General features: G+C 64.2%; 62 protein-coding genes and 3 tRNA genes (2 of these 65 only partly in view). 46 read left to right on the top strand and 19 right to left on the bottom strand.

Annotated features, from left to right (window positions below; translation table 11 throughout):
- The 10 genes from EDF56_RS01125 to purT form a co-directional block, all read left to right on the top strand.
- Window positions 1–1,861 carry the 3' portion of a YdbH domain-containing protein gene (locus EDF56_RS01125; protein ID WP_132384908.1) on the top strand. The gene continues 1,343 nt to the left of window position 1, outside the view, so only the last 1,861 of its 3,204 coding nucleotides appear in the window; its start codon lies off the left edge, out of view; the stop codon is at window positions 1,859–1,861.
- Window positions 1,862–1,908: 47 nt separating this feature from the next.
- Window positions 1,909–2,145: a YnbE family lipoprotein gene (locus tag EDF56_RS01130; protein WP_243652316.1), complete on the top strand. Its 237-nt coding sequence runs from the start codon at window positions 1,909–1,911 to the stop codon at window positions 2,143–2,145.
- Window positions 2,145–2,552, top strand: a complete 408-nt coding sequence (locus EDF56_RS01135; protein ID WP_132384910.1) for a YdbL family protein — start codon at window positions 2,145–2,147, stop codon at window positions 2,550–2,552. Before EDF56_RS01130 ends, EDF56_RS01135 begins: the two co-directional genes overlap by 1 nt.
- A gap of 562 nt (window positions 2,553–3,114) precedes the next feature.
- The gene (locus tag EDF56_RS01140) at window positions 3,115–3,435 is read left to right on the top strand and encodes an AtpZ/AtpI family protein (protein WP_132384911.1); all 321 of its coding nucleotides are present in this window, start codon (window positions 3,115–3,117) and stop codon (window positions 3,433–3,435) included.
- A gap of 54 nt (window positions 3,436–3,489) precedes the next feature.
- Entirely contained in the window at window positions 3,490–4,272 is a 783-nt protein-coding gene (locus EDF56_RS01145; protein WP_132384912.1) for a F0F1 ATP synthase subunit A, read from the top strand.
- A gap of 40 nt (window positions 4,273–4,312) precedes the next feature.
- Window positions 4,313–4,537, top strand: a complete 225-nt coding sequence (locus EDF56_RS01150) for a F0F1 ATP synthase subunit C (protein ID WP_054439786.1) — start codon at window positions 4,313–4,315, stop codon at window positions 4,535–4,537.
- Between the two features lie 106 nt (window positions 4,538–4,643).
- The gene (locus EDF56_RS01155) at window positions 4,644–5,138 is read left to right on the top strand and encodes an ATPase (protein ID WP_132384913.1); all 495 of its coding nucleotides are present in this window, start codon (window positions 4,644–4,646) and stop codon (window positions 5,136–5,138) included.
- Window positions 5,131–5,721: a hypothetical protein gene (locus EDF56_RS01160; protein ID WP_132384914.1), complete on the top strand. Its 591-nt coding sequence runs from the start codon at window positions 5,131–5,133 to the stop codon at window positions 5,719–5,721. Before EDF56_RS01155 ends, EDF56_RS01160 begins: the two co-directional genes overlap by 8 nt.
- Before the next feature lie 170 nt (window positions 5,722–5,891).
- Window positions 5,892–6,722 (top strand): hypothetical protein, encoded by an 831-nt coding sequence (locus EDF56_RS01165; protein WP_132384915.1) that lies wholly within the window; start codon window positions 5,892–5,894, stop codon window positions 6,720–6,722.
- Window positions 6,723–7,033: 311 nt separating this feature from the next.
- A complete protein-coding gene (purT, locus tag EDF56_RS01175) occupies window positions 7,034–8,200 on the top strand; it encodes a formate-dependent phosphoribosylglycinamide formyltransferase (RefSeq protein WP_132384916.1) in 1,167 nt (388 codons plus the stop codon).
- Window positions 8,201–8,278: 78 nt separating this feature from the next.
- Here the strand turns inward: purT and EDF56_RS01180 are convergent, their stop codons facing one another.
- The 7 genes from EDF56_RS01180 to aroA form a co-directional block, all read right to left on the bottom strand.
- Window positions 8,279–8,842, bottom strand: coding sequence for a nucleoside 2-deoxyribosyltransferase domain-containing protein (locus tag EDF56_RS01180; protein WP_243652317.1), 564 nt, complete (start codon window positions 8,840–8,842; stop codon window positions 8,279–8,281).
- Between the two features lie 16 nt (window positions 8,843–8,858).
- The gene (gloB, locus tag EDF56_RS01185; protein ID WP_132384917.1) at window positions 8,859–9,617 is read right to left on the bottom strand and encodes a hydroxyacylglutathione hydrolase; all 759 of its coding nucleotides are present in this window, start codon (window positions 9,615–9,617) and stop codon (window positions 8,859–8,861) included.
- Window positions 9,618–9,991: 374 nt separating this feature from the next.
- Window positions 9,992–11,698 carry a 30S ribosomal protein S1 gene (rpsA, locus tag EDF56_RS01190; protein WP_132384918.1) on the bottom strand — a complete coding sequence of 569 codons (1,707 nt, stop codon included), beginning with the start codon at window positions 11,696–11,698 and terminating at the stop codon, window positions 9,992–9,994.
- A 238-nt stretch (window positions 11,699–11,936) separates the two neighbouring features.
- On the bottom strand, window positions 11,937–12,557 hold the full coding sequence (locus EDF56_RS01195) for a d(CMP) kinase (protein WP_132384919.1): 621 nt from the start codon (window positions 12,555–12,557) through the stop codon (window positions 11,937–11,939).
- Window positions 12,558–12,611: 54 nt separating this feature from the next.
- On the bottom strand, window positions 12,612–12,857 hold the full coding sequence (locus EDF56_RS01200; RefSeq protein WP_132384920.1) for a hypothetical protein: 246 nt from the start codon (window positions 12,855–12,857) through the stop codon (window positions 12,612–12,614).
- Window positions 12,858–12,934: 77 nt separating this feature from the next.
- Window positions 12,935–13,198, bottom strand: coding sequence for a permease (locus EDF56_RS01205; RefSeq protein WP_132384921.1), 264 nt, complete (start codon window positions 13,196–13,198; stop codon window positions 12,935–12,937).
- Window positions 13,199–13,258: 60 nt separating this feature from the next.
- Entirely contained in the window at window positions 13,259–14,581 is a 1,323-nt protein-coding gene (gene aroA, locus EDF56_RS01210) for a 3-phosphoshikimate 1-carboxyvinyltransferase (RefSeq protein WP_132385721.1), read from the bottom strand.
- A gap of 235 nt (window positions 14,582–14,816) precedes the next feature.
- On the opposite strand from aroA, the gene EDF56_RS01215 reads away from it, so the two are divergent.
- From EDF56_RS01215 to rimM, 5 genes are all read left to right on the top strand, one after another.
- Window positions 14,817–15,137, top strand: a complete 321-nt coding sequence (locus EDF56_RS01215; protein WP_132384922.1) for a TIGR02300 family protein — start codon at window positions 14,817–14,819, stop codon at window positions 15,135–15,137.
- 476 nt (window positions 15,138–15,613) lie between these two features.
- Window positions 15,614–15,689: transfer RNA gene (locus EDF56_RS01220), tRNA-Ala, on the top strand.
- Window positions 15,690–15,920: 231 nt separating this feature from the next.
- Entirely contained in the window at window positions 15,921–17,393 is a 1,473-nt protein-coding gene (ffh, locus tag EDF56_RS01225) for a signal recognition particle protein (RefSeq protein ID WP_132384923.1), read from the top strand.
- A gap of 30 nt (window positions 17,394–17,423) precedes the next feature.
- Window positions 17,424–17,858: a 30S ribosomal protein S16 gene (gene rpsP, locus EDF56_RS01230; RefSeq protein ID WP_132384924.1), complete on the top strand. Its 435-nt coding sequence runs from the start codon at window positions 17,424–17,426 to the stop codon at window positions 17,856–17,858.
- A gap of 20 nt (window positions 17,859–17,878) precedes the next feature.
- The gene (rimM, locus tag EDF56_RS01235; protein WP_132384925.1) at window positions 17,879–18,388 is read left to right on the top strand and encodes a ribosome maturation factor RimM; all 510 of its coding nucleotides are present in this window, start codon (window positions 17,879–17,881) and stop codon (window positions 18,386–18,388) included.
- Between the two features lie 47 nt (window positions 18,389–18,435).
- Here the strand turns inward: rimM and EDF56_RS01240 are convergent, their stop codons facing one another.
- A complete protein-coding gene (locus EDF56_RS01240; protein ID WP_132384926.1) occupies window positions 18,436–18,753 on the bottom strand; it encodes a hypothetical protein in 318 nt (105 codons plus the stop codon).
- Between the two features lie 101 nt (window positions 18,754–18,854).
- On the opposite strand from EDF56_RS01240, the gene EDF56_RS01245 reads away from it, so the two are divergent.
- The 4 genes from EDF56_RS01245 to EDF56_RS01260 all read left to right on the top strand — a co-directional run bounded on the left by EDF56_RS01245 (window position 18,855) and on the right by EDF56_RS01260 (window position 21,633).
- On the top strand, window positions 18,855–19,769 hold the full coding sequence (locus EDF56_RS01245; RefSeq protein WP_132384927.1) for a LysR substrate-binding domain-containing protein: 915 nt from the start codon (window positions 18,855–18,857) through the stop codon (window positions 19,767–19,769).
- 61 nt (window positions 19,770–19,830) lie between these two features.
- A complete protein-coding gene (gene trmD, locus EDF56_RS01250) occupies window positions 19,831–20,577 on the top strand; it encodes a tRNA (guanosine(37)-N1)-methyltransferase TrmD (RefSeq protein ID WP_132384928.1) in 747 nt (248 codons plus the stop codon).
- Window positions 20,574–20,942 (top strand): 50S ribosomal protein L19, encoded by a 369-nt coding sequence (rplS, locus tag EDF56_RS01255; protein WP_132384929.1) that lies wholly within the window; start codon window positions 20,574–20,576, stop codon window positions 20,940–20,942. The genes trmD and rplS overlap by 4 nt, the downstream gene beginning before the upstream one ends.
- Window positions 20,943–21,360: 418 nt before the next feature.
- Window positions 21,361–21,633, top strand: a complete 273-nt coding sequence (locus EDF56_RS01260) for an HU family DNA-binding protein (RefSeq protein ID WP_067732802.1) — start codon at window positions 21,361–21,363, stop codon at window positions 21,631–21,633.
- A 124-nt stretch (window positions 21,634–21,757) separates the two neighbouring features.
- On the opposite strand, the gene EDF56_RS01265 is transcribed toward EDF56_RS01260, so the two are convergent.
- The gene (locus EDF56_RS01265) at window positions 21,758–22,600 is read right to left on the bottom strand and encodes a hypothetical protein (protein ID WP_243652318.1); all 843 of its coding nucleotides are present in this window, start codon (window positions 22,598–22,600) and stop codon (window positions 21,758–21,760) included.
- Between the two features lie 31 nt (window positions 22,601–22,631).
- Window positions 22,632–23,447: an RNA methyltransferase gene (locus tag EDF56_RS01270; RefSeq protein ID WP_132384930.1), complete on the bottom strand. Its 816-nt coding sequence runs from the start codon at window positions 23,445–23,447 to the stop codon at window positions 22,632–22,634.
- Between the two features lie 172 nt (window positions 23,448–23,619).
- Between EDF56_RS01270 and EDF56_RS01275 the strand changes: the two genes are divergently transcribed.
- From EDF56_RS01275 to EDF56_RS01285, 3 genes are all read left to right on the top strand, one after another.
- Window positions 23,620–23,705: transfer RNA gene (locus tag EDF56_RS01275), tRNA-Tyr, on the top strand.
- 191 nt (window positions 23,706–23,896) lie between these two features.
- On the top strand, window positions 23,897–24,646 hold the full coding sequence (locus EDF56_RS01280; RefSeq protein WP_132384931.1) for a phosphatidylserine decarboxylase: 750 nt from the start codon (window positions 23,897–23,899) through the stop codon (window positions 24,644–24,646).
- 20 nt (window positions 24,647–24,666) lie between these two features.
- On the top strand, window positions 24,667–25,497 hold the full coding sequence (locus EDF56_RS01285; RefSeq protein ID WP_132385723.1) for a phosphatidylcholine/phosphatidylserine synthase: 831 nt from the start codon (window positions 24,667–24,669) through the stop codon (window positions 25,495–25,497).
- A gap of 317 nt (window positions 25,498–25,814) precedes the next feature.
- Here the strand turns inward: EDF56_RS01285 and EDF56_RS01290 are convergent, their stop codons facing one another.
- Window positions 25,815–26,063: a hypothetical protein gene (locus EDF56_RS01290; protein ID WP_165912051.1), complete on the bottom strand. Its 249-nt coding sequence runs from the start codon at window positions 26,061–26,063 to the stop codon at window positions 25,815–25,817.
- A gap of 467 nt (window positions 26,064–26,530) precedes the next feature.
- Between EDF56_RS01290 and rpsB the strand changes: the two genes are divergently transcribed.
- Window positions 26,531–27,286: a 30S ribosomal protein S2 gene (gene rpsB / locus EDF56_RS01295; protein ID WP_132384933.1), complete on the top strand. Its 756-nt coding sequence runs from the start codon at window positions 26,531–26,533 to the stop codon at window positions 27,284–27,286.
- Window positions 27,287–27,403: 117 nt separating this feature from the next.
- Window positions 27,404–28,327, top strand: a complete 924-nt coding sequence (tsf, locus tag EDF56_RS01300) for a translation elongation factor Ts (protein ID WP_132384934.1) — start codon at window positions 27,404–27,406, stop codon at window positions 28,325–28,327.
- A 79-nt stretch (window positions 28,328–28,406) separates the two neighbouring features.
- Here the strand turns inward: tsf and EDF56_RS01305 are convergent, their stop codons facing one another.
- Window positions 28,407–29,015, bottom strand: a complete 609-nt coding sequence (locus tag EDF56_RS01305; RefSeq protein ID WP_132384935.1) for an NAD(P)-dependent oxidoreductase — start codon at window positions 29,013–29,015, stop codon at window positions 28,407–28,409.
- A gap of 54 nt (window positions 29,016–29,069) precedes the next feature.
- Between EDF56_RS01305 and EDF56_RS01310 the strand changes: the two genes are divergently transcribed.
- From EDF56_RS01310 to rpmE, 11 genes are all read left to right on the top strand, one after another.
- Window positions 29,070–29,510, top strand: a complete 441-nt coding sequence (locus tag EDF56_RS01310; RefSeq protein ID WP_132384936.1) for a helix-turn-helix domain-containing protein — start codon at window positions 29,070–29,072, stop codon at window positions 29,508–29,510.
- Between the two features lie 134 nt (window positions 29,511–29,644).
- Window positions 29,645–30,364 (top strand): UMP kinase, encoded by a 720-nt coding sequence (pyrH, locus tag EDF56_RS01315; protein ID WP_132384937.1) that lies wholly within the window; start codon window positions 29,645–29,647, stop codon window positions 30,362–30,364.
- A 3-nt stretch (window positions 30,365–30,367) separates the two neighbouring features.
- On the top strand, window positions 30,368–30,925 hold the full coding sequence (gene frr / locus EDF56_RS01320) for a ribosome recycling factor (RefSeq protein ID WP_132384938.1): 558 nt from the start codon (window positions 30,368–30,370) through the stop codon (window positions 30,923–30,925).
- 31 nt (window positions 30,926–30,956) lie between these two features.
- Entirely contained in the window at window positions 30,957–31,661 is a 705-nt protein-coding gene (uppS, locus tag EDF56_RS01325) for a polyprenyl diphosphate synthase (RefSeq protein WP_132384939.1), read from the top strand.
- Window positions 31,648–32,421: a phosphatidate cytidylyltransferase gene (locus EDF56_RS01330; protein WP_132384940.1), complete on the top strand. Its 774-nt coding sequence runs from the start codon at window positions 31,648–31,650 to the stop codon at window positions 32,419–32,421. Before uppS ends, EDF56_RS01330 begins: the two co-directional genes overlap by 14 nt.
- A gap of 8 nt (window positions 32,422–32,429) precedes the next feature.
- Window positions 32,430–33,590 (top strand): 1-deoxy-D-xylulose-5-phosphate reductoisomerase, encoded by a 1,161-nt coding sequence (locus EDF56_RS01335; protein ID WP_132384941.1) that lies wholly within the window; start codon window positions 32,430–32,432, stop codon window positions 33,588–33,590.
- A gap of 39 nt (window positions 33,591–33,629) precedes the next feature.
- The gene (gene rseP, locus EDF56_RS01340) at window positions 33,630–35,024 is read left to right on the top strand and encodes an RIP metalloprotease RseP (RefSeq protein WP_243652319.1); all 1,395 of its coding nucleotides are present in this window, start codon (window positions 33,630–33,632) and stop codon (window positions 35,022–35,024) included.
- Between the two features lie 218 nt (window positions 35,025–35,242).
- On the top strand, window positions 35,243–37,735 hold the full coding sequence (gene bamA, locus EDF56_RS01345) for an outer membrane protein assembly factor BamA (RefSeq protein WP_243652320.1): 2,493 nt from the start codon (window positions 35,243–35,245) through the stop codon (window positions 37,733–37,735).
- Window positions 37,735–38,334: an OmpH family outer membrane protein gene (locus EDF56_RS01350; RefSeq protein ID WP_132384943.1), complete on the top strand. Its 600-nt coding sequence runs from the start codon at window positions 37,735–37,737 to the stop codon at window positions 38,332–38,334. The genes bamA and EDF56_RS01350 overlap by 1 nt, the downstream gene beginning before the upstream one ends.
- 20 nt (window positions 38,335–38,354) lie before the next feature.
- A complete protein-coding gene (gene fabZ / locus EDF56_RS01355; protein ID WP_132384944.1) occupies window positions 38,355–38,807 on the top strand; it encodes a 3-hydroxyacyl-ACP dehydratase FabZ in 453 nt (150 codons plus the stop codon).
- Between the two features lie 122 nt (window positions 38,808–38,929).
- Entirely contained in the window at window positions 38,930–39,157 is a 228-nt protein-coding gene (gene rpmE / locus EDF56_RS01360) for a 50S ribosomal protein L31 (protein WP_132384945.1), read from the top strand.
- Between the two features lie 97 nt (window positions 39,158–39,254).
- On the opposite strand, the gene EDF56_RS01365 is transcribed toward rpmE, so the two are convergent.
- Window positions 39,255–39,611: a PilZ domain-containing protein gene (locus tag EDF56_RS01365; protein ID WP_165912052.1), complete on the bottom strand. Its 357-nt coding sequence runs from the start codon at window positions 39,609–39,611 to the stop codon at window positions 39,255–39,257.
- A gap of 266 nt (window positions 39,612–39,877) precedes the next feature.
- On the opposite strand from EDF56_RS01365, the gene EDF56_RS01370 reads away from it, so the two are divergent.
- The gene (locus tag EDF56_RS01370) at window positions 39,878–40,363 is read left to right on the top strand and encodes a superoxide dismutase family protein (protein ID WP_243652321.1); all 486 of its coding nucleotides are present in this window, start codon (window positions 39,878–39,880) and stop codon (window positions 40,361–40,363) included.
- 34 nt (window positions 40,364–40,397) lie between these two features.
- On the opposite strand, the gene EDF56_RS01375 is transcribed toward EDF56_RS01370, so the two are convergent.
- Window positions 40,398–41,030: a 2OG-Fe(II) oxygenase gene (locus EDF56_RS01375; protein ID WP_132384948.1), complete on the bottom strand. Its 633-nt coding sequence runs from the start codon at window positions 41,028–41,030 to the stop codon at window positions 40,398–40,400.
- A 195-nt stretch (window positions 41,031–41,225) separates the two neighbouring features.
- On the opposite strand from EDF56_RS01375, the gene EDF56_RS01380 reads away from it, so the two are divergent.
- The 10 genes from EDF56_RS01380 to EDF56_RS01420 all read left to right on the top strand — a co-directional run bounded on the left by EDF56_RS01380 (window position 41,226) and on the right by EDF56_RS01420 (window position 49,727).
- Window positions 41,226–41,302, top strand: a tRNA-His gene (locus EDF56_RS01380).
- Between the two features lie 137 nt (window positions 41,303–41,439).
- Window positions 41,440–42,168 (top strand): heme ABC transporter permease CcmC, encoded by a 729-nt coding sequence (gene ccmC / locus EDF56_RS01385; protein ID WP_132384949.1) that lies wholly within the window; start codon window positions 41,440–41,442, stop codon window positions 42,166–42,168.
- 3 nt (window positions 42,169–42,171) lie between these two features.
- The gene (locus tag EDF56_RS25815) at window positions 42,172–42,312 is read left to right on the top strand and encodes a hypothetical protein (RefSeq protein WP_165912053.1); all 141 of its coding nucleotides are present in this window, start codon (window positions 42,172–42,174) and stop codon (window positions 42,310–42,312) included.
- A 2-nt stretch (window positions 42,313–42,314) separates the two neighbouring features.
- A complete protein-coding gene (ccmE, locus tag EDF56_RS01390) occupies window positions 42,315–42,779 on the top strand; it encodes a cytochrome c maturation protein CcmE (protein ID WP_132384950.1) in 465 nt (154 codons plus the stop codon).
- Entirely contained in the window at window positions 42,776–44,752 is a 1,977-nt protein-coding gene (locus EDF56_RS01395; RefSeq protein WP_132384951.1) for a heme lyase CcmF/NrfE family subunit, read from the top strand. Before ccmE ends, EDF56_RS01395 begins: the two co-directional genes overlap by 4 nt.
- A gap of 23 nt (window positions 44,753–44,775) precedes the next feature.
- Window positions 44,776–45,315: a DsbE family thiol:disulfide interchange protein gene (locus tag EDF56_RS01400; RefSeq protein ID WP_132385725.1), complete on the top strand. Its 540-nt coding sequence runs from the start codon at window positions 44,776–44,778 to the stop codon at window positions 45,313–45,315.
- Window positions 45,316–45,341: 26 nt separating this feature from the next.
- Window positions 45,342–45,734 (top strand): cytochrome c-type biogenesis protein, encoded by a 393-nt coding sequence (locus EDF56_RS01405; protein WP_132385726.1) that lies wholly within the window; start codon window positions 45,342–45,344, stop codon window positions 45,732–45,734.
- On the top strand, window positions 45,731–46,459 hold the full coding sequence (locus tag EDF56_RS01410; protein WP_132384952.1) for a cytochrome C biosynthesis protein: 729 nt from the start codon (window positions 45,731–45,733) through the stop codon (window positions 46,457–46,459). The genes EDF56_RS01405 and EDF56_RS01410 overlap by 4 nt, the downstream gene beginning before the upstream one ends.
- Window positions 46,460–46,563: 104 nt before the next feature.
- On the top strand, window positions 46,564–48,519 hold the full coding sequence (locus EDF56_RS01415) for a potassium transporter Kup (RefSeq protein WP_132384953.1): 1,956 nt from the start codon (window positions 46,564–46,566) through the stop codon (window positions 48,517–48,519).
- 266 nt (window positions 48,520–48,785) lie between these two features.
- Window positions 48,786–49,727 carry a TonB family protein gene (locus EDF56_RS01420; RefSeq protein ID WP_165912054.1) on the top strand — a complete coding sequence of 314 codons (942 nt, stop codon included), beginning with the start codon at window positions 48,786–48,788 and terminating at the stop codon, window positions 49,725–49,727.
- A gap of 66 nt (window positions 49,728–49,793) precedes the next feature.
- Here EDF56_RS01420 and EDF56_RS01425 read toward each other — a convergent pair whose 3' ends face one another.
- From EDF56_RS01425 to EDF56_RS01445, 5 genes are all read right to left on the bottom strand, one after another.
- On the bottom strand, window positions 49,794–50,447 hold the full coding sequence (locus EDF56_RS01425; protein ID WP_132384955.1) for an inner membrane-spanning protein YciB: 654 nt from the start codon (window positions 50,445–50,447) through the stop codon (window positions 49,794–49,796).
- On the bottom strand, window positions 50,447–51,388 hold the full coding sequence (gene ftsY, locus EDF56_RS01430; RefSeq protein WP_132384956.1) for a signal recognition particle-docking protein FtsY: 942 nt from the start codon (window positions 51,386–51,388) through the stop codon (window positions 50,447–50,449). Before ftsY ends, EDF56_RS01425 begins: the two co-directional genes overlap by 1 nt.
- Window positions 51,385–52,563, bottom strand: a complete 1,179-nt coding sequence (locus EDF56_RS01435) for a MiaB/RimO family radical SAM methylthiotransferase (RefSeq protein ID WP_132384957.1) — start codon at window positions 52,561–52,563, stop codon at window positions 51,385–51,387. Before EDF56_RS01435 ends, ftsY begins: the two co-directional genes overlap by 4 nt.
- On the bottom strand, window positions 52,560–53,393 hold the full coding sequence (gene dapF, locus EDF56_RS01440; protein ID WP_132384958.1) for a diaminopimelate epimerase: 834 nt from the start codon (window positions 53,391–53,393) through the stop codon (window positions 52,560–52,562). Before dapF ends, EDF56_RS01435 begins: the two co-directional genes overlap by 4 nt.
- A gap of 195 nt (window positions 53,394–53,588) precedes the next feature.
- Window positions 53,589–53,895 carry the 3' portion of an EAL domain-containing protein gene (locus EDF56_RS01445; protein ID WP_243652322.1) on the bottom strand. Its footprint extends 1,391 nt past the window's final position, so the window shows 307 of its 1,698 coding nt (coding positions 1,392–1,698); its start codon lies beyond the right edge, outside the window; the stop codon is at window positions 53,589–53,591.

The following is a 53,895-nucleotide window of genomic DNA, read 5'->3' on the forward strand; positions in this document are numbered from 1 at the left end:
TGGCCGTCTGGCGCTCAGCGTGTCGATGCCGGAATATCTGGCGGGCGATTCGCGGCTGGCTTTGCCGCATCTCTCGCTGACGCAGTCCGCCGACGGGACGATGACCTTCACAGGCGAGGCTAGGCTCTCCGGCCCATTGCCCGGCGGGAGGGCGGACGGGCTGGTCCTGCCGATCGAGGGACGCTGGGCGGCGGACGGCGCACTGGCGCTCTGGCCGCGCTGCACCACGGTGGCGTTCGACCGGCTGGCGGTGGCCAACCTCACGCTGGAGAAGCGCAGCCTGCCGGTCTGCCCGGCGCAAGGCGGATCGATTCTGCGGAACGATGCCCGAGGGCTGACGATCACCGCTGGCGTGCCTTCGCTCGACGTTACCGGCAGGCTGGGCGGCACGCGCATCCACGTCGCCAGCGGACCGGTGGGCTACGCACAGGCTCCGGGAAGGCCCGGTGCGCTCACCGCCAAGGCTGTCGCGGTGGAACTGGGCGCCGCCGATGCACCTTCGCGCTTCCGCATTTCCCACCTCGATGCTGAGGTCGGCAAGGACATCGCAGGGACGTTCGATGAGGGCGACATCATGCTCGCCGCCGTCCCGCTCGACATGCATCAGGCTGCCGGGCGCTGGCGCTATGCAAACGACGTGCTGGCGATAGACGGGCAGAGCTTCACGCTGGTCGACCGCCAGCAGGTGCCTCGCTTCAAGCTGCTGATCGCCCGCGATGCTTCGTTGCGGCTGGAAAACGGCGTCGTCACCGCACAGGCGTTGTTGCGCGAGCCGACCAGTGACCGCGGCGTGGTGCGTGCCGATATCGTCCACGATCTCAATGCCACCACCGGGCACGCCGATCTCACCGTGGACGGCATTCTGTTCGACAAGAAAGTGCAGGCCGAGACGCTTTCGCCGCTGCTGCTGGGCATCGTCTCCAACCTCGAAGGCACAGTGAGCGGCACCGGGCGGATCGAATGGAATGCCAGGGGCGTGACCAGCCACGGCCAATTCTCCAGCGACGGGCTTGCGTTCGCCGCGCCATTCGGGCCGGTGAAGGGCCTGTCCGGCGCTGTGGTCTTCACCGACCTTCTCGGGCTCGTCACCGCGCCGGACCAGAAGCTGAAGCTCGCCTCGATCAATCCCGGTGTGGAAGTGACCGACGGCGTCCTCTCGTTCCAGCTGGAGCCCGACTATCTCCTTCGCATCAATGGCGCGCGATGGCCGTTCATGGACGGGGTGCTGACGCTGGAACCGGCGACGATGACCATGGGGGCATCGGAAACACGCCGGTACAAGATTACCGTGAAGGGTCTGAATGCCGCCACTTTCGTGCAGCATCTGGACCTCGGCAACATCAATGCAACCGGCGTGTTCGACGGTGAATTGCCGCTGGTGTTCGACGAGAACGGCGGGCGGATAGAGAACGGCTACCTTGCCTCCCGGGCGCCGGGCGGCAATGTCAGCTACATCGGTGCGCTTACTTACAAGGACCTCTCGGCGATGGGCAACTTCGCCTTCGGGGCGTTGAAGTCGGTCGATTACAGCCGGATGGAGATCGGTTTGGGCGGTTCGCTGGACGGCGATATCCTCACGCGCATCAGCTTCGATGGGCTCAGTCAGGGGGCGGGGGCCTCCAAGAACTTCGTGACCAAGCAGATCGCCAAGCTGCCGATCCACTTCATCGTCAATGTGAAGGCGCCGTTCATGAGCCTCTTCGGCAACATGCGTTCGCTTTACGACGCCAATTACCTCAAGGACCCGCGCCTGCTCAGCGCCGAGGCTGCTGCCCGGGCGCAAGCCGCCGCAGCGGCAAAAACCGCGACTGATCCCGCGTCCGCCACCATTCAGCCTTCAGACAGCGAGAAAAAACCATGATTGGCCCGCAATTGACCGGAAGCGTTCCGGCTGCGACAAGCCCGGCGATGACGCGTTTCGCCAGCCCGTTTCCGCAGCGCACCGCTCGCCGGACCGGCAGGCGCGCCGTTCGCGCCGCAACGATGATGACGGGTCTGATCCCGATGCTGTCCGGCTGCATTCAGGTGACTGCGCCCGACAAGCCGATCGTGATCGAACTTAATGTCAACATTCGTCAGGAAGTGATCTATCAACTCTCTGCCGACGCGGAGAAGACGATCCAAGACAACGAAGGCGTATTCTGATGAGCAAGATCCGTTTCAGCCGCTCCGTCGCTTTCATGGGCGCAGCCGCGCTGGTCCTTGGGGCGGGCCTTGGGGCAGGTGGGGCCGCCACCGCGCAGGAAGCGCGCGACCCGGCCTATGCCGCCGCGCGCGCCGCCGGTCAGGTAGGCGAGCAGCGAGACGGGTATCTCGGCGTGGTCGGCAGCCAGTCGGCCGCCGTCCAGGCGATGGTTCGCGATCTCAACAACAAGCGCCGCGCCATCTATACGCAGAAGGCTGCCGGCAAGGGCACGATCGAGGAATATGCCTTCGCCACGGCCTGCCGCCTGATCTCGCAGACCAGCCCGGGGGAGAAATATCAGGCCCCCGATGACTCGTGGCAGACCCGCACCGCCGCTCCGCCGCAGCGGGATCCGCGCTGCCCGTAAGCCCAGTGAAGCGCAACGCGGCAACCTGATTTAGCACTGACCTTTCCGCGGCGCCGGCCTACTCCCCCACCCGATCTCCCCTACGGGGTAGAATCTGGGAGGTCGGCCCCCTCAGCGAAAAGGTCCCCCGGACCTTTTCGTATTCTTCGGGACGGGAGAGGGCCGGTGCCCCAAGCCTTCGACGAATGTCGAAGGCGCACCCGACAAATGACTCGGGGCCCGGTGCCGCAGAGAACACGGCTCCAGATCAGTGGGGCGTTATTCTCATTTCCTTCCCAATCTTTCGTCAGTCCGACAGACGCGTGACGAACACCCGACAGCAATGATTCGCATCCGTTCGGGGGAAAGCCTCATTCCGGCATCGCCCTTGCGCTTTTCCTTTTGTTGGCGAATGCTGTGTTCCTGCGGGTACTTGGTCCCGCGAGGATGCGTGTGAACAAGAGGCGCGGCGCGCGCCCGGCCAAGGTTGACTCGGGATAAGCCCCACCCTAAGGGGGCGGCGCCCTAGGCAGGGAGCCGTTGAGCGCGTCAATCGTCCTTTGATGGAGGAGGAAGATCTGACATGAGCGACGAGCCACCTGTAGGGGACCCTGTCGGCGAGGATGCGCGCCTTGACAGGCTCGATGATCGGCTGAAAGCCCTTCGCGAGCGTGAAGAGCAGCGCAATCGACCGGCCAAGGGCGCGGAAACGGACGATGCATATCGTGCCGGTAACCGCGTTCTGGCCGATTTGCTGGGTGGGGTTGCCGGCGGTTTGTTTCTCGGTTGGGTGATTGATCACTTCGCCGGAACGTCGCCCTGGGGTCTGTTGGTGATGATGTTCCTCGGAATATTCGTTGCCTTCAGGAATATCATAAGGAATTCGAACCAGCGCCCGGATTGACCCAGAGGGGGTGGATACAGGGCGCTGTCGTTCATTGGCGACAGGGATATTCGCGTGGCTGCCGAAGCGAAGCTCGATCCGATGCACCAGTTCCAGCTTGAGACGCTGGCCGGTGCCAATTGGAACATTGCGGGATACAACATCGCCTTTACCAACAGTGCGTTGTGGATGGCGATTGCTACCGTCGTGCTGGTCGTGTTCGTCTCCGGCGGCATGAAGCGCCAGCTGGTGCCCGGTCGCTGGCAGATGGCGGTGGAGACTTTTACCGGTTTCATCGACGGAATGCTGGCCGCCAACGTCGGTCCGGCAGGCAAGAAGTACGTTCCGTACATCTTCTCGCTGTTCATGTTCATTCTCTTTGCGAACTTCCTGGGCCTGCTGCCGCTCGGCGTTCTGGGCCTGCACGCCTTCACGTTCACCAGCCACTTCTCGGCAACCGGTGTTCTGGCGATAATGTCGTTCGCGATCGTGCTTGGGGTTGGCTTTGCCAAGCACAAGCTCCACTTCTTCTCGCTGTTCGTGCCGCACGGCACTCCGGTGGTCATGATCCCGCTGATCTTCTGCGTGGAACTGATCTCCTTCCTGGTGCGCCCGTTCAGCCTCGGTCTGCGTCTTTTCGTCGCGATGATGGCCGGCCACGTTCTTCTTGAGGTGCTTTCGAGCTTCGTGATCAGCTCGGGCAACGCCGGCATCGGCCTTTTCGCCATCGCCGGTCTGCCCAGCTTCATCCTGATGGTCGGCATCTGCGCACTGGAACTGCTGGTCGCCGGCATTCAGGCCTACGTTTTCGCTCTTCTCACCTGCGTCTATCTCAACGACGCTGAGAATCTTCACTGATTTCAATCGCATATCGCATTTTCCAAAGGGAGTTTTTGAAATGGACGCAGAAGCTGCAAAGCTGCTTGGTGCTGGGTTTGCCGCGATCGGTTGCGGCCTCGCCTCGATCGGCGTGGGTAGCGTGTTCGCGAAGTTCCTCGAAGGCGCGCTGCGCAATCCCGGTGCTGCCGACGCCCAGCAGGGCCGTCTGTTCATCGGCTTCGCGGGCGCCGAACTTCTCGGCCTGCTCTCGTTCGTCGTTGCCGCGCTGCTGATCTTCGCCTGATCACAATAGCGCACTAATCCGATCCGGCCGCGCGAACCCTTTGGTGCCGCGGCCGGGCCACCGGATGCAAGATTTCTACCGGCTACCTCGGGACAGGGCTTAACCCATGCCTCAGATCGCACAGCTTGGCGAATATTACGCCAGCCAGATCTTCTGGATGCTGATCTTCTTCGCCATCACCTTCTTCGTCGTTGGACGCGGCATGGTGCCCAAGGTGATGGATACCGTCGCCCAGCGCGACAAGCAGATTGCAGAGGACCTCGCTACGGCTGAAAAGCTGCGCGAGAGCGCCGACGCGGAAGAGGAAGCTTGGCGCACGCGTGAAAACGCGAACCGCGCCGAGGCTCAGGGCCTCATCGCCTCGGCCCGTGCCAAGGCTGGTGCTGCCACTGCCGACCGTCTCAACGCCGCACAAGTCGGCATTGAAGCGGATCTGGCTACCGCCGAAAAGCGTATCGACGAAGCGCGCCGCTCGGCCGCAAGCGAGATCGAGACCGTCGCGGCCGACGCTGCGCGTGAGATCGTCAGCCGCGTTGCCGGCCTCTCGCTTGACGAAACCGCCGTCCGCGCCGCCGTAAAGGGGAGCCTGGTTCATGGCTGATAACACTGTCACCCAACAGGCCGGCACCCAGCAGGCCGCTGCGCCGCAGGGCGCCGAGGCCGCCGGTACGCAGGCTCACGTCGCTGTCGAGCATGCCGAACCCGAACTGCTTGGCGTGGCTCCGCCCGTCGCAGTCGTCAGCACTTCGATGCTGGTGCTCATCGCGATCATGCTCTGGAAGGGCGTGCCGAAGCTGATCACCGGCGGATTGGATGCCCGGATCAGCCAGATCAAGGCGCACCTCGAAGAGGCCAAGACCCTGCGTGCCGAGGCGGAAGCCCTGCGCAAGGAATATGCTGACAAGATCGCGAACGCCGAAAAGGACGCCGCGGCCATGCTCGAGCACGCTCAGCATGAAGCCGAAGCGATCGTCGCCAAGGCTGAGGCTGACACCACCGAACTGATCGCCCGTCGTCGCAAGATGGTGGAAGAGAAGATCTCGGCGCTGGAACTGGCCACGATCACCGACCTGCGCCGCAAGGCCGCAGCGGCTGCCGCCAATGCCGCGGCTGACCTGATCAAGGACAACCATTCGGCTGCTGCCGACAAGGCTCTGGTCGATCAGGCAATCGCCGGCATCTGATCCCGGTATCCGGTAACGAACACAAAAAAGCCCTCGTGCAGTCGCACGGGGGCTTTTTTGTTGCCGGGCCGATGAACGTTCTGAAACCGGCAAGTCCTGTGAGTTGACAAGCCGGGCGTGTCTCCCAATTGATCGGCGCTAAGCTCTATGAGCTTGCAATAGGGGGAACTATGAAAATCGTAGCAACTTTTGCTGCCGGCCTTGCGCTGGCGGCAATGCCTGTTCTTGCTGCCGCGCAGCCGCTTTCAAAGCAGAACGCACTACAACTGACCCAACTGGGACTGGGTGACGACGCCATCGTTGCCAAGATCAGTGCCGACAAGGTGGACTTCGACCTTTCCACCGACGAGATGATCGCGCTGCGCAAGCAAGGCGTTTCGTCGGCCGTGATCGCGGCCATGATTTCCAACCGCTATCAGCAGAAGGCAGAGATGTCGCTCGATTCGCCGGACCCGGCGGTTCCGCATCCGGCCGGTCTCTATGCGGTTCAGGATATCGGCCATATGCACATGCTGCGCATGGATTCGACCGTAACCAACCAGGCCAAGACCGGTGGTTTGCTTGGCTATGCCTTCACCGGCGGCATCGCGTCCATGAGCGTTAAGGCGTCGATCCAGAAGGAGACGTCCGCCGTTCCCGTACAGCGCCAGCCGCGCTTCTACTTCTTCTCGGCGGAATCGAACGGCAGCGATGGCGGCGCTTGGGCAAGCGGCACGAATACCGTCGTGGCCTCACCGGCTGAACTCACGCTGATCCGCCTGACGCGCAAGGACGGACGCCGCGAGGCCCGCGTTGGAAGCGTCAATATCGCCGGTGCCAAGACCGGCGTGATGGACAAGGATCGCATCGAATTCCGGCATGAACTGGTGCGTCCCGGCGTCTATCGTATCGACGTTACCCAGCCGCTCGAACCCGGCGAATATGGTTTCATCTATTCGTTGGCGGGCAGCGGCTCGGCCGGCGCGATGACCGCACGGATCTTCGACTTCACCGTACAATAAACATGCGCGGCATTTTCGGCGTTTGACCGAACGAAGACCAAGCCCTCGTGCATTCGCACGGGGGCTTTTTGCTTGTGGCAGCAACCGTTCGCCACGGTGGCGATATTGATGCCGCTCGGTCCGCTTTGGTATCAGCGATGCTGCCCTTCGTGTTGCAGAGGCTGCGTTTTAGATCCGGCGAGTGCTGCGGTGCCGATCGTGGCGATACCGGTCGATGTCACGGGGCTGGTGATCTATTTCAGCATTGCGCTTGCGTTTCTCTCCGGGACGCTGCTCTAGCGCCCCGGAAGCCACAAAGAAGGACGGTCATCATGGCATTCACCGCGAAGATCCTGCTGCTCGGTTCGGGCGAACTGGGGCGCGAATTCGTCATCTCGGCCAAGCGCCTCGGCTGTGAGGTGATCGCTTGCGACGCTTACGAGGGCGCGCCGGCAATGCAGGTGGCCGATCACTTTGAGGTTTTCTCGATGCTGGATGGAGAGCGCCTGCGCGCGGCCATCGAGAAGCACAAACCCGACTTTATCGTGCCCGAGGTTGAGGCAATCCGTACCGAAGTGCTCGCTGAAGTCGAGGCTGAGGGATTCTGCGTGGTTCCGTCTGCCCGCGCCACGCAGATGACCATGAACCGCGATGCTATTCGCGAGGTCGCTGCTGTCGAACTGGGGCTGCGCACTTCGCGTTATCGCTACGCGGAATCGCTCGACGAAGTTCTGGCCGGGGCAGAGCACACCGGGCTGCCCTGCGTCATCAAGCCGGTCATGTCCTCATCGGGCAAGGGTCAGAGCACGGTTCGCGACGCGGCTGAGCTGGAGAAGGCGTGGGACTATGCCGTCGCCAACATGCGCGGCGACCGCAAGCGCGTGATCGTCGAGGAGTTCGTGGCTTTCGACTACGAGATCACACTGCTGACCGTGCGCAGCCGCGAGGGCGTTTCGTTCTGCCCGCCGATCGGCCACCGGCAGGAGCGCGGCGACTATCAGGAATCGTGGCAGCCGACGCCGATGGCGCCTGCGGCAATTGCCGATGCGCAGGACATGGCGCGCAAGGTGGTGGACGATCTGGGCGGCTATGGCCTGTTCGGCGTCGAATTCTTCGTGAAGGGCGAGGAGGTGATTTTCTCCGAGCTCTCGCCGCGCCCGCATGACACCGGCATGGTCACGCTGATCTCGCAGAACCTGTCGGAGTTCGACCTCCATGCTCGTGCGATCCTTGGCCTGCCGATCCCCGAGGTCACGCTTTATGGCCCGAGTGCTTCGGCGGTGATCCTTGCCGATCGGGATAGCGATTCCTTCGTCTGCGGAGGCCTCTCGGACGCATTGGCGACACCGGGTGGGCAAGTAGACCTGCGCGTCTTTGCAAAGCCCGTAACGCGGCCCTACCGCCGTATGGGCGTTGCGCTTGCGCTGGCCGAGGACACCGATACCGCGCGTCGTATTGCGGCCGAGGCGGCGGGCAAGGTGCGCATCCTCTACAAGTGAGGTGAGGGGCTGCTGCTTCCCGCTCAAAACCTCGTCGTCCCCGCCTTCGCGGGGGCGACGGTAATCAATGCCTGAGTGTCAGGCCGGCCTCTTCCAGCCGTGAACGCGCTGGCGCACAGTCGCCAGCAGTTCCTCCATCGTCGCCGCTTGCGTAATGCCATAACGCGGAGCGGTGATGTCGACGTTGCCCTTGCGCCAGAAGCCTTCGGGGCAAAGTAGCACCAGTTTGCCGTCCCGCGCATGGAGGCCGAGTTCCAGCAGGCTCACCGGGCTTTGCGTACCGGGCGCAAGGTACATCACGATCACGTCGGCGCTTTCCAGCGCAGCCAGTTCCCATTCGACCTGGCGGCGGAACTCGGGCTCGCTCGCCTCGGGTTTCCACGCCGGGTTCCAGTCGGGCCGGCGTGGGTTGAGGATTACCACGTTCTCGTTCGACAGGGCCTTGGTGAGATCGGCCTGCCAGTCCGTGGCGCTGCCCATGTCGATGCTGCCGCCGAGGAAGACGCGGGGAGCGTCGTGTGCCGCGGGCAGGGGCTGCGGGGAGGTGACAATCGTGCTGGAGGTCATGGCGGGTGTGGTCTCCGCGCTCGCCGTGAAGAGTGTGGCGAGCGCGAGGAGAGCGGCAAGTTTGTGAAAGGTCATCGGGGGGCGGACAGTCTCAGAACGTGTTCTTGGCTTCGCGCAGCGCCGCGAAAGTCTCCACCGCGTCGTGTCCGCCCCAGCGAGCCTGCAAGGCCGGATCGTCGGCGCGCAGGAATGGATTGGTGAGCAGTTCGCGGCCGAGCTTGGTGGGAACGGTCGGGATGCCGGCTGCGCGGGCGCGGGCAACGTCCTCGGCATAGGCGGCGAGTTCGGCATTCTCCGGGTCCGCGTGGAGGGCGAACTTGGCGTTCGAGGCGGTGTACTCGTGGGCGCAATAGAGCATGGTCTCGGGCGGGAGCGCCTTGATGCGCTGGAGGCTGGCCCAGAACTGCGGCGCGGTGCCTTCGAACATGCGGCCGCAGCCGAGCGCGAAGACCGAATCGCCGACGAAAGCGATCTGGGCTTCGGGCAGGTGATAGGCGCAATGGCCGAAGGTGTGCCCGCCCACGTCGATGACATGCGCCGTCCAGTCCCCGATTGTGACGCGGTCGCCCTGCGAGACCGTGCGGTCTACGCCCGCGATCTTGCCGGCATCGCCTTCCGGTGCGGTCACGGTGCAGCCGGTTGCGGCCTTGATGGCGCCATTTCCGCCTGCGTGGTCCGGGTGCCAGTGGGTGTTCCAGATCTGCGTGATCTGCCAGCCCTTGATAGCGGCCTGCCGCAGATATTCGTCGGCATCGGGGGTATCGATGCAGGCGGTCTCGCCGCTGACGGAATCGTGCAGCAGGAAGCCGTAGTTGTCACTGAGGCAGGGGAACTGGTGGACTTCGAGCATGGGATCTCTCCTTGTCCGGCGATGTAGTCTTTCAGGACAGTCGGCGAAAGAGGCATGGAGAAGAGGGCGCGCGCGGAGGCGCGGAGATCGCGGAGGAGAACAAGAAGAAGCGGATCGCGCAAAGGCGCAAAGGCGCGAAGAGGTTCGTCCGTGCCGAAGGCACCTGCCTTGATCAGAGGTAGCGGCACGGGCGCAGCTGGAAGTTAAAGGCGGCTTCGCCGCAAGCGCAACACCTTTGCGCCTTCGCGCCTTTGCGCGATCATTCTCTTTCACTTTCTGCGCGCCTCCGCGCGCACCGCATAAAGCAAAAGCCCGCCCGGATCGCTCCGGACGGGCCTTTACTGTTTCACCTGGCGGTGAAGCTCGAAACGTTCTTACGAACGGTTCTTGAGAGCCTCGCCCAGGATGTCGCCGAGCGAAGCGCCCGAGTCCGACGAACCGTACTGTTCGACAGCTTCCTTTTCTTCGTGAAGCTGGCGAGCCTTGACCGAGAAGGTCGGCTTCTTCGAACGGTCGAAACCGGTGACCATGGCGTCGAGCTTCTGGCCAACCTGGAAGCGGTCGGGGCGCTGCTCGTCGCGGTCGCGGCCGAGGTCCGAACGCTTGATGAAGCCAGTGGCGCCATCTTCGCCAGCCTGGACTTCCAGGCCGCCGTCGCGGACTTCGAGGATCGTCACGGTGACGACTTCGTTACGGCGCAGCGAACCACCCGCAGCGACGATGCCAGCGGCCGGAGCGCCACGCTCAAGCTGCTTCATGCCGAGGCTGATGCGTTCCTTCTCGACGTCGACGTCGAGAACCACGGCCGAAACCTGCTCGCCCTTGCGGTGCAGAGCCAGCGCGTCCTCGCCCGAGATGCCCCAGGCGATGTCCGACATGTGAACCATGCCGTCGACGTCGCCGTCGAGACCGATGAACAGGCCGAATTCAGTGGCGTTCTTGACTTCGCCTTCAACCTGCGAACCGACGGGGTGCTTCTCAGCGAAGGCTTCCCAGGGGTTCTGCTGAGCCTGCTTGAGGCCGAGCGAGATGCGGCGCTTGTCCGAATCGACTTCGAGAACGACCACTTCGACTTCCTGCGAGGTCGAGACGATCTTGCCGGGGTGGACGTTCTTCTTGGTCCAGGACATTTCCGAAACGTGGACAAGGCCCTCGATGCCGGCTTCCAGTTCCACGAACGCACCGTATTCGGTGATGTTGGTGACGGTGCCGGTGAGCTTGGCGCCCACGGGGTACTTGACGGCTGCGCCTTCCCACGGATCGCTTTCCAGCTGCTTCATGCCGAGGCTGATGCGCTGGGTGTCCTGGTTGATGCGGATGATCTGCACCTTCACGGTGTCGCCGATGGCGATCACTTCGCTCGGGTGGTTGACGCGCTTGTAGCTCATGTCGGTGACATGGAGCAGGCCGTCGATGCCGCCGAGGTCAACGAACGCACCGTAGTCGGTGATGTTCTTGACGACGCCTTCGATAACCTGGCCTTCGCTCAGCTTGTCGATCAGTTCGCTGCGCTGTTCGGCGCGCGTTTCTTCGAGGACGGCGCGACGCGACACGACGATATTGCCGCGGCGACGGTCCATCTTCAGGATCTGGAAGGGCTGCGGCACGTCCATCAGCGGGGTGACGTCGCGCACGGGGCGGATGTCGACCTGCGAGCCGGGGAGGAACGCAACGGCGCCGTCGAGGTCGACGGTGAAGCCGCCCTTGACGCGGCCGAAGATCACGCCTTCGACGCGCTTGCCTTCACCGAATTCGTTTTCGAGCTTGTCCCAGGCAGCTTCGCGACGGGCACGGTCACGCGACAGCATTGCTTCGCCGTCAGCGTTTTCGACGCGGTCGACGTAAACTTCGACTTCGTCGCCGACCTTGAGGCCGTGTTCACCTTCGCCGCGGGCGAATTCGCGCAGCGAGACGCGGCCTTCGCTCTTCAGGCCAACGTCGATGACGGCCTTGTCGTTTTCGATCGCGGTGACGGTGCCCTTGACGACGCGGCCTTCAAAGCCGTCGTCGGCGACGCCGCCGAGCTGATCTTCAAGCATCTTCGCGAAATCATCGCGAGTGGGAGTGGCAGAAGTAGCCATTAAAGGTTTGTTCCTGTTTATCGATTTTTCCGGCCAGGCGGTTGAATCCGCCGGTCTTCCTCCGCGCCCCGCACCATGCGGAACCCGGGCCAAAAGGGCCGAACCGCCACGGGGGCCGGATGCCCGCCGCAGCGTCCTTCAAACCTGACGGTTCTCCAGACCGGCGGCCACTACGCGCCTGAGGGGCGAAATGCAAGGAAAATGGCGGCCGGGATGGCGGTCTCGGCGGCCTGCCGAGTCAGCCTTTGCGGGCTACGACAGCGGCGATGGCGGCGGCAACTGCCTCTTCGCGGCCAAGATCGGAGGTATCCAGCAGTACGGCGTCGTCAGCAGCCACCAGCGGGGCGTCCTTGCGGTTTCGATCGCGCTCGTCGCGGGCGGCAAGGTCGGCGGCGATGTCGTCCAGCGATACGTCGCGGCCTTGTGCCTGCATTTCGAGGAAACGGCGCTGGGCACGGGCTTCGACCGAGGCGGTGACGAACAGCTTCACATCGGCTTCCGGGGCGATCACCGTGCCGATGTCGCGCCCGTCCAGCACGGCGCCGCCCGGCTGCGCGGCGAAGGCGTGCTGGCGCTCGTAAAGCGCGCGGCGCACCGCCGGATGGACCGAGACGCGGCTCGCAAGGCCGCCGCTTGCTTCAGAACGCAGTTCGGGGTCCGTCAACAGGCCTTCCGAAAAAGCGCAGGCGGCCAGCGCGGCCACGGGGTCATCCGGATTGCCGCCGTCGAGGAAGCACTGGCGGCCGACCGCGCGATACAGCAGGCCGGTGTCGAGATGGGGCAGTCCGAAATGGCGGGCGAGGGCTTTGGCAATTGTGCCTTTGCCCGAGGCGGTGGGTCCGTCGACGGCGATAATCATGCGGCGGCTCATGGCGGCTTGGAGCCGGTGAGGCAAGCTGCGCGTACCGTTTCCTCAGGATTCGCGGGCGCGGTCGGGATCGAGCAATTCCGGACTGTCGGCGCCGTAGATCTCTATGAGTTCGTGCTCGAAGCGCCCGGAATCGCGGGCCAGCCAGGCGACGACGACCAGCGCGACGCCAAGGCTCGCGCCGATCAGCGGCAGGATCAGGGTGAGCGCGGCCAGCAGGGGCAGCGGCAGGCCGCCGAGAGCCCGGCGCACGCTGCGAGGGGCGCCCGGATGTGCCAGCTTCGACTCCATCGCTGCCTCCTTTCCTGCGGAGAGGCTATGCCCGGAACCCTTGTCGAATGGTAACCGTACGAATCGGGATCGCGGCGTCAGGTCTTCCGGCGCGTGAGCAGCGCCTTCACCAGTCCCCACCCGGCGATCAGCGCCCAGAGCGCTTCCATCGCGATCGAGGGCAGGTTCACATTCACCATCAGCGAGATCAGCAGCAGGACCGCGCCGACCAGGTTCAAGCCGTGCTGAAGGTAGCGGTTCGGATTGTCCTGATAGGTGATGTAGGCATAGGCGGCGATGCAGCACACCGTGCCCAGGAAGCCGAGTGTGTTGCTCAGCCATTCCGGCAGGTCGAGGATCATGCGGGCTCCGGCAGCATAAGGGGCAGGGGCGACGGTGGCGCCGCCCCTGCGAGAATGCCCTTATTCCGCGAGGCTGGCCAGCAGGTCCTCGAAATTGGGGAAGCTGGTGGCGATCGGTCGCGTGTCGTCGACGTCCACGCCCTGCTGGCTGACGAGTCCGGCGACCGCCATCGACATCGCGATGCGGTGATCGAGGTGGGTGGTCACTTGGGCGGCCGTCGCGGTGCCCGGCAGCGGCGCGCCGCCGGTGCCGGTGATGACCAGGCCGTCCTCGCGCTCCTCGATCTCGGCGCCGGCCAATGTCAGCGCGGCGGCCATTGCGGAGAGGCGGTCCGATTCCTTGACGCGCAACTCGTCGAGGCCGCTGGTCACCGTCACGCCCTCGGCCAGCGAGGCAGCAACGAAGAGGACGGGGAATTCGTCGATCATGGCAGGCGCGATGGCGGGATCGACTTCGATGCCCTTGAGCGCCGAATGCTTCACCAGCAGGTCCGCCACCGGCTCGCCGCCGACTTCGCGCGAGTTCAGGAACTCGATCTGGCCGCCCATCTGGCGCAGGACTTCGACAAGACCGGCGCGCGTCGGGTTAAGGCCGACATTCTCGATCACCACTTCGCTGCCCGGCACCACCAGCGCGGCAACGATGAAGAAGGCAGCGGAGGACGGGTCACCCGGCACGTCGATGACCTGCGGCTTGAGTTCGGCCTCGCCCTTGATGGTGATGACGCGGGTGCCGTCGGCCTCCACGGTCACGTCAAGCTCGGCGCCGAAGCCCTTGAGCATGCGTTCGGAATGGTCGCGCGTCGGCACCGGCTCGATCACGGTGGTCGTGCCCGGGGTGTTGAGGCCGGCGAGCAGGATTGCGCTCTTTACCTGTGCGGAGGCGACTGGCAGGCGGTACGTGATCGGCACGGCCGGCGAAGCGCCGCGCACGATCAGCGGTAGGCGGCCGCCCTCACTGGCTTCGAAGCTGGCGCCCATTTCGGAGAGCGGATCGATCACGCGGCCCATCGGGCGCTTGGAGAGCGATTCATCGCCGACGAAGCTGACATTGATCGGATGGCTGGAAACGAGGCCCATCAGCAGGCGCGTCGAGGTGCCGGAATTGCCCATGTCGAGCGGGCCGGTGGGCTGGTGCAGGGCGCCGACACCGACGCCGCTAACACGCCATTCACCGTCTTCCATGCGCTCCACCGATGCGCCCATCGCGCGCATGGCGGCGGCGGTGGCCAGCACGTCCTCGCCTTCGAGCAGGCCGGTCACGCGCGTCTCACCCACAGCCAGCGCGCCGAGCATGATCGAGCGGTGGCTGATCGACTTGTCCCCCGGAACGCGGATCCTTCCTTTGATCGGTCCTGCGGGCAGGAAACGGCGGGGGCGCATGGGGGAGGCGGGGTCGTGGCTCACGGCGGTGCTTCTTTCGAGGCTGGAAGGGGCGCAAAATCGCCGGGCTTTTGACAGCGGGTGCGGCCTATGGCAAGGCGCGCGCCCTGATGCGGCCTACACGCCAGATCTGGCACGCCTGATCCGGCATGCTTGATTTTGCGCGCGGGCCCTCCCATCAAGACACAGAATTCACGCCCGTACCCTTCGGTCGGGCAATAATTGAGGACATTTCATGGCAAAGCCTGAGTGGGGCGCCAAGCACGGCTGCCCGAAATGCGGCACCCGCTTCTACGATCTGGGCAAGGATGACCCGGTCACCTGCATCGAGTGCGGCCATTCGTGGCACCCGGAACCGGTGCTGAAGTCCAAGCAGCCGATTCCCTATGAGGAAATCCAGAAGAAGGAAGTCGTCGAGACCGAGGATGCGGATCTCGCCGATGACGATCTGGACATCGACGACGATGGCGATTCGCCGGACAACGACGTCGACCTCGGCGGTGACGACGATCTCGGCATCGGCGGCGGCGACGACGATGGTGATCGCGACGAGTAAGCCTCGGGCGCTATCTGTTTCAGGAAAGGGCGCGGCGCTTCGGCGGCCGCGCCCTTTCTTTTTGTCCAAATGGGGTGCGAAGGGGGCGCTGGTTTCGTCGGGAGAGGCGAACCTTCCTTGTGAGCGAGAGCCGCTCCGACTCGCCCACTCTCATCGCTCTAATCGCTCTCAATCCCGCTCAGGCTGAGCCTGTCGAAGCCCCGGCGGGGTGGCGCAAGATCTCCATCCTTCGACAAGCTCAGGATGAGCGGCGTGTGGGGGATGGTGCCGGTGGATCGCTTCAGGGGCTGCTCCTCCCGCAAGTGGCGTAGGGAAATCGGGTGCCTTCCGGGGGCGATCTGAAAAATGACAAGCCCGTGAAAATTTCCTCTTGCCAGCCCGGCGAACCCAATCTAGAGGGCGGCCTCCCAAGCGGAGGCGTAAGCCGAAACGTGGGAAACGGATCGGACCTCCCGGGTCGATCCGGCGAAATGATTGGGGCCTTAGCTCAGCTGGGAGAGCGCCTGCATGGCATGCAGGAGGTCAGCGGTTCGATCCCGCTAGGCTCCACCATTTCACCGAAATAGCCTTTCAAAGTTATCTGGGTTTGGTTATTTCGACATATCAGTTTCGCGGAAACGCGATACGCTGGCCGACGAGGTTTCGTCCGCCGGCGTTTTTCGCATAAGGTTTCCGTCACGCCGGTCAGCGAGGTTTCGCCCACCGGCGTTTTTGGCGTTCTGGCGGCTACGGCCGTCGAAAGGGATTTCGGCATGTTCGCCGCGAGTGACGTTAGGAGCGAGAATGTTTGACTCTCTGTCTGATCGTCTTGGTGGCGTATTCGACAAGCTGCGTGGCCGCGGCGCGCTCAAGGAGCAGGATGTTCGCGATGCCATGCGCGAAGTGCGCATCGCTCTGCTCGAAGCCGATGTCGCGCTCCCCGTCGTGCGCCGCTTCATCGATCAGGTTACCGAAAAGGCCGTTGGGCAGTCGGTCCTGAAGTCGGTCACGCCCGGCCAGCAGGTCGTCAAGATCGTCAATGACGCGCTGATCGAGATGCTGGGCGGCGACCAGACCGCCGAACTCGATCTTGAGGCGGTTCCGCCCGTCGTCATCATGATGGTCGGTCTGCAGGGTTCGGGTAAGACCACCAGCACCGCCAAGATTGCCCGCCTCCTGAAGGAGAAGCAGGGCAAGAAGGTCCTGATGGCCTCGCTGGACGTCAACCGTCCGGCGGCGCAGGAACAGCTTCGCGTTCTGGGTGAGCAGGTGGGCGTTGCCACCCTGCCGATCATCACCGGCCAGCAGCCGACCGAGATCGCCACCCGCGCGATGCAGTCCGCGCGCCTTCAGGCCGTGGACGTGCTGATGCTCGACACCGCCGGTCGTCTCCACGTCGACCAGCAGCTCATGGACGAGATGAAGGCGGTTGCCGCCATCTCGAACCCCCGTGAAACGCTGCTCGTGGTCGACTCGCTGACGGGTCAGGACGCGGTCAACGTCGCGCAGTCGTTCTCCGGCGAAGTCGATCTTACCGGCGTCGTGCTCACCCGTATGGACGGTGACGCGCGGGGCGGTGCGGCGCTGTCGATGCGGGCCGTCACCGGCAAGCCGATCAAGTTCGCGGGCACCGGCGAAAAGATGGAGGCCCTTGAGGTCTTCCACCCCAGCCGCGTCGCCAACCGTATCCTTGGCATGGGCGATATCGTCTCGATCGTCGAAAAGGCGGCCGAAGCCGTTAAGATCGAGGATGCCGAAGCGCTGGCCAAGCGCATGGAGCAGGGCAAGTTCGACATGAACGACCTGCGCACCCAGCTCGGCCAGATGCAGAAGATGGGCGGCCTTGGCGCTCTGGCCGGCATGATGCCGGGCATGAAGAAGGCCAAGGCGGCGATGCAACAGTCGGGCATGGATGACCGCGTGCTGCTGCGCATGGATGCGATCATCGGTTCGATGACGCCGAAGGAGCGCGCTAACCCCGCGCTGCTCAATGCCAAGCGCAAGATCCGCGTCGCCAACGGTTCGGGTACCAATGTTCAGGACGTCAACAAGCTGCTGAAGATGCACCTGGAGATGTCCAAGGCCATGAAGCAGATCAAGAAGATGGGCGGCCTCAAGGGGCTGGCCGCGATGTTCGGCAAGGGCGGCTTCGGTGACGGCGGCATGGGCGGGGCTGGTGGCCTCGGCGGTGCAGGCGGCCTGGGTGGTCTCGGCGGCGCCGGAGGTCTTCCGGGAATGGGCGGTGCGCCCGATCTCAGCAAGTTTCTGAAAAAGTAATTTTTGAAGATTTGAAGGAAAGGTAAAACAATGTCCGTTTCGATCCGTCTGTCGCGCGGTGGCGCGAAGAAGCGTCCTTACTACAAGATCGTCGTGTCCAACTCGCGCGCTCCGCGCGACGGCAAGTATCTTGAGCAGGTCGGCACCTACAACCCGGTCCTCCCCAAGGAAGACGAGAACCGCGTGCGCCTGGTCGAAGACCGCGTGCGTTACTGGCTCGGCGTTGGCGCCCAGCCGACCGACCGCGTTGCCCGCCTGCTCGACAAGGCCGGCATCAAGGAACGCGCCGCTACCGTGAACCCGAACAAGGCTGAGCCGGGCAAGAAGGCCAAGGACCGCGCCGAGGAAAAGGCCGAGAAGCTGCGTGAAGCTGAAGAAGCTGCCGCTGCTGCCAAGGCTGCTGCTGAAGCACCGGCCGAAGCTCCGGCTGAGGAAGCTGCCGCTGAGGAATCGACCGAAGCCTAAGCTTCAGGTTCGAGTCCACAATGGCTGGTCAAGACCGCCCCGTCACGCTTGCTGCCGTTACCGGCGCGCACGGTGTGACGGGCGAGGTTCGCCTCAAGCTGTTCGGTGAAGGCGTGGCGGCGCTCAAGCGTTACCGCGCCTTCACCGATTCCACTCTGACGCTCGCCAAGCTGCGCGACGACGGCAAGGGCGGCGCGATCGCCCGCTTCGAGGAAGTGCCCGATCGCAATGCTGCCGAGAAGCTGCGCGGTACCGCGCTGACCGTCCCGCGCTCGTCGATGCCGGATCTGGCGGAAGGTGAGTATTATCACGCCGACCTGCTGGGGCTGCGCGTGGTATCCGACGCGGGCGAGGAACTCGGCACCTGCATCGCGGTCGAGAACTTCGGCGCCGGCGACGTGATCGAGATCGAGCGTCCGGTGGGCGAGGATGGGAAACGGCGCCGCTTCATGGTGCCGATGATCCCCGCCGCCGTCCCCGAGTGGGATCACGAACGCGTGGTGGTCAACGCCGCCTTCGCGGAAGAATAAAGGAAAGGCCGCCCTTGGGCGGCCTTTCTGCTTTCCGGGCCCTGCAATCAGGCGAGCGCCGCTCTGACGCAGATCTGATTGGCATGCTGCGGGCAATCCAGCGCCGTTACAAGCGGCGTCACCATGGCCAGGCTTGATCCGGCCAGAATTCCAGCGAGGATCCCGATCCCCGTCAGCCGTGCCCTGCGGGTCAAGGCGGCCTCTTGCGGGGCAGGGCGCTTGTTCTGATCGTCCGGGTCGTTGGGGTGGCCGCCGCGCAAGCTGCTGCCAAGAGCCTTGAACAGCTTGCGTGCGAGACGGTCGAAATCTCCGGAAAACCGGTCATGGCCGGCGTTCCACTGCTGCATGAAGTGTTGATCCTGCATTGTCCGGTTCCTCCATCGGATGACTGGAATCTGCTTGATCGGGCGGCACTTCGCCAACAAAGCCTCTGGCACAGGTCATAAGGCTGGCTTATCGTTGCGCCATGGACCGCCTGCCGCCCCTGACCGCCATCCGCGCCTTCGAGGCTGCGGGCCGCCACGAGAACTTCTCGCGCGCGGCCGAGGAACTGGGGATGACGCAGGCGGCAGTGTCCTACCAGATCCGCCAGCTTGAAGACCGCGTCGGCAAGCCGCTGTTCGTGCGCGAAAAGGGCAGGGTGAATCTGTCCGATGTCGGGCGTCGGCTGCTGCCGGCACTGACCGGCGCTTTCGCCTCGATGACCGATGCCTTCGCCGCCGTGTGGAGCGAGGACGAGGATGTGCTCTCGCTTAATGCTTCGGTCTCGATCGGTGCGTCGTGGCTGAGCGAGCGGATCGGCCGCTTCCAGCTGCGCCACCCCGATCTTGCGGTACGCATGTCGCTCAGCAACGAGGTCGTCGATCTGGCCACTTCGCCTTACGATGCGGCGATCCGCGTCGGCTATGGCAAGTGGGAGGGGCTGCGCGCCGAATTCCTGTTCCGCCAGCATTTCTCGCCGATCTGCGCGCCGGTGTTCCTCGAAAAGAATCGCATCGAAAAGCCGGAAGACCTGCTGGCGGTGGAGCGCTTCGCGCCGAACGATCGCTGGTGGGCAGGCTGGTTCGCCGCCAACGGTATCGGCACGCCGCCGCCGCCGCGTACCGGCATCGTCTTCGACAACCAGCTTCAGGAAGCCACCGCGATGCGCCAGGGCTTCGGTATTGCGCTGATGTCGCCGTTGTTCTGGCGGGCGGATCTGGAAGCGGGCCGCCTCGTGCAGCCTTTCGACACGCTCTACTATCCGGGCCCGGCGCAATGGCTGATCCATTCGGAAAGCCGCGTCGGCGTCCGCAAGATCGAACGCCTGCGCGAATGGCTGCGTGAGGAGATCGCCGCTGACCGTGGTTTCCTGCCCGCCGAAGTGTGGGAACCGCTCTGAAGGGCGCAAATCCGGCGCTTTCCCCTTGCCGTAGCCGGCGAATTGGGCTTTGCGCGGGGGCATGACTTTCAATGCCACCGTTCTCACCCTCTACCCGGAGATGTTCCCCGGCACGCTTGGCATCAGCCTCGCGGGCAGGGCGCTGGCGGAGGGGAAGTGGGCCATGAACCCCGTCCACATCCGCGATTTCACCACGGACAAGCACCGCACCGTGGACGATACGCCCGCCGGCGGCGGCGCCGGCATGGTGCTCAAAGTGGACGTTCTGGCCGCCGCGATCGACCATGCCCGCTCGATCAATCCCGATGCGCCGATCATCGCCATGACCCCGCGCGGCAAGCCCATTTCGCAGCAGCGCGTGCGCGAACTGGCGGACGGCCCCGGCGTCACCATCCTCTGCGGCCGCTTCGAAGGTTTCGATGAGCGCATCTTCGAAGGCCGTCAGGTGGAAGAGATGTCGGTCGGCGATGCGGTGCTTTCGGGCGGCGAACCCGCGGCAATCCTGCTGTTAGACGCTTGCATTCGGCTGCTTCCCGGCGTAATGGGCGCGGCTTCCAGCGGGACCGAGGAATCGTTCGAGGACGGTCTTCTCGAATACCCGCAATATACCCGACCCACCGAGTGGGAAGGGCGCACGATCCCTGAAGTGCTGCGATCGGGGGATCATGCGAAGATCGCCGCCTGGCGGAAACAAAAGGCGGAGGAAGAAACACGGTCACGCAGGCCGGACCTTTGGGAACGTCGCAGTGACGTTCGGGGCCAGTCTGCCTCTGGTGCGCGGCGCAAAAACGAGGACTTAGGTTCATGAACCTGATTCAGCAGATCGAGGCCGAGGAAATTGCCAAGGCCGCCAAGGATATCCCGACCTTCCGTCCGGGCGACACCGTCCGCGTCGGCGTGAAGGTTGTTGAAGGCACCCGTACCCGCGTCCAGGCTTACGAGGGCGTGTGCATCGCGCGCTCGAACCGTGGCATGGGTTCGAACTTCACCGTGCGCAAGATGAGCTTCGGTGAAGGCGTTGAGCGCGTATTCCCGCTCTACTCGCCGAACATCGATTCGATCACCGTTGTCCGTCGCGGCGTCGTGCGTCGTGCGAAGCTGTACTACCTGCGTGGTCGTACCGGCAAGCGCGCCCGCATCGCCGAGCGTCGCGTCAACGACACCCAGGCGTAAGTCCGGGAGTGATGCCCGGCTCTTCGCAGCCGGGCAGCTTGAGAGGCGGTTCGATTTTTCGGGCCGCCTTTTTTGTGCCTGTCGGCAATCCGGCTGTCCCTATACGGAAAATGCACCCGTCTGATTTCATGAGGCGAATCATGGAGAGGAAGCGGCGGCACCCGCTTCAAAGGCAGGCGAAAGGCCGTGCAGACGGGGCAGTTCGGAGCATGCGTGCATCGCATTGAATGCATTCAGGCTCCGCAATTGTCGAAAACGTCATCTGAGTGGCGGAAAAACACGATAAACTGCGCATTTTCGCCTTGTTTAGGCTTTGACAGCGTCAGCAAAAACCGCTCAATTCCGTGCCGTTCAGAGGCGAATCCAAATTTTATCCCATCACATCCTGTTTTCACTGAAAGGTTAGGGGGTACCCATAATGAACAAGAACGATCTGATCAGCGCGGTCGCAGACTCGAGCGGCCTCACCCGCAGCGATGCCACCAAGGCCGTCGAAAGCGTTTTCGATGCCATCACCGGCGCGCTGAAGAAGGGCGACGAAGTGCGCCTGGTCGGCTTCGGCACCTTCTCGGTCGCCAAGCGCAAGGCTTCGACCGGTCGCAACCCGCGTACGGGTGAGCCGATGGAAATCAAGGCTTCGGCTCAGCCGAAGTTCAAGGCCGGCAAGGGCCTCAAGGACGCTGTCAACTAAGCAGCATCCGGCAGCCTGTCGACGCCTCGCAGGCTGAAGTAATTACGCCGCGCCAACCTCAAGGTTGGCGCGGCGTTTTGCATTTGGGGAAGGGGGCGCCCGGATGAGCGCCCCGCGTGTCGGATCAGGGCTTGAGCTTCACCAGCGCAGTGGGCGCTGCGGGCGTGCGGGCATTGACCTTCCAGGTCAGCACGCGCCCACCGGGACCGTTTTGCGGACCCTCGTCGGTATTGTTGGCCAGGATTTCGCCATTGGTGACGATGGAGAAGGTGCCATCGGCCTCGCTGGTGCTGTCGGTATCGGCAGCTTCGCTTCCGGCGTCGCTGTTCATTCCCGCCAGCATGGCCCCCATCATGTTGCCTGACGACTGGGACGGCCCGAATGCGGGCGCATCGATACGCACGCTGCCGTCCTGCCGCAGCGAGAGCTGCACGAAGGCATTGGCCATCGGGAAGCCTTCGATAGTGGGGAAGGTGAAGTCGTGGTCCAGCTTGCCGCCGATCGCGAAATCGACGTCGAAGCGGCCGTCACCCTTGTAGACCACGTTGTTCCAGCCGGTCTGGCGGCGCAGTTTGGCGGCCACTTCCTCGCCGGCACGGGGATCGCTGGGATCGATGCCGCCCAGCAGCGCCTTGGCGGCCTGAGCATCGGTCTTCTGCTTGTCCGCGCGGGATTCCTCCCACTTCGACTTCTGTTCGGCGAGTTCGGCCGGAGTGCAGGCGCGTTCGTCGGAATTGTCGTCGTAGCAGGTCTCGGGTTCGAACGGCGTTTCCTTCGACTTCTGTAGCGGCAGCATCACGATCTCGCCGGTATAGGCGAAATGGAAGCTCCGATCGGCCTTGAGGCTGAGCTGCGAGGTGAATTTGCCGGGCACGAAGATGCAGGCTGCCACCAGCATCGCCATCCCGGCGACGGCGAGGCCTGCAAGCAGGCCTCGCGCAGGGTTGCGCCGTTCGGTCGAAATCATATCGTTTCCCCTGTCGTCGTCGGATCCCGGATCAGGGGGCCGGGCGTGTGGCTACGGCGTAAAGTGCGATGGCAGCGGCGTTGGAGACGTTGAGGCTCTCCATGGCCTCGTTGATCGGCAGCTTGGCTATCGAATCGCAGTGCTGGACGATATTGTGGCGCATGCCATCACCTTCGGCGCCGAGCACGAGCGCGACCGGACCGGCGGGGAGGGCGTTGCCAAGCGTCTCCGTGGCGCTGCCGTCGAGCCCGATGCGCCAGTAACCGGCCTCGGCGATCTCTTCGAGCGCGCGGGCGAGGTTCACCACGCGTACCCACGGCAGGATTTCGAGCGCACCCGAAGCGCTCTTGGCCAGCGTGCCCGATTCGGGCGGCGCGTGCCGGTCCTGCGTGACGATGGCGCAGGCATTGAGCGCGGCGGCCGAGCGCATGATGGCGCCGACGTTGTGCGGATCGGTAACCTGGTCGAGCACGACTACCGGCCGCGCCGGATCACCGTCGAGCACATCGTCGATATAGATGTCCTCAAGCGGCTCGCATTCGAGGACGAGGCCCTGATGGGGGGCGTCGCGCGCGACGAGTCGGGCAAGATCGGCAGGCTGTGCCCATTCGACGGGGAAATCGGCCGGCAATTCACCGTCGAGAGATTCGACTCCCTCGCGAGTTGCCCACAGCTTTCTATGTTGGCGATTCGGGTTCTTGAGAGCTGCTTCGACCGCATGACGGCCCCAGAGGCGCACCATGCCGGAACTTGCGCGGCCGCTGCCACGCCCGTTCTTCATACGGCCGGCGCGGCCGCGCAGCGCTTTTGCGGGCCGTTCGCCGTCCCGGTCGCTACGATTGCTCATGAAAATGTCCTTTACGAAAAAATCTGTCCCGCTCCTGCCAGCACCCCCATTGACAGGCAAGGCTCGGTTCTACATAGGCGCCCTCCTCGGCAGCGAGGCTCTGGTTTCAGAGCTTCAACACAGCGGGTTCCTCTCCTTAGGGAAAGGTCTTCCGCCGCCAGCGATCTGGTGTGGACAGGTGGCCGAGTGGTTAAAGGCAGCAGACTGTAAATCTGCCCGTGCAAGCGTACGCTGGTTCGAATCCAGCCCTGTCCACCACCAGCTTCCTTCATCAAGGAATTCCCTTCGGGGACCCCCGGACATCTCGATCGCTACTCTCTCAGAGTACATCCGCCTGCGTGCAGGGAACAGACTCTGCCGCGGTACGCTTGGCAGGCGTTATATGCGGCCGGGGATGTACTCGGGCTCCCGCCATTGCGGGAGCGACGCACTCTCACTAGAGGAATGCCATGCCCGGAGATATTCTCGATAATCAGGGACGCGGCGAAGCGTCCTGGAACTGGCCCTCGATTCATCCCGAGGGTCGCAAGTTTGGCGCCATTGCGGCCGTCGTCGCGCTTGTGGCGTGGCTGTTGGTCGGCCCGTGGGTCGGTTGGCCGTTGGCGGTGCTGACGCTGTGCGTGCTGGCTTTCTTCCGCGATCCCGTGCGCGTGACGCCGCAGGACGACCGATTCGTCGTGGCGCCTGCCGATGGTCTGGTGACCCTGATCGGCAAAGTCTCGCCGCCGCGCGAACTGACGGTCGAGGACGGCAGCGGATCGCAGCCGATGTCGACCGAGCCGGTGACGCGCATCTCGATTTTCATGAGCGTGTTCGACGTGCACATCAATCGTGCGCCGATCGGCGGCACCGTGCGCCGGGTAATCTACATCCCCGGCAAGTTCATGAATGCCGACCTCGACAAGGCGAGCGAAGAGAACGAGCGCCAGCACTTGCTGATCGAGCGCGGTGATGGTCAGCGCATCTGCTTCACGCAGATTGCCGGCCTCGTTGCCCGCCGTATCGTTCCTTTCGTGAAGCCGGGTGACATCATCGCCGCCGGTCAGCGCATCGGCCTGATTCGCTTCGGCAGCCGCGTGGACGTCTATCTTCCCGCAGGCACCGAACCCAAGGTTCTGATGGGCCAGCGCATTGTCGCCGGTGAGACCGTGCTTGCCGAAATCGGCGCGGCCCCGGTGATCGAAGGCATTTCGCAGTGACCGAGGAGCCCGGTGAATTCATGGCGGCGCGCCAGCATCCGCGTCGCCGCCTTGCCGCCGGGCTCTCGATGCGGGCCTTCGTGCCCAATGCGATTACTGCCGCCGCGCTCTGCTCGGGCCTGACCGGTATTCGCTTTGCCATCGGCGGCGATTACGAGCGCGCGGTACAGGCGGTGATTCTTGCCGGACTGCTTGACGGGATCGATGGCCGCGCGGCGCGTATGCTTAAGGCGCAGACGCGCTTTGGAGCCGAACTCGACAGTCTTGCCGATTCGATCTCGTTCGGCGTGGCGCCGGCACTGATCGTTTATCTCTGGACGCTGCATCAGCTTCCGAGCCTGGGTTGGATTGCCGCGCTCGCTTTCGCGATCTGCTGCGTGCTGCGCCTCGCGCGTTTCAATTCGCGCATGGATATGCTCGATCAGCCGCACAAGCAGGCGGGCTTCCTGACGGGCGTTCCGGCGCCGCTCGGGGCCGGGCTCGGCTTTCTGCCGCTCTATCTGTGGATCGCCAGCGGCGTGCCCATCTTCGCCAACCCCATTGTGGTGGGCGTATGGATGGTCCTGATGGCGTTCATGATGATTTCCAACCTGCCGACACTTAGCTGGTCGCGGATGCGTCCGCCGTCGAGCCTGCGGCTTGGCGTGATCGCGCTGGTCGGTCTGACTGTCGCGGCGCTGCTGACCGAGCCCTGGTGGACGCTGGCGGTCATCACTATCGTTTATCTTGCGCTGATTCCCATCGGGATCAAGACGTATTTCAAGGTCAGGCGGCAAGCTCCCCGCTCGGCCATTCCAGTCCGGGGCGCTGTGTCGTCCACGAGCGAGGACGTACCGCACGATCCCGCCTGAGTGCGGACAGTGCCGGAACCGGCACGCGTTCCACCATCGCCCAATTGATCGCCAGCGTTTCCGGGCAGGCTGCCAGTCGGGCCCGAAGCGAGAGCGCTTCGTGTCCATAGCGGCGGAGCGTCGCCAGCATCGCATGGAGCGACGCCGCTGCGGCGAGGGCGAAGAGGCAGGCGGCAAATGCAGTCATGTCCAGTCCTTTCGAGCCATCTGCGCCGGTGCCGATGAGGCATGCCCGGCTGTGGATGTCTTGTGGAAAACCGACTCGTGTTCTATCAATGTTCCGTTGATGCATTTGTTCTCTTTTTGTTCATTCCCTGTCAAGGCGAAAATATTCGGGCCCGGAAGTGCTTGGATTTTCGTTGTTTTTGAGTGCCCTCGTTCGGTGTGAAAGCGAGTGGGGCGTTCTGGGCTCGCGATTCGGAATCGAGAACGGGCGCCTTGGCGCGAACGAACACGCGGTGCGTGAGGCGGGCATTTGCGAACTGCCGCCGCAGTCTGGCGATGGCGGGCAGGGCGGCGCGCAGAGTGGCAGCGATGGTGGCGCCTGCGAGCAAGGCGCCGAGCATGAAGAGCGAATGTCCGGCGATGGAGACAATCTCTATAGGGGTGAGATCCATAAACCGGGTTCCTCGCACGCGCTTCGCTCCGGCGAAGCCGCATCCCGTGCGGGCAAAATCCTTTTGCAGCAGGGCTGTTCGAGAATCGCGGTTCCCGTAAGCGGATCGTCTGCCGGGATGGCTCTGTGGAAAAGCTGTGGGAACACGGTGGTTTCCCGGGGGATATGAAATCTGCGGCGGTCCGGGGCGGCGCTGCGCCGGGCGGGAAGCGCGGCTCCTGCGCGATTGGGGCTGGATTTTGCCGACGAACCGGACTAAGGGCGGCCCCGCCTGAAGCAGGGGACCGAATTCGCGGTTCTCTCGCGACTCGGGCAATCCACATGGAAAGCGCACATACCGGTGCTTCGCGGCCAGAGCCTTATGGTTCCCCGCCTGGTTCCAGCTTTCCAGAGGCTCAAACCGGAAGGAATTATCTTATGGCGGCACCTGTCGTCACCATGCAGCAGCTCATCGAAGCCGGCGCCCACTTCGGCCACCAGACCCACCGCTGGAACCCGCGGATGAAGCCGTACATCTTCGGCGCCCGCAACGGCATCCACATTATCGACCTGTCGCAGACCGTGCCCCTGATGGCCCGCGCTCTCGAGTTCGTGCAGGCAACTGTCCAGGCCGGTGGCAAGGTTCTCTTCGTCGGCACCAAGCGCCAGGCTCAGGAGCCGATCGCTCAGGCTGCCCGCGCTTGCGGCCAGCATTACGTCAACCACCGCTGGCTGGGCGGCATGCTCACCAACTGGAAGACCATCTCGGGTTCGATCAAGCGCTTCAAGGCTCTTGAAGAGCAGCTTTCGGGTGACACCGCCGGTCTCACCAAGAAGGAAGTTCTCCAGCTGACGCGCGAGCGCGACAAGCTTGAGCTTTCGCTCGGCGGTATCCGCGACATGGGTGGCATTCCGGACGTGATGTTCGTGATCGACGCCAACAAGGAAGCGCTGGCCATCAAGGAAGCCAACGTCCTTGGCATCCCCGTCATCGCCGTGCTCGACACCAACGTCGACCCGCAGGGCATCTCGTTCCCGATCCCGGGTAACGACGACGCCAGCCGCGCCGTGCGTCTGTACTGCGAGGCCGTTGCCCAGGCAGCGACCAAGGGTGGCCGTGACGCGCTCGTGAACAGCGGTGCCGACATCGGCGCCATGGACGAGCCGGTTGCCGAAGAGGCTATCGAGGCCTGATAGGTCCGGCGACGACTTTTTCGTCATGGAATTGTCGCGCGCCGGGTCCAATGGGCCTGGCGCGCATCCATTTTAAGGGCCGAGAACCGGTCCGACCCAAACAAGAGGATTTGAGCGATGGCTTACACCGCCGCTGACGTGAAGAACCTGCGCGAGCGCACTGGCGCCGGCATGATGGACTGCAAGAAGGCTCTGGACGAGACCGGTGGCGACATCGAAGCCGCTGTGGACGCTCTGCGCGCCAAGGGTCTGGCTGCTGCCGCCAAGAAGTCGAGCCGCACCGCGGCTGAAGGCCTCGTCGGCGTGACCGTGACCGGCACCAAGGGCGTTGCCGTCGAAGTCAACTCGGAAACCGACTTCGTCGCCAAGAACGACCAGTTCCAGGACTTCGTCCGCAAGACCACCGAAGTCGCCCTCGGCGTTGCCGGTGACGACGTGGAAGCGCTCAAGGCTGCTGCCTACCCGGGCGGCGGCACCGTTGGCGACGCGCTGACCAACAATGTCGCGACCATCGGTGAGAACCAGCAGGTTCGCCGCATGAAGACCGTCGAAGTGGCCCAGGGCCTCGTCGTTCCCTACATGCACAACGCTGCCGCGCCGAACCTCGGCAAGATCGGCGTGCTCGTGGCGCTCGAATCGGAAGCTCCGGCTGCCGCTCTCGAAGCCCTTGGCAAGCAGATCGCGATGCACATCGCCGCTGCCTTCCCGCTGGCTCTGACCGCTGACGACCTCGACGCCGACCTGATCGCTCGCGAGCGCAAGATCGCCGAAGAAAAGGCCGCCGAATCGGGCAAGCCCGAAGCCGTGCAGGCCAAGATGGTCGATGGCGCGATCGCCAAGTACGCCAAGGAAAACGCTCTGCTTTCGCAGGTCTTCGTCATGGACAACAAGACCCCGATCCAGCAGGTCGTCGACCAGGCCGGCAAGGAAGCCGGTGCCAAGATCGTGCTGAAGGACTACGTCCGCTTCCAGCTCGGCGAAGGCATCGAGAAGGAAGTTTCGGACTTCGCCGCCGAAGTGGCTGCCGCTGTCGCCGGCTGATCCTTCGCGGATACCGAGATAAGAAAAGGGCCGGGGAGCTTTGGCTTCCCGGCCCTTTTTCTTTGCGTGCGTGCCGGGATCAATAGGCGGCGGTAAAGCGCGCGCGGCTGTGCCGGTGGGCTTCCAGTTCGTCGACCATGGCCACGGCAAAGTCCGCGAAGCTGATCTTGCTCTCGCCTGCATCGTCGGTGACGAGCTGGTCGGTGCCGGGGCGATAGCTTCCGGTGCGCGGGCCTTCGAAGATCAGGGCTGCGGGTGAGAAGAAAGTCCAGTCCACGTCCTTGGTCTGACGCAGCACATCGAGGAATGCGATCCCGCCCATGGCCGCACCCTTCCAGGCTTCGGGAAATTCGGGATCGTCGATCACCCGCACGCCCGGCGCCACTTCGAGGCTGGCGGCGCCGCCGGTGATCAGCAGGCGCGGCACGCCGGCCTTGCGGACAGCGGCCAGCAGGGCTTCGGCGGTAACATCGAAGTGCAGGGCGCTGATTACGGCATCGTTGCCCGCGATGAGGGCGGCGAGGGCATCGGAATCGGACGCGTCAGCGGCCTTGGCCGTCACGCCGTCAATCGCGGGAATCTTTTCCGGATTGCGGGCGATGGCGAGCACCTGATGTCCGCGCCGCGCGGCTTCCTTGGCGATTTCCGATCCGGCGCGGCCGCTGGCGCCAAGGACTGCGATCTTCATAGCGATTCTCCATGTGGTATCCAATGGTGACCAGGTGTGCTATCGAATGCGCCCATGCAAGAAGGCACGTTTATCGCACCGGGTTACCCCGAGGAAACCACATCTCCCGAATCTCGCGCACCGGATGTCTACGCTGCCAACTGCCCGACGCGGCAATTGCTCGATCGCGTGGCGGACAAATGGAGCGTGCTGATCCTTACCACGCTTGGTCATGGCGAGATGCGCTTCAATGCGCTGAAGCGGCGGATCGACGGGATTTCGCAGAAAATGTTGAGCCAGACCCTGCGCTCGCTCGAGCGTGACGGGCTGGTGCTCCGCCATGTCGTGCCGACCGTGCCGGTGACGGTCGGCTATGCGATCAGTCCGTTGGGCCGGGAATTGCTGGATGCCCTGCAAGCGATGATAGACTGGGCTGAATTGCGGATGGCTGTGGTGGCCGAGGCGCAGCAGGCATACGACTTGCGCGAGCGTGCTTTGAGCGCTGCTTGGAATTAGCGGCATTTTTCCGGCGCTGGTCGGACAGAGGCCTTGCTGCGTCGATCCGCGCTCATCCACAGTCTCGCCCCTTGGCAATTTCCGCGCGCGCTCCTAAAGCCGGGGCCATCCAGCCCCCGAGGAGAAGTGCGGCCATGAGTTCCCCCTACAAACGCGTCCTTCTCAAATTGTCGGGCGAAGTTCTGATGGGGAACCAGCAGTACGGGATCGATTCCGATTTCGTCGCCGAACTCGCCAAGGAAGTGAAGGCGGCCAAAGAGACCGGCCTTGAGATCTGCCTCGTCATCGGCGGCGGCAATATCTTCCGCGGCATGGCCGGTGCTGCGCGCGGAATGGACCGTGCGCAGGCCGATTACATGGGCATGCTGGCCACCGTCATGAACGCGCTCGCCATGCAGAACGCGCTTGAGCAGCTTGGCGTGCATACGCGCGTACAGTCGGCCCTGCAGATGGATCAGGTCTGCGAGCCGGTAATCCGCCGCCGCGCCGAGCGCCACCTTGAGAAGGGCCGCGTGGTGATCTTCGCCGCCGGCGTCGGCGCGCCTTACTTCACCACCGATTCGGGCGCCGCGCTGCGCGCTGCCGAGATGCAGTGCGACGCGCTGCTCAAGGGCACCAGCGTCGACGGCGTCTACGACAGCGATCCGAAGAAGAACCCGGACGCCAAGCGTTACGAAACCGTCGATTACGACACTGTTCTTGCAGACAATCTGCAAGTGATGGACGCATCCGCCGTTGCGCTCTGCCGCGATAACAATATTCCGATTGTCGTGTTCTCGATCCGCGAGAAGGGCAACCTTGCCACTGTTCTCGCCGGTGGCGGAACCAAGACGATCGTCCAGAAAGGAGCCTGACCCATGGCCAAGTACGACAAGGCGGACCTCGAACGCCGCATGAAGGGCGCGATCGACGCGCTCAAGCACGACCTTTCGGGTCTGCGCACCGGCCGCGCCAATACCGCGCTGCTCGAGCCGATCATGGTCACCGTTTATGGCGCCAACACGCCGATCACGCAGGTCGCGACGATCTCCGCTCCCGAGCCGCGCATGCTTTCGGTGCAGGTGTGGGACAAGTCGAACATCGGGCCCGTCGAAAAGGCGATCCGTTCGGCGGGTCTCGGCCTCAACCCGATCAATGACGGCAATACGCTGCGTCTGCCGATTCCGGATCTGACCGAAGAGCGCCGCAAGGAACTCGCCAAGCTCGCCAGCTCTTACGCGGAGAAGGCCCGTGTCGCCGTGCGCAACGTGCGCCGCGACGGCATCGAGAACCTGAAGGCCGACGAGAAGAAGAAGGAAATTTCGGAAGACGAGCGCAAGCGCAGCGAAACCGAAGTCCAGAAGCTGACCGACGACATCATCAAGCAGCTTGATGAGGAATTCGGCCGCAAGGAGAAGGAAATCCTCGGTAAGTGAGGCCTTTGGGCCTCTCCGGGAGGAATGTCTGATGGCGAAGAGTGAGCCCGCGAAAAGTGGCCCCGCTGTGGCGCGCCATGTTGCCATCATCATGGATGGCAACGGGCGCTGGGCGAAGAAGCGCCACCTGCCGCGCGCGCTGGGCCACCAGCGCGGGGTCGAGGCGGTGCGCCGCGTCGTGCGCGGTGCGCGCGAGTTGGGGCTGGAAGCGCTGACGCTCTACGCCTTCTCCACCGAGAACTGGCGCCGGCCGGAGGAAGAGGTCTCTGACCTCATGAGCCTGATGAAGCGCTTCATCCTCTCCGACCTCGACGAGTTCGCAGCAGCCGGGGTTCGGCTGAAAATTATCGGCGATTACAAGGCCTTCAAGCCCGATGTTGTCGAACTGGTCGAAGGCGCCGTAGCGCGCACGGCGGCCAATACCGGCACTACGCTGGCGGTTGCGCTCAATTACGGTTCGCAGGACGAGATCGCCCGCGCCGCCACCAAGGCGGCCGAAAAGGGCCCGATCACGCCCGAGACCATCGCCGCCGAACTCGATACTGCCGATCTTCCACCGCTCGACCTGCTGATCCGCACGTCGGGCGAAGTGCGCCTCTCGAACTTCCTGCTGTGGCAGGCGGCCTATGCCGAGATGCTCTTTACCGACGTGCTTTGGCCGGACTTCTCGGTCGATCACCTGCGTGAGGCGCTTGAGGAATTCGCGAACAGGGAGCGACGCTATGGCGGACGCTGATCCGGTAAGGAAGAAGTCCGACCTGGGCGCGCGCACGGTTTCGGCTGTGGTCATGCTGGCAGTTGCCGGCGCCGCGCTGTGGCTGGGCGGATCGGTCTGGACGGCCTTCGTCTGTGTAATCGCGCTGGGCGTGCTGTGGGAATGGGTCAAGCTGTCGCGAGCGGCGATGACCGATCCGATGCACCGCGGTCTGATGAACTTCGCGGGCATGTTCTATATCGGCGTGGGGGCAGCCATGCTGCTGTTCCTGCGCAATCCGGCTTTCAGTCTGGCGCCGCTGCTGACCGTGCTGCTTACAGTGATTGGCGTCGATATCGGCGCCTATTTCACCGGGCGTGCTCTCGGCGGTCCGAAGATCGCGCCTGCCATCAGCCCCTCAAAGACGTGGTCCGGCTTGCTCGGCGGTGTGCTGGGGGCAACATTGGTGCTCTTCGGCGCGGCGCGGTTCTGGCAGGAGGGCATGATTTCGATACTGGCGCAGGGCAATGCGGCCGATGGCCTGTCTTGCTTCGGCTCGCAGCCGTGCTGGTATCTGACGGCCAGTTCCGTGGCGCTGTTCGCTTCGTGCCTGATGACGGGGCTTTTCGTCGCCGTCTGTGCGCAGGCGGGTGACTTCTTCGAGAGCTGGCTGAAGCGCCGCGCGGGCGTCAAGGATTCGGGCAACTTCATTCCCGGCCACGGCGGTTTCTTTGACCGTGCGGACGGCCTGCTTGCGGTGCTGTTCCTGCTTGCACTCATGATCCTGTTCCAGCCGAGGTAAGGGGTCCCATGACCGTTCAGCGCTCCATCTGCATTCTTGGCGCCACTGGCTCCGTCGGGGCGTCGACGCTGGACCTCGTGCGGCGAAATCCGGCGGACTGGCGTGTCACTGTGCTGACCGCTCATTCCAACGTCGACGAACTGGCGAAGCTGGCGCGCGAATTCGCCGTCGACCTTGCAGTCATTGCCGACGAGGCGCGCCTCCCGGCATTGCGCGAGGCGCTTGGCGGGACCGGCATCGCCGCGGCCGGAGGACGACAGGCGCTTGTCGAGGCGGCAGGGCGAGGTGCCGACATGACCGTTGCCGCCATCGTCGGCTGCGCCGGTCTGGCGCCGACCATGGCCGCCATCGAGCAGGGCGGCGCGATCGCTCTGGCGAACAAGGAAGCGCTGGTCTCGGCCGGCGGCGTGATGATGGCGGCGGTCGCCCGGCACGGCGCCACGCTGCTTCCGATCGATTCCGAGCACAATGCGATCTTCCAGTGCCTCCAGGGCAACGACATTGCCCATGTCCGGTCGATCACGCTGACTGCCAGCGGCGGCCCGTTCCGCGAATGGAGCTGGGAACAGCTTCAGGCCGCAACGCCCGCGCAGGCGGTCAAGCACCCCAATTGGGACATGGGCGCCAAGATCAGCGTCGATTCGGCCACCATGTTCAACAAGGGCCTCGAACTGATCGAGGCGCACCATTTGTTCCCCATCGGGCTCGACCGGCTGCGGATCGTGGTGCACCCGCAATCGATCGTCCATTCGATGGTTGAGTACCGCGACGGTTCGACGCTGGCGCAGCTCGGGCCTTCCGACATGCGCGTGCCGATTGCCGCCGCCTTGGCGTGGCCCGCGCGCATGGACACGCCTTGCGATCCGCTGGACCTTGCCGCGATAGGCGAGCTAACCTTCCGTAAGCCCGACGAAACACGCTTTCCCGCAACGCGCCTTGCGCGGGCAGCGGCTGAGGCGGGCGGCGCGATTCCCGCCGTGCTCAATGCCGCCAACGAAGTCGCCGTGGCGGCTTTTCTCGCCGGTCAGATCCCGTTCACCCGCATTGCCGAACATGTCGAGGACGTGCTGGGCGCTTACGCGCCACCGGCTCCGGCCAGCCTTGACGACGTGCTGGCTGTTGACGCCGAGGCCCGCGCAAGGGCAAGCATGGTGGCGGGACCCGCGTAAACCGGAATTGGTGGCAATGCGGCGTGGGCCCGATGGAGTGTGCCTGACTTGACCGGATCGCCCAATCTGTTGACGACGATCTTCGCTTTCCTGCTGTTGCTGGGCCCGCTGGTGTTGATCCACGAGCTTGGCCACTACCTTGTCGGCCGCCTTTTCGGCGTGAAGGCCAATGCCTTCTCGATCGGCTTCGGCAAGGAGATTGCCGGGTGGACCGACCGGCGCGGCACGCGCTGGAAGCTTTCGATGCTGCCGCTTGGCGGCTATGTCCAGTTCGCCGGGGACATGAATCCCGCATCGGCACCCAGTGCGGCCGAAGACGGCCTCTCGCCCGAGGAGCGCGCGCAGACTTTCCACGTGAAGCCGCTGTGGCAGCGCGCCTTGATCGTCTTTGCCGGTCCGCTGACCAATTTCCTGCTCTGCGTGCTGATTCTGGCGGCATTCGCCTGGTTCAACGGCAAGCTGGTCGCCGATCCCGACGTGGCCGGATTTTCCCAGCACTCGGCCGCGCAGGCGGCGGGGCTTGAAGTTGGCGACCGCATTCTTGCGATCAATGGCGCGAAGATCGGCAATGTCGCCGATATCGACCAGCACACATCGTTCTACCCCGGCAAGACCGTGCAAGTGACGGTGCGCCGGGACGGTCAGGAACTGACGCTTCCCACAAAGCTGGCCGCGGTCGAACTCAGCGACGAATTCGGCAACAAGGCCACGCTCGGCGATCTGGGAATCGACTTCGCGGCGCCGCTGGTGAGCGGCTTCTACGGCGATTCGCCGGCGCGCGCGGCCGGAATGGAAGTGGGCGATCGCATTGTCGCCGTCGGCGATGTCGGCGTTACCAGCTTCCGGCAGGTTCAGGACGTCATTGTCGCCATCCCGGGCAAGCAGACTACGGTTACCGTGATGCGTCGCGGCGTCGCACATGTGCTACCGCTCACCGTGGCAAGCCAGTCTGTGACCGACGCCAAGGGGCAGAGTCACACGATCGGACGGATCGGTGTCCAATCCGGCGTAGGCCGGCTTGAGAAGGTTGGCGCGGTCGAAGCGCTGGGCCTCGGCGTCGATCGCAGTTTCATGATCGTGGGCAACATGATCACCGGAATCCGCCAGATCATCACCGGCGATCGCTCGATGCGGGAACTGGGTGGACCGATCAAGATGGCCAAGTATTCGGGCGAGCAGTTCAGCCTCGGATGGGGCTCGTTCGTGTTCTTCGCCGGCATGATTTCGATTAACTTGGCATTCATCAATCTCCTGCCAATTCCGGGGCTGGACGGCGGGCACCTGGCTTTCTACGCGGCTGAACTGGTCCGTCGCAAGCCACTGGACGTACGCAGTCAGGAATGGGCGATACGCACCGGGGTGGCTTTCGTGCTGGCCTTGATGCTGTTCGTCACGGTCAACGATCTGGCGTCCCTTCCGATTTTCGGGGGATAGCCTGAAGGAATCTTCTCTCGATCACACTTCTGTCGGGATTGGCTGCTTGATTGGATGTCATCCATCGGGCAGACGGGCGCGATTGCCTGCCGGGGAGGTAGGTAGCCTGGCGGATCGATCTCTGAGCCTCGCGTAAGCGGATACAGGAATTTGCTTGAATGATGGGATGGGAAATGGGTCGCAGCATTGATGCTCGCCGTGCGCCGCAGCTAGCCGCAATGCTTCTGGGGACCACGATCCTTGCTGGCGTGCCCGCTGTAGCTTTCGCGCAGAATGTGGCTCCCGCGGCAACGCCGGCCGTTGCCGCTCCGGCTGCGCCGGAACCGGTGGGTGAGACGATCCAGACGATCCAGGTGGTCGGCGCGGAACGTCTGGAACCGCAGACGGTGCTTTCGTACATCCAGCTGCGCGTCGGACAGGCCTACACCAAGGCCGCCGCCGACGCCGCGCTGAAGGATCTCTACGCGACCGAACTGTTCGCCGACGCGCAGATCACCAACGAAGGCGGCACCGTGACCATCACGGTCAAGGAAAACCCCGTCGTCAACCGCATCATCCTTGAGGGCAACAAGCGCATCAAGGACGACAAGATCCTGCCGGAGATCAAGGTCGCGCCGCGCCAGATCTTCACGCGCTCGAAGATCCGCGCCGACGTTGCCCGCATCATCGAACTCTACAAGCGTCAGGGCCGTTACGCCGCGACGGTCGAACCGAAGATGGTCATGCTCGACCAGAACCGCGTCGACATCGTCTTCGAGATCACCGAGGGCGACAAGTCCAAGGTCCGCCAGATCAACATCCTCGGCAACGAGCAGTTCTCCGACGGCGAACTGCGTGCGCAGATGGTGACCAAGCAGGCGCGCTTCAGCCGCCTGTTCAGCTCGAACACCACGTACGATCCCGATCGCATGGCGTTCGACCAGCAGAAGATGCGCCAGTTCTACCTGACGCAGGGCTATGCCGACTTCCGCGTGGTCTCGGCCGTGGCCGAACTGACGCCGGACAAGAAGGACTTCATCATCACGTACGTGGTGGAGGAAGGAAAGCGTTACAAGTTCGGCGACGTGAAGGTCGAAAGCCAGCTGCGCGACTTCGATGGCGACAAGCTGGCGAAGACCCTCGCGATCCACAAGGGCGACTGGTACAACGCCAAGCTGGTCGAAGACACGATCGACGGGCTGAACGACACTGCCGGTGCCTTCGGCTATGCCTTTGCCGACGTGCGCCCGCAGTACGATCGCGACAAGGACAACCTCACCATGGGGCTGACCTTCGTGATCCAGGAAGCGCCGCGCGTCTATGTTGAGCGCATCGACATCAACGGCAACACGCTGACGCAGGACAAGGTCGTTCGCCGCGAGTTCCGCATTGCCGAGGGTGACGCGTTCAACTCGCTTCAGGTCAAGCGTTCGACCAACCGCATCAAGTCGCTCGGATACTTCCAGGAGAAGTTCGAGGTCGAGCAGAAGCCCGGCAGTGCCGACGACCGCATCGTCCTCGAAGCCAACGTCGAGGAAAAGCCGACCGGTCAGCTTCAGCTTTCGGCCGGTTTCTCAAGCCTTGAACGCTTCATCTTCCAGGCCTCGATCCAGCAGCGCAACTTCCGTGGTCGCGGCCAGACGGTAGGCCTTTCAGGCAGCTACTCGTCGTATTCGAAGTCGGTCGAAGCGAACTTCGTTGAGCCTTACCTGTTCAACAAGAACGTTTCGCTGGGCGTCGATGTCTATCGCCGCGACTATAACAGCTTCAATCTCGTCGATTCGAACCGCAACACGAATTACCAGCAGTCCACCACGGGCTTCCAGGTCCGTGCCGGTGTTCCGCTGACCGAGTATCTGACGGCAATCGCGCGCTATACGCTCAACTACGATGACGTTTCGGTCGACAAGGCGACATACTATTCGAACCGCGTCGATCCCAATGTCTATCAGTGCGACCCGCTCTATGCAGGCCTGTACTTGTGCGATGCGCTCGGCAAGCGTCTGAGTTCCATCGTCGGCGGATCGATTATCTACGATACGCTCGACAACCGCATACGTGCGACGCGTGGTGTGACCGCTGCGATCAACCTGGATATTGCGGGTCTTGGCGGCGATGTGAAGTATGCGCGCCTGCGTGCCAATGCTGCCAAATACTGGCCGCTCGGCAAGGGCTTCATCTTCTCGCTCTCGGGCGAGGGCGGTATCATCAAGGGATGGGGCGGCAACGATGTTCGTCTGACCGACCGTTTCTACCTGGGTGAACCGCAGATCCGCGGCTTCGGTATCCGCGGCGTCGGCCCGCGTATCGTGCGTCAGTACTTCACGGTCGATGCGGACGGCAACAAGACCAATTCGACCAAGAACGACGACGCGCTGGGCGGCAACTATTACTACATGAGCCGCGCCGAGCTGGAGATTCCGCTGGGATCGGGCGCGCGTGAAATGGGCCTTCGTCCGTCGATCTTCGTCGATGCCGGTGCTGTTTGGGGTGTGAAGAAGCCCGAAACGACCGACTGTAGCGCTGGGTGCACCTTGAGCACCGCGACCGACAAGACCTACTTCACGGAAACTTTCCTCGGCGATTCGTGGAATCCACGCGTGGCCATCGGTTTCGGTGTGAACTGGAACTCGCCCTTCGGGCCGTTCCGCATCGATATTTCCAAGGTTCTCCTCAAGGAGGAGGGCGATGATACCAAGACCTTCACTTTCAACGTGGGAACGCAATTCTGATGACCAAGATTCTCAAGTCCGCCGCAGTGGCCTCGGGCCTGGCTCTTGCCACTCTCGTCACGCCCGCTTTCGCACAGGCCGTTCCGGCCTCGAAGGTCGCGGTTGTCGACCTCGACCGCATTGCGAAAGAATGCAACGCCTGCAAGACCGCGAACCAGACCCTTCAGGGTCAGATTCAGGCCTTCGAAGCGCGTCGCAACCAGCTTTCGACCCAGCTTCAGCCTGAAGCGCAGTCGCTGGAAGCTGCCGTGAAGGCACTCGGCGGCAAGCAGCCCGACGCCGCGCTGCAGGGCCGCATCCAGGCCTACCAGCAGAAGGAACAGCAGGCCGGCCAGGAACTGCAGGGCCAGCAGGTTCAGATCCAGCGCAACCAGGCCTTCGTCGGCCAGCAGATCCAGCAGCAGCTGCAGGGCCTCTACAAGCCGGCGATGACCAAGCGCGGTGCCAACGTGCTTGTGGAAGTCGGCCAGACGCTCGCTTACGATCCGTCGCTCGACATCACCACCGACGTGCTCACCGCCCTCAACGGCGCGCTGACCACGATCAACACCACCGCTCCTGCTGCACCGCAGCAGCAGGCGGCTCCCACGGGCCGCTGAGAGCAGGGCGGGACCGGGCGATGAGCGAGTCGACTGAATTCGTGTACGACACCGCGAAGATCCTGGCGGCACTGCCGCATCGTTACCCGATGCTGCTGGTCGACCGTGTGGTCTCGTTCGATGAGAACGAGATCCACGCGGTCAAGGCCGTGAGCTTCAACGAGGACTTCTTCCAGGGGCACTTCCCTGGCCGTCCGATCATGCCCGGCGTCCTCCAGATCGAGGCGCTGGCGCAGGCGGCGGGCATCCTTGCCATTGAATCGCTGGGTTTGGCCGGTAGCGGCAAGCTCGTCTATTTCATGGCGATCGAGGAAGCGAAGTTCCGCAACCCGGTGACGCCCGGCAACCTTCTCGATCTGCGCGCCGGCTTCGTCCAGAAGCGCTCGCGCGTCTGCAAGTTCTGGGGCAAGGCGGCGATAGGCGACAAGGTGACCTGCGAGGTCAACTTCACCGCCATGATCGCGGACGCCTGACAGAGAAAGGGAAGGGCGCCAGCCTTTCCCTTGACTCTTGCATTTTCGGGACTGCCCGTGTAAGGGCGCCGCTTTCCCAAGCAGGCCGGTCGGAACCGGCCATATGCGAAGAGAGATACGACATGAAGGCCGATACGCATCCCGACTACCACCTGATCACCGTCCAGATGACCGACGGCACCACCTTCCAGACCCGCTCGACCTGGGGCAAGGAAGGCGACACGCTGGTTCTCGACATCGATCCGACGTCGCACCCGGCCTGGACCGGCGGCAAGGCGCAGCTGCAGGACGGCGGCCGCGTTGCCCAGTTCAACAAGCGTTTCGGCGGCCTCTCGCTCAAGAAGAACTGAGCGCGAAGCAAGCTTCACGAACACGAAGAAGGCGGTCCTTGCGGGCCGCCTTTTTTGTTTGTCGCGATAGGAAGCTGCTTGGCAAAACCGCGCGTGGTCAGCCGGCGATGTCCATCAATTCGTGCCATTCGCGGGCGTCGGAAGGAACGGCATGGAGGAATTCCATGCCCGCGCTGTCGCCGCGCACCCAGCGCACGACCGCCTTGAGTGTCGCGCCTTGGCCGATGCGGATGCTCACGAAGGCGCCCTGACGCAGCCACACGGCCTCGCCCGAAATGCAGCAGCCGTGGAGCGAGACGTCCGCGAGCACGACGCCTGCCTGTTCGCCGCGTGAGGATTCGACGCTTGCGGAATAGCGGGTCGCATGCCGCTGTTCGCGGCGACGTTCATCCCCGACGGACGTAGAACGGGATATCGGTGCGCTCGAATAGAGTCTGGCGAGGGGGGCATTCATGCAATTGCGTCCTTGGCGACCGATTTTCTGCCAGCCGTTGTGACAGGTGATCGTTAACTTCGGGTCATCAGCACACCTGCGCATGCCCCTTCCTGCGCCCGCGGCGTTCCGACAATTGCCTTTCCGGCGCCGGTGCTTAGTCTGCGCCGCATCGGCATCCGGCCGGGAAGAGGGCCCGTGCGGGCTCGTAGCGGAGAATCGCCATGTACCGTTCGTCACGTCTTTCCATTGCCCTTGGCATCGCAGCGCTAGCCGCCAGCCCGGCAATGGCCGCAAATACGAGCCCGCCCGCTGCCGCCTCGCTCAAGGCCGATGTGATCGGGATCAACGGCAAGGCGCTGGGTACCGTCACTGTCGAGCAGACGCCGACCGGTGTGCTGGTCATTACCGACATTCAGGGGCTGCCGGCCGGCGAGCACGGCTTCCATTTCCATGAGAAGGGTCTGTGCGATCCGGCCCAGAAGTTCACGACGGCGGGCGGTCATTTCACGGCCGGCGATCCGGTGCATGGCCTCATGTCCATGGGCGGGCCTCACGGCGGCGACATGCCCAACCAGCACGTCGGCGCTGACGGGGTACTGAAAACGCAGGTGCTCAACACCGGAGTGACGATCACTCCCGGGCCGAAGTCGATCGTCGATGCCGACGGCACGGCGCTGGTGATCCACGCGGACCCTGACGACTACACCAGCCAGCCGGCGGGCAATGCGGGCAGCCGAATCGCCTGTGCGGTGCTCAGCGCGCCGAAATGATGGGAAGGGGAGGGCTCTCTCCCTCCCTTCCGCCCTATCCCCAGGGGCGCTCGCGGTACCACTGGGTAATGACGTACTTGAGCCCCTTGCGGACCTTCATGGCGTGGTGGAGCGTGGCGGCATTGAGGCTGCCGTCGGCGCGGCGGTTGTTCCAGGCCACGAGCTTGCCGCGCTCGGGCTGGATCAGCTTGTCGATCACCTTGAAACGGGTCGCGCCGCCGGCGTCGACCGGGTTGAGATAGACCATGAAAGTCCATGTCCGCTGGCCCGGTATGGCGCAGTACTTGTCGTAATCGGCATTGTTCGGCTCGAAGTAGTCGGTGTGCGCCTTGAACTCCTGCCCCACTTCGTAACGCTGGCCCTGAATGGGTTCCGCATGCGTGAGATCGATGCCCGAGATGCCCGCCAGTTTGGCGGCCAGCGCCGCAACGGCAGGCAGCTGCGGATCGAGGTCGCATGTCGAACTGGTGCGGAACACGTCGTCGCCATTGTAGTTGGCGATCGTTGAGGGGCGGTGCTGCGCCTCGATCATCGCCACCAACTCGTCGCACTCGGTCGGTGAAAGGAATTCGCGCTTCACGAAGAGGTCGAGCCGCGATGACGGGAAGCGCTGCATGCCCGGAAGGGCAAGCAGGATGTCGGGAGATGATTCGCCGGGGGCCTTCATGAGAGGGACCTTAGCCACGGTCTCGCAGCGGGAAAATCGCCGGAGTTGCGTCGCGATCCGATTTTTTGCCCGTGTCTTTTCATTTTTGCTTTGCAAGGTGAGGCAGCTTGTGCAAAGGGCGCGCTCCGCACCGGATGCTGCTAAGGCGATCCGGACAGCGGTTCGGAAGTCTGGCCTCAAGCCTTGCTTCCTGTGGCGATCGTAGCTCAGTTGGTTAGAGCGCCGGTTTGTGGTACCGGAGGTCGTGGGTTCGAACCCCATCGATCGCCCCATTTTTCAAAAACCACGTGCAGGTCTGAATTCCTCCCGGCGATGATCCGGTCGAGACGCCATCAGGCGGGTGATAAGCCTTGTCCTGCGATCAAGGCCACTTGCTCCTTTTTACACGCACGATAGAAGCGCGGCTAAGATGCACGGCTTCGCCAATCCCGCCCGGTTCCTGCGTATCGCTCGTTGGCTGATGCCACTGTGCATGGGCGCGGGAATCGCGATCGCCACGGCTGCGCTGGGATGGGGCCTATTCTTCGCACCGGCCGAACGCTTGCAGGGCGAAACTGTGCGCATCGTCTACCTTCACGTGCCATCCGCCTGGCTTGGCATGGCGGGCTGGATGGGCATCGCTGCCGCCAGCTTCACCGAACTGGTCTGGCGCCACCCGCTGGCGGGAATCGCCGCGCGGGCCTGTGCGGTGCCGGGCGCGGTGTTTACGGCCGTGTGCCTCGTCACCGGATCGCTCTGGGGCCGTCCGGCCTGGGGCACCTGGTGGGTGTGGGACGGGCGACTGACCTCGATGCTGGTGCTGCTGTTCCTCTATTTCGGCTGGATGGCGCTCTCGCAGGCGAGCGAGGCTGCGGACGGCGGGCAGAACAAGGCGCCTGCGATCTTCGGTCTTGTCGGCGCGGTGAACATTCCGATCATCCACTATTCGGTGATCTGGTGGCAGAGCCAGCATCAGGCGCCCTCGATCACCATGGGCAAGTCCGCCATGGCCGGGGCCTTCCTCCACCCGCTGCTCTTCGCGATGCTGGGCTTCACGCTGCTGTTTGCGGGCGTGGTGCTGGCGCGCATGCGTGCGATCCTCGCCCATCAGCAGGCCGAGGCGCGGCTGCGCCGTAAAGCGCTTTCCGAAGGATACTGAACCATGCGCGAGGCAATGGACCCCTGGACCTTCGTGGTCGCTGCCTATGCCGTGGGCATGGGCGCGGCGGCCGCGATGGTCGCCTGGTCGCTGCTGACCATGAGGCGCGCCGAGAAACGCCGTGACGAGGCAAGGAAACGCTGAGCATGGCCGGGGGGACGGGAATCAAGGCCAAGCATCAGCGGCTCGTGCTGCTCGTTATCGCGCTGGTGGTGCTGGTCGCCGCTGCGCTTCTGGCCGCATGGGCCTTGCGCAATCAGGCCAGCTACTTCTACGTGCCGAGCGAAATCGTCGCCAACCCGCCCGAGCAAGGCCGCGGCGTCCGCCTCGGCGGCATGGTCCAGCGCGGTTCGCTGCGCACTGAGGCTGACGGCGTGACCATCGCTTTCGTCGTCAGTGACGGCAAGGCGCGCGTGCCGGTTGTGTTCAAGGGCATCGTTCCGTCGCTCTTCGTTGAAGGATCGGGCGTGGTCGCCGAAGGACACATGGGCGCGGACGGTACGTTCGTGGCCGACAACCTCCTTGCCAAGCATGACGAAAACTACGTCCCGCGCGAAATGCAGAACATGACGCGGGATCAGGCTCGGCAAGTCATGCAGGACACGAAATGATCGCCGAACTCGGACTTGCCGCGCTCTGGCTTGCCGCCGCGCTGGCCGGGCTGCAACTCGTCGCCGGGGCGCTGGCGCTCAGCGCGCGGGGCGCCTCGCTCGGCGGAATCGTACGCCCGGTGGCGGTGGTGCAGGGACTGCTGGCACTCATCGCTTTCCTGAGCCTCGTCTACCTGTTCGCGGTCACTGACCTGTCGGTGAAGCTGGTGGCGATGAACTCGCACTCGTTGAAGCCCCTGATTTTCCGCGTGGCCGGGACATGGGGCAACCATGAGGGCTCAATGCTGCTCTGGGTGACGATCATGGGCCTCGCAGGCGGCCTTGTCGCGCTGATCGAGCGGCGCCTGCCGGAGCCGACCATGCTGGCGACGCTGGCCGGGCAGGCATTCGTCAGCCTTGGCTTCTATGCGTTCCTGCTGATCGCCTCGAACCCGTTCGAACGGCTCTGGCCGGTGCCGCAGGAGGGCAACGGGCTCAATCCGTTGTTGCAGGACCTTGGTCTCGCGTTCCATCCGCCCACGCTCTACCTCGGCTATGTCGGGCTTTCGATCGCCTTCAGCTTTGCCGTCGGCGCGCTGGTCACGCGTGAGGTCGGTCCGGCTTTCGCCAAGGCCATGCGGCCCTGGGTGCTGGGCGCGTGGATCTTCCTGACCATCGGCATCACCGCCGGGTCCTACTGGGCCTATTACGAGCTTGGCTGGGGCGGCTGGTGGTTCTGGGATCCGGTCGAGAATGCCTCGCTGATGCCCTGGCTGGCGGCGACCGCGCTGCTGCATTCGTGCAGCGTGCTGGCGGCGCGTAACGCGCTGCGGGCATGGACGGTCATGCTCGGCGTGGTGGCCTTCTCGATGTCGATGATCGGCACGTTCCTCGTGCGGTCGGGCATTCTCACCAGCGTTCACGCCTTTGCGGTCGATCCGGAGCGCGGCACGTTCATCCTTGCACTGCTCGCCATCAATATCGGCGGTGCGCTGACGCTGTTCGGCCTGCGCGCCCGGACCGTGACCGAGGGCGAACGCTTCGCCGTTACCAGCCGTGAAGGCGCGCTGGTGTTCAACAATGTGATGCTCTCGGCGATCCTAGGCATCGTGCTGTTCGGCACGCTCTACCCGCTGCTGGCCGAATCGATGGGCGCCAAGGTCTCCGTCGGGCCGCCGTACTTCACACCGATGAGCGCGCTTTTCGCAGTGCCGATGCTGGTGGTGCTGGCGGTCGGCCCGCTGCTGCGCTGGCGGCGCGACAAGTTCTCGCGTATCGGCAAGATGATGGTGATCCCGGCGATGCTGGTTGTCGCGGGCGTCCTGCTCACCGTCATGCTGGGCGGCGTGCCGCTGATGCCGACGATCGGGCTGGCGCTGGCCCTCGGCCTCGTCTGGGCGAGCGTATTGCCGCTCGAGGGCCGCAACCTCCTGCGCACGCCGCTGCCGGTCTGGGGCATGGTGACGGCGCATCTGGGCATTGCCGTCGCACTGCTCGGCATGAGCTGCGAGAGTGCCTTCTCTGTCGAAAAGCTGGTCGCGATCCGGGTGGGCGAGACGACCGAAGTGGGCCCCTGGCAGATCAAGCTCGACGCGGTCGAGCCCGTGGCCGGACCCAACTGGACCGCGCTGGAGGCACGCCTGTTGATGCGTTACGGCGACGACGGCCGTGTCGTCGAACTCGGACCGCAATCGCGCAGTTTCTGGGCTCCACCGCAGCAGACCAGCGAATCGGCACTGCTCACGCGCTGGAACGGCCAGCTCTACACCGTGCTCGGCGGTGAGGCGGACGCCAAGGATGGCCGCAGCCGCTGGCAGCTTCGCTTGTGGTGGAAGCCTTTCGTCACGCTGATCTGGCTGGGCGGCCTGATGATCGCGCTGGGCGGCGCACTGGCGCTGGTGGGCCGTGTCGCCAGCGACCTGCGCCGGATCATCGCGCGGGACAAGATCGAATACCGCCGCGAACGACAGGGACGGGCAGGGAGGTACTCGTGAGCACCGATTCGACTCCCGAACCCATGCGCAAGGCACCGCGTTGGGCGATTTGGCTGCCGCTGGCGTTGTTCTTCGCCTTCGTGGTGCTGGTTTCCGTGCAGCTTCGCAATCCGGCCGATACCAATGTTGCCAGCACGCTGATCGGCAAGCCGATGCCCGCCTTCGACTTGCCGCCGGCGTTGCCGGGCCGTCCGGGGCTGAGCAGCGCGGCGATTACCGACGGCAAGCCGCATCTCGTCAACATTTTCGCCTCGTGGTGCGTGCCTTGCGGCGTCGAGGCCCCGCAGCTTGCCGCACTCGCCCGGTCGGGTGTTCCCATCGAGGGTATTTCGGTGCGTGACCGGACCGAGGATCTTCAGGTCTTCCTGAAGACCAACGGCGATCCCTACCAGAGCATCGGCGCCGATGATGACGGCAAAGTGCAGCTTGCGCTCGGCTCCTCCGGTGTGCCCGAGACGTACGTGATCGATGGCAAGGGCGTGATCCGCTATCAGCATATCGGCGAGATTCGTGAGGATCAGGTGCCGATGATCCTCGGGAAGTTGCAGGAGGCCGCGCAGTGAGGGCGCTTCTCGCCGTGTGTCTGGCCATGCTCGGCCTCTGGGCCGTGGCGCCTGCGCTGGCGCAGGAAGAGCAGTCGACCGCGCCCTATGCCTATCGCCAGCTCGACGATCCGGCCAAGGAGCAGAAGGCCGAAGCGCTGATGGAGACGCTGCGCTGTCTTCAGTGTCAGGGCCAGTCGATTGCCGATTCGGATGCGCCGATCGCCGGTTCCATGCGCAGCCTCGTGCGTGAGCGCATTGCGGCGGGTGATGATCCTGAGGCGATTCGTGCGTGGCTGGTCGAGCGTTACGGCGACTATGTGAGCTATGCACCGCGCGTGACCGCGCTGACATGGCCGCTTTTCGCGGTCCCGCTGGCGCTGCTGGCACTGGCGGCATTGCTGCTACGCGGGCGTTTCCGCCGGGGAGGACAGGCATGACCTGGGTTTTCGTCATCCTGCTGGCGGTCGCCGCCTTCCTGCTTGTCGTCTTTGTCTTCAAGGCACCCCGTGGTGGCCGTGAGGCGATTGCTGCGGCGCTGGCGCTCGGCATCGCCGGCTATGCCGCGCAGGGCACACCCGCCCAGCCCGGCGCGCCCAAGGACGGTGCCGAAGGGCGCTCGGGCGATATGGGCGCGTTCTTCGCAGAGGCGCGCGCCACGTTCAGTTCCAGCGGCTTGCCGCCGAGCGATCGCTGGGTGGTGATCGCGGACGGGCTGGCCCGCCATGGCGAATATGGCGATGCCGCCGAAGTGCTGCGCGGGGCGATCGGCAACGATCCGCCGGGACCGCCGGCGAATGATCCCGACACGCGCGAACGCCGCTCGGAAGCGTGGCTTTCGCTCGGCAACGCGCTCGTCGCCCATGCCGAGGGACAGCTTACTCCGGCCTCGCTCTACGCCTATCGCCGGGCCGGGCAGGCAGATCCCGATGCCGCCGGGCCGCCTTTCTTCCTCGGCCTTGCGCTGGCGCAGTCCGGTCGCCTTGGCGAAGGCCGTGCGATGTGGGCAGACTTGCTGGCACGGGCTCCGAAGGAGGCCAAATGGCGTCCCGTACTGGAACAGCAACTGATCCGGCTCGATGCGTTTATCGCCGCGCAGAACGGTTCTCCGGCTCGTCCGCCGGCCGGCGCCGCGAATTCCGTGCCGGCACCCGCACCACAATGAACGACCCGCTAAGTATCGTTGCTTGGCTCCGGGCATGCTGCTAACGGCGGGCCCTTGTCGCGACGTGAAATCATGATCCGACAAGGCCATTACGGGGCGCTGCAATGAGTGATGCAAGTTCGGATACCGCTGACGTCCCGACAGTGATCGATCCGGCTACGGGCCGGAGAACACCGGTCGGCGGACATGGTTCCGGCAATCTCTCCAAGCTGGCGCTCGGCGCTGTCGGGGTCGTTTTCGGCGACATCGGTACCAGCCCGATCTACGCCTTTCGCGAAACTTTCGTCGGCCCGCATCCGCTGGCGATCGACGAACTTCACATCCTTGGTGTTGTCAGCCTGATCTTCTGGTCGATGACGCTGGTCGTCTCGGTCCAGTACGTTGGCATCCTGATGCGGGCGGACAACAAGGGGCAGGGCGGCAGCCTCGCACTCGTTGCGCTGATTTCGGGCGCGATCCGCAAGTCGCGCTACGGCCCGCTGGTGGTCCTGCTGGGCGTTTTCGCGACATCGCTGTTTTACGGCGATTCGATGATTACGCCGGCGGTTTCGGTGCTCTCGGCGGTCGAGGGTCTGACGGTCGTCGAATCGCGCCTGTCGCCGCTCGTCCTGCCGATTGCGCTGGTTCTGCTGGTCGCGCTGTTCGTGATCCAGAAGAGCGGCACGGCCAAAGTCGGCGCGCTGTTTGCGCCGGTGATGGTGGTCTATTTCACGGTGCTGGCCGTGCTCGGGGTCTACCACCTTGTGCAGATGCCCCACGTGCTGGTGGCGCTGAACCCGTGGTACGCAATCCAGTTCTTCCTGACCGACAAGATGCTCGGCTTCCTGGCGCTGGGTTCGGTCGTGCTGGCCGTGACGGGGGCAGAGGCGCTCTATTCGGACATGGGGCACTTCGGACGCGGTCCGCTGCGCCTTTCGTGGTTTGGGTTCGTGATGCCGTGCCTGCTGATCAACTATTTCGGCCAGGCGGCGATGATTCTTGGCCTCAACGACGCGGCAGCGGCCGAGGCGATGGAGAATCCGTTCTTCCACCTCGCGCCCGAGAACTTGCGTCTGCCGCTGGTGATTCTGGCGACTTGCGCCACGTTCATCGCCAGTCAGGCCGTGATTTCCGGCGCGTTCTCGATCACCCATCAGGCAATGCAGCTGGGCTTCATCCCGCGCCTTTCGACCCGCCACACCAGCGAGCACGAAGTCGGCCAGATCTACATCCCCTTCGTCAACTGGGCGCTGATGACCGGCGTGATCGTGCTGGTTCTGGTATTCCAGAACTCGTCGAACCTCGCTTCGGCCTACGGTATCGCGGTGACCGGGGCGATGCTGATCGACACCTGCCTGATGACCGTGCTGCTGATCGTGATCTGGCGCTGGAAGCTGTGGCAGGCGATCCCGGTAATCGTCACCTTCTTCGTGGTCGACGGCGCCTACTTTGCGGCCAATGCCACCAAGATCAAGGACGGTGGCTGGTTCCCGCTGATGATCGGCGGTATCGCCTTCACCCTGCTGACGACGTGGAACAAGGGCCGCCGCCTCATGCGCGAACGCATGACCGAGGCGGCGCTGCCGCTCAACGTCTTCGCCAAGAGCGCCCACGGTTCGGCCGCCCGCGTGCCCGGCACGGCGATCTTCATGGCCTCCACCAATGCGGGCGTGCCTTCTGCGCTGCTCCACAACATCAAGCACAACAAGGTGCTGCATGAACGCGTGGTTGTGCTGACAGTCGAAGTGCAGGACGTGCCCTATGTGGAGCCGGCCGAGCGCTATTCGATGACCGATCTTGGGCAGGGCTTCTACCGCATGACGCTGCGCTACGGCTTCATGGAGGAGACCGACGTGCCTGCCGCTCTGGCCCACTACGAGGTCTGCGGCGGTCCGTTCGAGATGATGAAGACCAGCTTCTTCCTCTCCCGCCAGACGCTGGTCCCTTCGGCCAAGCCCGGCATGGCGATCTGGCGCGAGAAGCTGTTTGCGTGGATGATGCGCAATGCCGCCAGCGCCATGGAGTTCTTCCGCCTGCCGACGAACCGCGTGGTCGAACTGGGCAGTCAGCTCGAGATCTGAGTCGCCGCCAAAGCCGACCGGTTCGACATTGTCCCGTCTTTCTGGCGTGTTAGCTTGCCTCTGATACGACTGGAGAGGCAGGCATGGCGGTTCGGGGTTGGTTGTCGTCTGCGCTGGTGCTGAGCCTGGTCGGGGCCACCTCGTTGGCTCAGGCGACGCCTCTCGCGCCCGTAATCGACGCATCCTCCAGTTCCGGACGCATTTTGGTGACCTGGATGCCTGGTCCGGTCCGTTGCGAAGGCGGTGTGACAGAGACGGGTGGTGCCATGCGCAGGCCGCTGAACGATCTGGCCTGGGGTGATCGTGTCACCCCGCCTTCCGCTCCGACTCCAGTAACCCTGCAATTCGACATCGATTCGGCGGGACGCGCGGTTTCGATCAAGGACAAGCACGCGTTCGGAGATTTCGGCCCGGCGCTTGCCGCCAGCAAATTCCCGGCCACGGCGCGGCAGGGCTGCTCGATCACGTATATGGCCAGCGCGCAGCCCGTGGCTTCCGCGTCCGTCGCCGATCTCGTTTCCTACATGATCTCGCCGATCGTTGGAGCGCTACCGCCAGAGGGCTGGGCGCGTATCCGGCTGGAGGGAACCTGCGGGCAATTGCCGCGACCGCAGCCGCTGCTTCGGGCATTTCCCGATTTCCGACATATCGCCGGAACACCGGGTGTGAAGGACTGGGCCGCTATCGCATATGACACCGATGCAGAGGGCAAGCCGATCCACGTCCGTCTGTTTCAGAGCAACGGGAATGCGGCGCTTGAGGATGCGGCGGTCAAGGCGATAAGCGATTCGCGCTTTTCGGGCGGGGCACGGACCGGTTGCACGTATCCTTACTGGCGCATGCCGAAGCAGTTGCCCGCGCCTGCCATGCCCGACAAGTCCGCTTTCCCCGCATCCGGGACGGCATGCCCGGCGGACCGGAAGTGGGCAACGCCGCCGGTCAAACGATATCCCGGAGCCTATAGCCGCCGCCGGATCGAGGGGTGGGCGATCGTTCGTTACGATATCGCGCCTTGGGGGGTGGTGGGGAACGTAACCGTGCTGGCCGCGCAACCATCGGAGCAGTTCGGCGATGAGGCCGCCCGGAGCCTTGAGACAGCGAAATTCGAGCCTTCGCCGCAAGGTGCCAGTGGTTGTGTCGAGCGGATGAAATTCGTGATGCCGGCTGACGGCAGCGCCGACGATCTTGCCGATTTCTCCGTGGATTAGCGGGTCGGGCAGGCATCGGCTGCCACCGGAAAATCCCGGCTGCCCCGCAGCCGGGTCCGATGCCGCTCAATCGTGCGGCGGGTTTTCGATCAGCTCTTCCTTCGCGTCTTGACCCATGCCGTGCTTCAGGACCATCGGAAGCTGTGAGAAGGTGAAGACGAAGGACAGCACGGTAAAGCCCCAGATCTTGGCCTGAAGCCATGCATTGAAGCTCACGGTGTAGACCAGCAGGGTGTTGAGCGCGGCAAGGAACAGGAAGAACCATGCCCAGTTGCGCGAAAGCTTGAACCAGCCTTCCTCGTCCAGCCCCTCGAAGGCGGACTGGAGCAGGTACTTGAGCATCGGCTTGCCCTGCCACAGGCCGTAAAACAGCATGCCCGCGAACATCAGGTAGACGGCGGTAGGCTTGATCTGGATCCAGAAGGCGTCGTGGAACACCACGGTCAGCGCGCCGAAGCCCAGCACCAGCACCGTCGTCAGCCAGAGCATCGGCGAGACGTGGCCAAGCCGCCACTTGGAGATCCCCAGCGCGAAGACGGTCGCCACCATGAAGGCGACGGTGCCCTTGATCACGGCCGTAACGGTCGCCAGCGGCCCGGCGTCGCCCGGCGGCGAGAAGTGCTCGTAAGCAAGGAAGAAGACGAGCAGCGGGCCGAAATCGACGACAAGGTTTACCCAGCTCGACTTCGGCTTTGCGGGAGCCTGTGTTTCAGTGTTCATCACGCGATCCCTGCAATGACGCGGGCCAGCAGGTCCGGGTTGAAGGGGCGAAGGTCGTCGATCTTCTCGCCCACGCCGATGGCGTGGATGGGCAGTCCGTACTGTTCGGCCGCAGCCACCAGCACGCCGCCGCGGGCGGTGCCGTCCAGCTTGGTCATGATGAGGCCGGAAACGCCCGCCACTTCCTTGAAGATCTCGATCTGCGAAAGCGCGTTCTGGCCATTGGTGGCATCGAGCACCAGCACCACGTCGTGCGGCGCCTCGGGATTGAGGCGGCCGAGCACGCGGCGGATCTTGGCCAGTTCGTCCATCAGCTCGCGCTTGTTCTGAAGGCGTCCGGCGGTGTCGACGATCAGGGCGTCGATGCCCTGTTCGGTCGCGGCCTTGACCGCGTCGAACACGATCGAGGCGGGGTCTCCGCCTTCGGGGCCCTTGATGACGGGGATGCCCAAACGATCCGCCCAGACGCCGAGCTGGCCGATGGCAGCCGCACGGAACGTGTCACCGGCAGCAAGCATGACCGAATAGTCCTGCTCCTGGAACAGATGGGCCAGCTTGGCGATCGTGGTGGTCTTGCCGGACCCATTCACGCCGATCACGAGGATCACTTGCGGGCGCGGGAAGGCCACCACGTCCAGCGGCTTGGCCACCGGGCGCAGTATTTCCGCGATCTCGCGCGCTACCACTTCCATGATCGCGCGCTCGTCGGCATCGCGCTCGAAGCGTTCATCGGCAAGGCGCGCACGGATGCGGGCCGCTGCACGCGGGCCGAGGTCCGACATGATGAGCGCGTCCTCGATGTCGTCCAGCTGCGCATCGTCCAGCGTGGTCTTGCCGACGATGCCGGACAGGTTCTCGGTCAGGCGCTCGGTGGTCTTGCGGAAGCCTCCGAAGAGGCGGTCGGACCAGTCGCGTTCAGCCTGCTGGCCGTCGGTACTCATGCTTCCAATATTCCTTCGACTACCCTTGCGGGCGTGACGCGGACCAGCGTGCCGGCCGGGGTAGACTCGGGCACGCGGACTTTCGCGTAGTTCTGCGCATGGCCGGTGCCGCCTCTTTCGGCAAGCACCGATAGCGGCTGGCCCACGAGCCCGGCAAGCCACCGGGCACGCGTGCCGGCAATCGTTTCGCGTAGCTGCGCGGCGCGGCGGCGGATCGTATCGCCGTCAATCTGGGGCATCCGCGCTGCGGGCGTACCCGGGCGGGGGGAGTAGGGGAAGACGTGGCCGTGGACCACGTCCAGTTCCTCGATGATCGAAAGGTTGGCCGCATGGGCGTCCTCGCTCTCGGTCGGGAAACCGGCGATGAGGTCCGCACCGATGGCAATGTCCGGGCGACGGCCCTTGAGGCCGGCCACCAACCGCACGGCATCGGCGCGGCTGTGGCGGCGCTTCATGCGCTTGAGGATCAGGTCGTCGCCATGCTGGAGCGAAAGGTGGACATGCGGCATGACCCGCGCTTCACCGCAGAGCAGCTCAAACAGTGCCTCGTCCACTTCGGCCCCGTCGATGGATGAAAGGCGCAGGCGGGGCAGGGCGGGGAAGCGAGCGAGAACCGCCTCGCACAGCGCGCCAAGGCGGGGCGAACTGTCAAGATCGCTACCCCACGATGTAAGATCGACGCCGGTGAGAACGATTTCCTGCACGCCGCGCGCGGTGTGGACCAAGATGTCCTCCAGCACTTCGGCAACCGTGCGCGAGCGGCTGGGACCGCGTCCTTGCGGGATCACGCAGAACGTGCAGGCGTGGTCGCAGCCGTTCTGTACCTGCACGAAGCCGCGCGTATAGGCGCGCTCTTCGCGTGGTTTCGGCGCGGGTGGCACGTTCCAGGCGCGCGGGTCGAGCTTGGCGGTATTGGCGACGATCCCGTCGACCTCGGGCATCGCAGCGAGCATCGCGCGCTCGACTTCGGCGGCGCAGCCGGTGACAATCAGGCGCGCTTCGGGCCGGGCCTTGCGGGCACGACGGATCGCCTGCCGGGTCTGGCGCACGGCTTCGGCCGTGACGGCGCAGGAATTGACGACGACAAGGTCTTCTGCGCCGCCCAGCAGGCCGCGCAGTGTTTCGCTTTCGGAGATATTAAGGCGGCAGCCGAGTGAGTGGACTTCGACGGTCAAGCTTCGACCTTGCCCGGGATGACGCCATAGTCGGCCAGATCGAACGAGCCACGGAACGATTCGGTCGCCGGTCCGGTCATCACGATCTCGTCGTCCTCACGCCATTCGATCACCAGCGGGCCGCCGGGGAGGGTGACGGTGACCTTGCGGTCGACCAGCCCGCGCCGCATCGCGCCCACGGCGGTTGCGCAGGCACCGGTGCCGCAGGCACGGGTGAGGCCGGCCCCGCGCTCCCATACGCGCAGGGTGATCGCATCGCGCGCGGTGACGGCGGCGACGTTGACGTTGATGCGTTCGGGGAACAGCGGGTCGTTCTCGACCAGCGGGCCAAGGCGGGCCATGTCGATCTTGTAGGGATCCTCGACGAAGAAGATCGCGTGCGGATTGCCGACGTTGACGGCGATGGGCGCGACCAGTTCCTCCCAGGCGACAGGCATCTTGTATGTGTCCATCGCATAGCCGAGCGGGATGTCCTGCCAGCCGAAGCGGGGCTTGCCCATCTCGACCGAGATACCGTTGTCGGTGGGGGTGGTCGATACCATGCCGCCCAGCGTTTCGATGCGGGCAGGGCGGCCGTTGAGCAGGCCCACCGCCCGCGTGGCGTTGCCGCAGGCTTCGACCTCGCTGCCGTCGGCATTGAAGATGCGCATGCGGAAATCGCCCCTGTCGGAGGGGGCGAGCACGATCAACTGGTCGCAGCCGATGCCGGTGTGACGGTCGGCCAGCGCGGCCGCGAGCGTCGTGTCGACCGGCGGGAGCCCGCCCGTCCGGCCATCCAGCACGACGAAATCGTTGCCGAGCCCGTGCATCTTGGTGAATTCGATCCGCATGGGCGCGATGTATGCGCTCCGCGCGTCGAGGTCCAGTGGGATGCTCCGACTGACCCTAAGCCTCGTCGTCCCCGCGCAGGCGGGGACCCCGCTTATTCTTGCGAGGTCGGCAGAAAGAAGCGGGGCCCCCGCTTACGAGGGGGCGACGGGATTATGGAGTGTCGCGTTTGGGGACGATTTGGAGAGCGGCGGCTTTTACCCGAGGCTGGCCTTGTGCGCGCCGGGCTCCTGACTTGCCGGCATGCCGAGCCCCTGCGTTACCGAAAGCATTTCCTGCGCCACTTCGCTGTTGGCGACAAGGCCGATCCTGCCCAGCCATTCGGCCAGTTCGCCAGCCGGGCGCGGGCGGCCGTAGAGGTAGCCCTGGCCCTTGATCTTGTCGTACTTGAGCAGTTGTTCCAGCACGTCGCCGGTCTCAATCCCCTCGGCGGTGATCGGCAGGTCCATGCCCTTGCCGAGCATGGCGATGGCGTGGACGATGGCGGCGCTGTCCTTGTTCTCG

This window comes from Novosphingobium sp. PhB165 (genome assembly GCF_004341845.1).
Taxonomy (GTDB): Bacteria; Pseudomonadota; Alphaproteobacteria; order Sphingomonadales; family Sphingomonadaceae; genus Novosphingobium.

Coding starts and splice junctions, on each gene's coding strand:
- EDF56_RS01130 (WP_243652316.1), top strand. CDS start 1,909: ATGACGCGTTTCGCCAGCCCGTTTCCGCAGCGCACCGCTCGCCGGACC.
- EDF56_RS01135 (WP_132384910.1), top strand. CDS start 2,145: ATGAGCAAGATCCGTTTCAGCCGCTCCGTCGCTTTCATGGGCGCAGCC.
- EDF56_RS01140 (WP_132384911.1), top strand. CDS start 3,115: ATGAGCGACGAGCCACCTGTAGGGGACCCTGTCGGCGAGGATGCGCGC.
- EDF56_RS01150 (WP_054439786.1), top strand. CDS start 4,313: ATGGACGCAGAAGCTGCAAAGCTGCTTGGTGCTGGGTTTGCCGCGATC.
- EDF56_RS01155 (WP_132384913.1), top strand. CDS start 4,644: ATGCCTCAGATCGCACAGCTTGGCGAATATTACGCCAGCCAGATCTTC.
- EDF56_RS01160 (WP_132384914.1), top strand. CDS start 5,131: ATGGCTGATAACACTGTCACCCAACAGGCCGGCACCCAGCAGGCCGCT.
- EDF56_RS01165 (WP_132384915.1), top strand. CDS start 5,892: ATGAAAATCGTAGCAACTTTTGCTGCCGGCCTTGCGCTGGCGGCAATG.
- purT (WP_132384916.1), top strand. CDS start 7,034: ATGGCATTCACCGCGAAGATCCTGCTGCTCGGTTCGGGCGAACTGGGG.
- EDF56_RS01180 (WP_243652317.1), bottom strand. CDS start 8,842: ATGACCTTTCACAAACTTGCCGCTCTCCTCGCGCTCGCCACACTCTTC.
- gloB (WP_132384917.1), bottom strand. CDS start 9,617: ATGCTCGAAGTCCACCAGTTCCCCTGCCTCAGTGACAACTACGGCTTC.
- rpsA (WP_132384918.1), bottom strand. CDS start 11,698: ATGGCTACTTCTGCCACTCCCACTCGCGATGATTTCGCGAAGATGCTT.
- EDF56_RS01195 (WP_132384919.1), bottom strand. CDS start 12,557: ATGATTATCGCCGTCGACGGACCCACCGCCTCGGGCAAAGGCACAATT.
- EDF56_RS01200 (WP_132384920.1), bottom strand. CDS start 12,857: ATGGAGTCGAAGCTGGCACATCCGGGCGCCCCTCGCAGCGTGCGCCGG.
- EDF56_RS01205 (WP_132384921.1), bottom strand. CDS start 13,198: ATGATCCTCGACCTGCCGGAATGGCTGAGCAACACACTCGGCTTCCTG.
- aroA (WP_132385721.1), bottom strand. CDS start 14,581: ATGCGCCCCCGCCGTTTCCTGCCCGCAGGACCGATCAAAGGAAGGATC.
- EDF56_RS01215 (WP_132384922.1), top strand. CDS start 14,817: ATGGCAAAGCCTGAGTGGGGCGCCAAGCACGGCTGCCCGAAATGCGGC.
- ffh (WP_132384923.1), top strand. CDS start 15,921: ATGTTTGACTCTCTGTCTGATCGTCTTGGTGGCGTATTCGACAAGCTG.
- rpsP (WP_132384924.1), top strand. CDS start 17,424: ATGTCCGTTTCGATCCGTCTGTCGCGCGGTGGCGCGAAGAAGCGTCCT.
- rimM (WP_132384925.1), top strand. CDS start 17,879: ATGGCTGGTCAAGACCGCCCCGTCACGCTTGCTGCCGTTACCGGCGCG.
- EDF56_RS01240 (WP_132384926.1), bottom strand. CDS start 18,753: ATGCAGGATCAACACTTCATGCAGCAGTGGAACGCCGGCCATGACCGG.
- EDF56_RS01245 (WP_132384927.1), top strand. CDS start 18,855: ATGGACCGCCTGCCGCCCCTGACCGCCATCCGCGCCTTCGAGGCTGCG.
- trmD (WP_132384928.1), top strand. CDS start 19,831: ATGACTTTCAATGCCACCGTTCTCACCCTCTACCCGGAGATGTTCCCC.
- rplS (WP_132384929.1), top strand. CDS start 20,574: ATGAACCTGATTCAGCAGATCGAGGCCGAGGAAATTGCCAAGGCCGCC.
- EDF56_RS01260 (WP_067732802.1), top strand. CDS start 21,361: ATGAACAAGAACGATCTGATCAGCGCGGTCGCAGACTCGAGCGGCCTC.
- EDF56_RS01265 (WP_243652318.1), bottom strand. CDS start 22,600: ATGATTTCGACCGAACGGCGCAACCCTGCGCGAGGCCTGCTTGCAGGC.
- EDF56_RS01270 (WP_132384930.1), bottom strand. CDS start 23,447: ATGAGCAATCGTAGCGACCGGGACGGCGAACGGCCCGCAAAAGCGCTG.
- EDF56_RS01280 (WP_132384931.1), top strand. CDS start 23,897: ATGCCCGGAGATATTCTCGATAATCAGGGACGCGGCGAAGCGTCCTGG.
- EDF56_RS01285 (WP_132385723.1), top strand. CDS start 24,667: ATGGCGGCGCGCCAGCATCCGCGTCGCCGCCTTGCCGCCGGGCTCTCG.
- EDF56_RS01290 (WP_165912051.1), bottom strand. CDS start 26,063: ATGCTCGGCGCCTTGCTCGCAGGCGCCACCATCGCTGCCACTCTGCGC.
- rpsB (WP_132384933.1), top strand. CDS start 26,531: ATGGCGGCACCTGTCGTCACCATGCAGCAGCTCATCGAAGCCGGCGCC.
- tsf (WP_132384934.1), top strand. CDS start 27,404: ATGGCTTACACCGCCGCTGACGTGAAGAACCTGCGCGAGCGCACTGGC.
- EDF56_RS01305 (WP_132384935.1), bottom strand. CDS start 29,015: ATGAAGATCGCAGTCCTTGGCGCCAGCGGCCGCGCCGGATCGGAAATC.
- EDF56_RS01310 (WP_132384936.1), top strand. CDS start 29,070: ATGCAAGAAGGCACGTTTATCGCACCGGGTTACCCCGAGGAAACCACA.
- pyrH (WP_132384937.1), top strand. CDS start 29,645: ATGAGTTCCCCCTACAAACGCGTCCTTCTCAAATTGTCGGGCGAAGTT.
- frr (WP_132384938.1), top strand. CDS start 30,368: ATGGCCAAGTACGACAAGGCGGACCTCGAACGCCGCATGAAGGGCGCG.
- uppS (WP_132384939.1), top strand. CDS start 30,957: ATGGCGAAGAGTGAGCCCGCGAAAAGTGGCCCCGCTGTGGCGCGCCAT.
- EDF56_RS01330 (WP_132384940.1), top strand. CDS start 31,648: ATGGCGGACGCTGATCCGGTAAGGAAGAAGTCCGACCTGGGCGCGCGC.
- EDF56_RS01335 (WP_132384941.1), top strand. CDS start 32,430: ATGACCGTTCAGCGCTCCATCTGCATTCTTGGCGCCACTGGCTCCGTC.
- bamA (WP_243652320.1), top strand. CDS start 35,243: ATGCTTCTGGGGACCACGATCCTTGCTGGCGTGCCCGCTGTAGCTTTC.
- EDF56_RS01350 (WP_132384943.1), top strand. CDS start 37,735: ATGACCAAGATTCTCAAGTCCGCCGCAGTGGCCTCGGGCCTGGCTCTT.
- fabZ (WP_132384944.1), top strand. CDS start 38,355: ATGAGCGAGTCGACTGAATTCGTGTACGACACCGCGAAGATCCTGGCG.
- rpmE (WP_132384945.1), top strand. CDS start 38,930: ATGAAGGCCGATACGCATCCCGACTACCACCTGATCACCGTCCAGATG.
- EDF56_RS01365 (WP_165912052.1), bottom strand. CDS start 39,611: ATGAATGCCCCCCTCGCCAGACTCTATTCGAGCGCACCGATATCCCGT.
- EDF56_RS01370 (WP_243652321.1), top strand. CDS start 39,878: ATGGCCGCAAATACGAGCCCGCCCGCTGCCGCCTCGCTCAAGGCCGAT.
- EDF56_RS01375 (WP_132384948.1), bottom strand. CDS start 41,030: ATGAAGGCCCCCGGCGAATCATCTCCCGACATCCTGCTTGCCCTTCCG.
- ccmC (WP_132384949.1), top strand. CDS start 41,440: ATGCACGGCTTCGCCAATCCCGCCCGGTTCCTGCGTATCGCTCGTTGG.
- EDF56_RS25815 (WP_165912053.1), top strand. CDS start 42,172: ATGCGCGAGGCAATGGACCCCTGGACCTTCGTGGTCGCTGCCTATGCC.
- ccmE (WP_132384950.1), top strand. CDS start 42,315: ATGGCCGGGGGGACGGGAATCAAGGCCAAGCATCAGCGGCTCGTGCTG.
- EDF56_RS01395 (WP_132384951.1), top strand. CDS start 42,776: ATGATCGCCGAACTCGGACTTGCCGCGCTCTGGCTTGCCGCCGCGCTG.
- EDF56_RS01400 (WP_132385725.1), top strand. CDS start 44,776: ATGCGCAAGGCACCGCGTTGGGCGATTTGGCTGCCGCTGGCGTTGTTC.
- EDF56_RS01405 (WP_132385726.1), top strand. CDS start 45,342: ATGCTCGGCCTCTGGGCCGTGGCGCCTGCGCTGGCGCAGGAAGAGCAG.
- EDF56_RS01410 (WP_132384952.1), top strand. CDS start 45,731: ATGACCTGGGTTTTCGTCATCCTGCTGGCGGTCGCCGCCTTCCTGCTT.
- EDF56_RS01415 (WP_132384953.1), top strand. CDS start 46,564: ATGAGTGATGCAAGTTCGGATACCGCTGACGTCCCGACAGTGATCGAT.
- EDF56_RS01420 (WP_165912054.1), top strand. CDS start 48,786: ATGCGCAGGCCGCTGAACGATCTGGCCTGGGGTGATCGTGTCACCCCG.
- EDF56_RS01425 (WP_132384955.1), bottom strand. CDS start 50,447: ATGAACACTGAAACACAGGCTCCCGCAAAGCCGAAGTCGAGCTGGGTA.
- ftsY (WP_132384956.1), bottom strand. CDS start 51,388: ATGAGTACCGACGGCCAGCAGGCTGAACGCGACTGGTCCGACCGCCTC.
- dapF (WP_132384958.1), bottom strand. CDS start 53,393: ATGCGGATCGAATTCACCAAGATGCACGGGCTCGGCAACGATTTCGTC.